The organism is Bradyrhizobium sp., from assembly GCF_036009065.1.
In the GTDB taxonomy this organism is placed as follows: domain Bacteria; phylum Pseudomonadota; class Alphaproteobacteria; order Rhizobiales; family Xanthobacteraceae; genus Bradyrhizobium.
This window is the reverse complement of sequence record NZ_DASYMN010000414.1, coordinates 1-57266: the sequence shown is the minus strand read 5'-3', so window position 1 is coordinate 57266 and position 57266 is coordinate 1. Positions and strand designations below refer to the sequence as shown.

At 61.0% G+C, this 57266-nt stretch carries 27 protein-coding genes; 11 read left to right on the top strand and 16 right to left on the bottom strand.

All coding sequences use genetic code 11. The annotated features are described in order from the left end of the window. Nucleotides 1-141: 141 nt before the first annotated feature. From VGP39_RS24940 to VGP39_RS24930, 3 genes are read right to left on the bottom strand one after another with little or no spacing between them, the layout of a single operon-like run. Nucleotides 142-807 (bottom strand): glutathione S-transferase family protein, encoded by a 666-nt coding sequence (locus tag VGP39_RS24940; protein WP_327570756.1) that lies wholly within the window; start codon nucleotides 805-807, stop codon nucleotides 142-144. Nucleotide 808: 1 nt separating this feature from the next. Beyond that, on the bottom strand, nucleotides 809-1552 hold the full coding sequence (locus tag VGP39_RS24935; protein ID WP_327570755.1) for an SDR family NAD(P)-dependent oxidoreductase: 744 nt from the start codon (nucleotides 1550-1552) through the stop codon (nucleotides 809-811). Further along, complete coding sequence (locus VGP39_RS24930) at nucleotides 1536-2765, bottom strand: CoA transferase (RefSeq protein WP_327570754.1); 1230 nt, start codon at nucleotides 2763-2765, stop codon at nucleotides 1536-1538. Before VGP39_RS24930 ends, VGP39_RS24935 begins: the two co-directional genes overlap by 17 nt. 95 nt (nucleotides 2766-2860) lie before the next feature. Between VGP39_RS24930 and VGP39_RS24925 the strand changes: the two genes are divergently transcribed. From VGP39_RS24925 to VGP39_RS24885, 9 genes are all read left to right on the top strand, one after another. Then, complete coding sequence (locus tag VGP39_RS24925) at nucleotides 2861-3454, top strand: signal peptidase II (protein WP_327570753.1); 594 nt, start codon at nucleotides 2861-2863, stop codon at nucleotides 3452-3454. A gap of 7 nt (nucleotides 3455-3461) precedes the next feature. Next, nucleotides 3462-4196, top strand: coding sequence for a prolipoprotein diacylglyceryl transferase (locus tag VGP39_RS24920; RefSeq protein ID WP_327570752.1), 735 nt, complete (start codon nucleotides 3462-3464; stop codon nucleotides 4194-4196). 230 nt (nucleotides 4197-4426) lie between these two features. Continuing rightward, nucleotides 4427-5434: a LamG domain-containing protein gene (locus VGP39_RS24915; protein ID WP_327570751.1), complete on the top strand. Its 1008-nt coding sequence runs from the start codon at nucleotides 4427-4429 to the stop codon at nucleotides 5432-5434. 308 nt (nucleotides 5435-5742) lie between these two features. Continuing rightward, nucleotides 5743-6756 carry a LamG domain-containing protein gene (locus tag VGP39_RS24910; protein ID WP_327570750.1) on the top strand — a complete coding sequence of 338 codons (1014 nt, stop codon included), beginning with the start codon at nucleotides 5743-5745 and terminating at the stop codon, nucleotides 6754-6756. Between the two features lie 115 nt (nucleotides 6757-6871). Continuing rightward, nucleotides 6872-7894 carry a LamG domain-containing protein gene (locus VGP39_RS24905; protein ID WP_327570749.1) on the top strand — a complete coding sequence of 341 codons (1023 nt, stop codon included), beginning with the start codon at nucleotides 6872-6874 and terminating at the stop codon, nucleotides 7892-7894. 25 nt (nucleotides 7895-7919) lie between these two features. Further along, on the top strand, nucleotides 7920-8510 hold the full coding sequence (locus tag VGP39_RS24900; protein ID WP_327570748.1) for a hypothetical protein: 591 nt from the start codon (nucleotides 7920-7922) through the stop codon (nucleotides 8508-8510). A 167-nt stretch (nucleotides 8511-8677) separates the two neighbouring features. Further along, nucleotides 8678-10189: a hypothetical protein gene (locus tag VGP39_RS24895; protein ID WP_327570747.1), complete on the top strand. Its 1512-nt coding sequence runs from the start codon at nucleotides 8678-8680 to the stop codon at nucleotides 10187-10189. After that, complete coding sequence (locus VGP39_RS24890; protein WP_327570746.1) at nucleotides 10186-12360, top strand: BadF/BadG/BcrA/BcrD ATPase family protein; 2175 nt, start codon at nucleotides 10186-10188, stop codon at nucleotides 12358-12360. Before VGP39_RS24895 ends, VGP39_RS24890 begins: the two co-directional genes overlap by 4 nt. Continuing rightward, nucleotides 12293-13519 carry an acyl-CoA dehydratase activase-related protein gene (locus tag VGP39_RS24885; RefSeq protein ID WP_327570745.1) on the top strand — a complete coding sequence of 409 codons (1227 nt, stop codon included), beginning with the start codon at nucleotides 12293-12295 and terminating at the stop codon, nucleotides 13517-13519. The genes VGP39_RS24890 and VGP39_RS24885 overlap by 68 nt, the downstream gene beginning before the upstream one ends. Before the next feature lie 21 nt (nucleotides 13520-13540). Here the strand turns inward: VGP39_RS24885 and VGP39_RS24880 are convergent, their stop codons facing one another. The 11 genes from VGP39_RS24880 to VGP39_RS24830 form a co-directional block, all read right to left on the bottom strand. Continuing rightward, on the bottom strand, nucleotides 13541-14629 hold the full coding sequence (locus VGP39_RS24880; protein ID WP_327570744.1) for an NAD(P)/FAD-dependent oxidoreductase: 1089 nt from the start codon (nucleotides 14627-14629) through the stop codon (nucleotides 13541-13543). Further along, nucleotides 14626-16407, bottom strand: a complete 1782-nt coding sequence (locus VGP39_RS24875; RefSeq protein ID WP_327570743.1) for a LodA/GoxA family CTQ-dependent oxidase — start codon at nucleotides 16405-16407, stop codon at nucleotides 14626-14628. Before VGP39_RS24875 ends, VGP39_RS24880 begins: the two co-directional genes overlap by 4 nt. An 18-nt stretch (nucleotides 16408-16425) precedes the next feature. After that, nucleotides 16426-17877 carry a ferritin-like domain-containing protein gene (locus tag VGP39_RS24870; protein WP_327570758.1) on the bottom strand — a complete coding sequence of 484 codons (1452 nt, stop codon included), beginning with the start codon at nucleotides 17875-17877 and terminating at the stop codon, nucleotides 16426-16428. A gap of 118 nt (nucleotides 17878-17995) precedes the next feature. Beyond that, nucleotides 17996-19135, bottom strand: coding sequence for an acyltransferase (locus VGP39_RS24865; RefSeq protein ID WP_327570742.1), 1140 nt, complete (start codon nucleotides 19133-19135; stop codon nucleotides 17996-17998). 151 nt (nucleotides 19136-19286) lie between these two features. Beyond that, nucleotides 19287-20414, bottom strand: a complete 1128-nt coding sequence (locus tag VGP39_RS24860) for a glycosyltransferase family 4 protein (protein WP_327570741.1) — start codon at nucleotides 20412-20414, stop codon at nucleotides 19287-19289. After that, on the bottom strand, nucleotides 20411-21058 hold the full coding sequence (locus tag VGP39_RS24855) for an acetyltransferase (RefSeq protein ID WP_327570740.1): 648 nt from the start codon (nucleotides 21056-21058) through the stop codon (nucleotides 20411-20413). The genes VGP39_RS24860 and VGP39_RS24855 overlap by 4 nt, the downstream gene beginning before the upstream one ends. Continuing rightward, a complete protein-coding gene (locus VGP39_RS24850; RefSeq protein WP_327570739.1) occupies nucleotides 21055-22701 on the bottom strand; it encodes a glycosyltransferase in 1647 nt (548 codons plus the stop codon). The genes VGP39_RS24855 and VGP39_RS24850 overlap by 4 nt, the downstream gene beginning before the upstream one ends. Continuing rightward, nucleotides 22698-24995, bottom strand: a complete 2298-nt coding sequence (locus tag VGP39_RS24845; protein WP_327570738.1) for a glycosytransferase — start codon at nucleotides 24993-24995, stop codon at nucleotides 22698-22700. The genes VGP39_RS24850 and VGP39_RS24845 overlap by 4 nt, the downstream gene beginning before the upstream one ends. Next, entirely contained in the window at nucleotides 24995-25747 is a 753-nt protein-coding gene (locus tag VGP39_RS24840) for an ABC transporter ATP-binding protein (RefSeq protein ID WP_327570757.1), read from the bottom strand. The genes VGP39_RS24845 and VGP39_RS24840 overlap by 1 nt, the downstream gene beginning before the upstream one ends. Continuing rightward, entirely contained in the window at nucleotides 25744-26526 is a 783-nt protein-coding gene (locus tag VGP39_RS24835; RefSeq protein ID WP_327570737.1) for an ABC transporter permease, read from the bottom strand. The genes VGP39_RS24840 and VGP39_RS24835 overlap by 4 nt, the downstream gene beginning before the upstream one ends. Nucleotides 26527-26637: 111 nt before the next feature. Then, nucleotides 26638-27750 carry a DegT/DnrJ/EryC1/StrS family aminotransferase gene (locus tag VGP39_RS24830; protein ID WP_327570736.1) on the bottom strand — a complete coding sequence of 371 codons (1113 nt, stop codon included), beginning with the start codon at nucleotides 27748-27750 and terminating at the stop codon, nucleotides 26638-26640. A gap of 597 nt (nucleotides 27751-28347) precedes the next feature. On the opposite strand from VGP39_RS24830, the gene VGP39_RS24825 reads away from it, so the two are divergent. Then, nucleotides 28348-30699 carry an acyltransferase gene (locus tag VGP39_RS24825; protein WP_327570735.1) on the top strand — a complete coding sequence of 784 codons (2352 nt, stop codon included), beginning with the start codon at nucleotides 28348-28350 and terminating at the stop codon, nucleotides 30697-30699. A gap of 114 nt (nucleotides 30700-30813) precedes the next feature. On the opposite strand, the gene VGP39_RS24820 is transcribed toward VGP39_RS24825, so the two are convergent. Then, complete coding sequence (locus VGP39_RS24820; protein ID WP_327570734.1) at nucleotides 30814-31104, bottom strand: hypothetical protein; 291 nt, start codon at nucleotides 31102-31104, stop codon at nucleotides 30814-30816. Nucleotides 31105-31850: 746 nt separating this feature from the next. Between VGP39_RS24820 and VGP39_RS24815 the strand changes: the two genes are divergently transcribed. Beyond that, nucleotides 31851-53591, top strand: coding sequence for a beta strand repeat-containing protein (locus tag VGP39_RS24815; RefSeq protein ID WP_327570733.1), 21741 nt, complete (start codon nucleotides 31851-31853; stop codon nucleotides 53589-53591). 74 nt (nucleotides 53592-53665) lie between these two features. Here VGP39_RS24815 and VGP39_RS24810 read toward each other — a convergent pair whose 3' ends face one another. Next, on the bottom strand, nucleotides 53666-57172 hold the full coding sequence (locus VGP39_RS24810; RefSeq protein WP_327570732.1) for a S8 family serine peptidase: 3507 nt from the start codon (nucleotides 57170-57172) through the stop codon (nucleotides 53666-53668). Between the last annotated feature and the right edge of the window lie 94 nt (nucleotides 57173-57266).

The window sequence follows — 57266 nt, the reverse complement described above, 5'->3', positions numbered from 1 at the left end:
GATGCGCGCCGCTGAGCCTCGCGACATCGAGGCAACGTGGCGAAAGGTCGGCAAACTCCTCGATCTCTTCTCCAAGGAGGAGTGCCTCAACTACTTTAAAAACTCTGGATATGTTTCCGTATAAAAACAGCGTGCTCTAGGCTAGGCTGGCCGCGCGCTCGCAGGGGGAAGATTGGCGATCCTGCCGCGCTGGTAAGCTTCCCGCTTCTTGATACGTTCCAGATATGGATGGGCATTGTCGCAAATGCCGACATCGTAGGCGATGGCCCACTCCAGGCATGTGGTCAGCAGGATATCGGCGCTGTTGAAGCGGTCTCCCATCAGGTAAGTCCGGCCATCGGCCAGCGCGGTTTCGACGTGGCGCAGTTGCCGCCGGAAATATTCCCCCGCCCGCGCGACGACCTCAGGTGCGGTGCCGTAGATGTGCCCCAAGGCATCGGCCTTGTGCCGGCGCATCACATACAGGCTCGTGGAATCCAGTTCCGTGACGATGAAAAACGACCATTCGAGCCATGCGGCATAGTCGCGCGGAGACTCCGGGATCAGCGACGTTCGACCTTCGGAATAGGTGCGTGAGAGGTAGGCAACGATGGCCGCACTTTCCCCGATGCAGAAATCGTCGTCCTGCAGCAACGGAATCTTTTGCCGGGGATTGAGCGCGGTGTATTCCGCGGTCTGCGTCTCGCCGGTACGAGCGCCAATGGCGCGTGTCTGATAGGCGAGCCCGAGTTCTGCCATCGCCCAATGAGCGCGAATGGTTCGGCTGGTGCCTACTCCCCACAGGGTCAGCCTGGGTGCGTCCGGCATCTCACCATTTCTCCCCGAACGGTCGCAGGTCCAGTTCGTGCGTCCAGCCGTCCCTCGGCTGGTGGTGCGCGAACCAGTACGCCTCGGCGATCGATGTCGTCTTGGTCAGGCTGTCCGGGGGAATGTCCTTGGCGTCGATGCCGCTGGCGGCCCTCATCCGTTGATGGATCGCCGCGCTATCGACGCCAGCATCGATCAGCAGATGCACGACATGAATGTTTTTCTGTCCCAGTTCCCGCGCGGTCGCCTGGGCGAGCGCGCGGAGTCCGAATTTTGCCGATGAAAATGCCGAAAAGCCGGCACTGCCGCGAACGCTGGCGGTGGCGCCGGTGAACAGGATGGTGCCGCGGCCGCGCTTGAGCATGTAATGCGCCGCCTCACGCCCGACCAGAAATCCGGCAAAGCAGGCCAGTTCCCAGGCCTTGAAAAACAGAGTGGCAGTCGTCTCCAGCAGCGGTTTCTTCGCGTTGGAACCTGCGTTGAAAAGACAGACCGCGATCGGGCCGACCGTGTCTTCGACGCGCGTAAACAGAGTCTTGACCTCGGCCTCCTGCCGCGCATCGACGCTGAATGCATGAGCTGTGAATCCTTCGGCGCGCAGCTCCTCGACCAAGGCTGCGGATTTCGCCGCGTCCCGCCTCGCAATACAGACCTTGTAGCCACCGGTTGCAAATCGGCGGGCTACGGCCGCGCCGATCGCATCTCCCGCGCCGACCAGCAAAGCCACCTCATTGCGCTGACACACTTGGAACTCCCTGCGAGGCAGCAACCCTCACCACCTTGTCGGCGATCATCCTGTCGATATCGCCGGCGCTGTAACCGAGATCGAGAAGGACGTCGCGCGAATGCTCGCCGACCCGCGGTGCCGGGCCGCCGATTTCCGCTTCGCTTCGCTCGAACCGGGCCGCCGGTTTCGGCTGCCGCACCCGCCCGACGGTCGGTTGATCGAACTCGGCGATCAGTTGTCGCGCGACGACCTGCTCGTTGACGATGATTTCGCCGCGCCGAAGGATCGGCGCACAGGGCACATCATTGGCATCGAGCCGCTGCAGCCATTCCGCGGTCGACGCCTGCGCGATGTATTCTGCCATCTTGTGGATGCGCGCGGTCGCATTCACTGTACGCGAACGCTGCGTCGCAAACCGCGCGTCTTTTGCCAGTTCCGGATCGCCCGACGCCCTGCAGAAGCCTTGCCATTCGGAATCCGACAGCGTTCCGGCAGTGATGTAGCCATCGCTGGTCTTGAACACGAGGTCGGGTCGGTCGCTGGGCCCGACATCTGATGGCTCGGCCCCGACCACCGTGTATTGCGTCATCCCTTCGGGCCACAGATAAGAGATCATCACATCCAGCATCGCCACCTGGATGTGATCGCCGTGCCCGGTCTTTTCGCGGGCATACAGAGCCGACGACACCGCCTGCGCCGTGAAAACCGACGTGGTCTTGTCGGCGACAATGGTCCGGATCATCTGCGGGCGGTTGGTGACGGCCTGCGACTGGATATCGGCAAAACCCGAAAGGCCCTGAATGATCGGATCGTAGACCCGCTTTTTGACGTAGGGACCGGTGTCGCCAACGCCGCTGATGGAAACGTAGATCAAGCGGGGATCGCGGGCGCGCAGCTGATCCGGCCCGAGCCCAAGGCGCTCCATGGCGCCGGGGCGGAAATTCTGTACCACCACGTCGGCGCGCGCGACCAGTTTGGCCAGGACTTCACGGCCGGCATCGCTCTTCATGTCGATCGAAAGCGAGCGCTTGCCGCGGTTCGACGAAATGAACAGTGCGGAGAATTCGCCGGCCTGGTCGACGGGGACGCCGCTTCGCCGCACGCTGTCGCCGCCGATCGGCTCGATCTTGAGCACATCGGCGCCTTGATCGGCGAGAAACATCGTCGCGAAGGGTCCCGACACGACTGCGGTAAAATCCAGTACGCGTATGCCCGTGAGCGGACCCGGCATGAGTTTCTTCCCCCTGCAATGCGGTTATCGTTGCCCAGCTCCGGACGCATCCAAGCACGGCGCGTTGGCGGCAGCTAGGGCGCGCAGAGGACAAAATGAGCGGCGACATCGCTTTGGCGTGCGCCTTGCTGATGCATTTCAAATGCAAAGCGCGCCGCAACATTGCGCGTCCCAACTTGCGCGCGGGCATCCCGGGCGGTAACTATGCCCAAGTTTCTGAATTCACGAGAGGCACGGCGAGCGACAAGAGGCCCGGGCTGGTGATCTGGCTTGAATCGATGCTCACGGCGGCGCTCGTGGTGGCGGCCGACCAGGTCAGCAAGGCGTTTGTCCTGGCGCGCTGGCCGCTTGCCGGCGCCGTGCCGGCGCGTTCGTTCGTTTCGATCCGATGCATACTCAACCGGCAAGGCACATTGGCGGCGCTCGCGGGCACGCCGGCGCTTGCTGCTTTGTGGGCCGCGATGATCGTGTTGGCCGCGCTGATACTGCACACCGGCTTGCTCGGCCACGAGGCGCTTGTGCCCCTAGGCGTGGGCACGGCCATCGGTGGGGCGACGGGAAATGTTCTCGACCGGCTCTATCGCGGCGCGGTCGTGGACTTCGTCGCAATCGGGCGGTGGCCGGTATTCAATCTGGCTGACGCGGCGCTGGTGGCCGGCACGGGCCTCATCCTGTTGACGCTGCGCTGAAGCCGCCATGCGCAGGATTCTCATTAGCTGGCGCGGCCTCAACATCTACAGCTACCCGGCGATGCTCTATGTCGGCCTGCTCGCCGGCGTCTTCGCCGGAGCCTATGTCGCGCAAAGCGCAGGGTTGAGCGCCGACCGCTTTGCCATTGCCGTGACCATCCTGATGATACCGGCACTGGCCGGTTCGCGGCTTTATTTCGTGCTGACCCGATGGGACATCTACCGTCACGATCCGGCCCGGATCTGGCGGCGCGATGAGGGCGGGATGTCGATGTATGGCGGCTTCATCCTGGCCGTGCCGCTGTCGATTCCGCTGTTGCGTTCATTGGGCCTGCCGTTCGGCGGTTTCTGGGACGCGGCAGTGCTCACGATCCTGCTTGGGATGGCCTTTACTCGAATCGGATGTTTCCTCAACGGATGTTGCGGGGGCCGGCCGAGCGACGCCTGGTTTGCGCTTATCCTGCCGGACCACCACGGGATCTGGCAGCGGCGCATCCCGACCCAACTGATGGAGATGGCGTTTGCGATGATGCTGTTCGGCGCGGCGCTCGCGCTGCGAAACGTCGCGCCGTTCCCCGGGGCGATATTTTGTCTCGTGCTTGCCGGCTACGGGTTGGGGCGCTGGTATCTTGAAAGTTTGCGCGAGGACGAGACCGGAGGCCGCGACAGGACGGCCATGCAGGCCACGTCGGTCCTGCTGGTGATTGCCGCGCTGGCCGGGCTTGCTTTTGTCTGGGGATAGTTTGCGCAGCCGAATCGGGAGACCTATTGCGCGTTTCGCCAAAGTAGATCATTTTCGCGTCAATGCGTTTGCAACCTGAGCGATTACGAGGAGATTCCCGAAAATCTGCTCTGAGCCGTCAAAAATCTTTGAACCATCGAAAATCCCGGAGCACCAAACAATACTGAAGCTGGATCCCTCCGATCCGATCGCAGGCAGTCAATGATGCCGACAAAGCGGAGTTAATCGTGATGAGCATGTCGTTGGTCGTCCTACTTCCTCTTATATTGCTCGGCGTCGTCGGCATGCTTTGCTTTGTCGGCTGCGGACTTAATACGCAGGGGACCGGCGTTGGTACTCAGACGACCGTCACCACCTACAGCGGCACCACGGTGCTGTTGGACCCCGCGATCATGCACTATTGGCCGCTGTTCGAAGCCAAGGATACCGATCCCGCGGTCGACCTCATATCCGGAAACAACGGCAGCTATATCGATCCGAGCACGGCGCCTTCGCTCTATCCATGGCCGGCCTATACTCTCCAGAACCCGCCCGGACCGGACGTTCTGTCGGCCGATGCACCCGGCACCATCGCTTTTGCGCAGCCCGGAATCGTCAAGGGCGACGTCGTTCAGCTGGCGAACCAGCCTGCGCCGGCTTGCGTGGTGGTGAATGGCTGCTACGTTGAAGTTCCTTTCAAGGACAAACTTATTCCACCGACATCGTTCACACTCGAGGCCTGGGTGCGGGTCGACTGGGACGCGAACGCGACGCACGGGAACAGGTTTGTGCTGGATTCCCGCGATCTGAACCCAGGCACGGGCTTCGCACTATTCGCCGGGGCGGAAGACAATCAGCCCGGCGTGTATCGTTGGGCGGGCATGATCGGGAACGGTGGCTCCGGCGCCGCGGGATTCACGGTTGCTCCCAGCGAAGAGCTCACGATCACGCTGAGCAGCGCCGAACCCGTCTATCTTGCGTTGACTTACGAGGCTGCGAGCCAGACGCTGACTCTGTTTGTGAACGGCGTACAGCAAGGCAAGGCCACCTCCGCGGTCTACGTTCCGAACAGCACCCAGCCGCTATGGATCGGCGCGGCAGCGCCCTACGTGCCGCGGCGGCCGCAGCCTGCCGGCGTCGTTGCCAGCCCGCTGTTTCCATTCGTCGGCGCGATGCAGGATGTCGCCATCTACAGCGCAGCCCTCAAATCCGATGTCATTCTCACGCACTTCCACCACGGAAGCGGATTCGATCCGTAACGAATAACAACGTCAACAGCGCAAGAGTCGGCCAACGAGCGAAAGTCCGCCATGCCGTCTGCAGGCGACGTCGGCCCTGCCGGTGATTGCCGGCTGATCGGGCTTGCTTTTATTCGGGGATAATTAGTACATTCGGATCGGAGAAAGGGACTTCCCGTACTCCAGTATGACACTTCAAAAACTGAAATTGCTTCAATTCTCTGGCTTTCTCTAATTTTCGAAAAGTGCCGGAAATAAAATAATACTGATGATGGATCGGGCTGATCCAACCGCAACAAGTCATCGGTATTGGCAATGCGGTGGGTGTTATGAGCGCGTCATTGATCATTTTGATTCCGGTCGTATTGCTCGGCATCGTCGGGATGCTTTGCTTCGTCGGCTGCTTTCTCGACGTAACCGGGCTGCCCAGGACGCCCGTCACCGAATACACCGGCAAGACGGTACTGTTGACCCCTTCGATCATTGCCTATTGGCCGCTGTTCGAAGGCGCGGATACGGAGCCCGCGGCCGAACTCATCTCCGGAAACGACGGCAACTATATCGATTCAACCACGGCGCCTTCGCTTTATCCATGGCCGGCTTATAGTGTCGGCAACCCGCCCGGACCCGACATTCTGTCGGCCGATGCCGGCATGGGCATGGTCGCATTTGCGCAGCCCGGAATTGTGGCGGGCGACGTCGTTCAGCTGCCGAACCGGCCTGCGCCGGCTTGCGTGATGGTGAATGGCTGCTACGTCGAAGTCCCTTTCAATGACAAATTTATTCCGCTGACATCGTTCACACTTGAGGCCTGGGTGCGGGTCGACTGGGACGCCAACGCGACGCACGGCAACAGGTTTGTGGTGGATTCGCGCGACATAAGCCCAGGCACGGGCTTCGCACTATTCGCCAAGGCCGAGGACAATCAGCCCGGCGTGTATCGTTGGGCGGGCATGATCGGAAACGGTGGCACCAGCGCCGCGGGTTTCACGGTTATTCCCAGCGACGAGCTCACGATCACGCTGAGCGGAGCCGGGACGCCCGCTGAGCCCGTCTATCTCGCGCTGACTTTCGAGGCTCTGACCCAGACGCTGACTCTCTTTGTGAACGGCGTACAGCAAGGCAAGGTCGCCCCCGCCGTCTACGTGCCGAACAGCACCCAGCCGCTATGGGTCGGCGCGGCGGCGCCCTACGTGCCGCGGCGGCCGCAGCCTGCCGGCGAACTTGCCAGCCCGCTGTTTCCGTTCGTCGGTGCGATGCAGGACATCGCCATCTACAGCGCAGCCATCGAAGCCGGCGACATTCTCACGCACTTCCACCACGGAAGCGGATTCGATCCGTAACGAATAACGGCGCCAACAGCGCGAAAGTCGACCAACGAGAGAAGTCCGCCATGCCGTCTGCAGGTGATCTTTTCAGTCAACTCGCCGCCGCGCCGTGCCGGATGCAGGTGATTTCATGAGCACGTCGCTGATCGTTCTGCTTCCCGTTATGTTGCTCGGCATCGTCGGCATGCTTTGCTTCGCCGGCTGCATACTTCCCGCATACGAGGCAGCGCCGCCCTACACCGAATACACCGGCAAGACGGTGCTGCTGAATCCCGCGATCATTGCCTATTGGCCGCTCCGCGAAGCAGCGGATACCGATCCCGCGTCCGAACTCATATCCGATAACAAGGGCAGCTATATCGATTCCACCACGGCGCCTTCGCTTTATCCATGGCTGGCTTATAGTGTCGGCAACCCGCCCGGACCCGACATTCTGTCGGCTGATGCACCCGGCGCCATCGCGTTTGGGCAGCCCGGAATCGTCAAGGGCGACGCCGTTCAGCCTGCGAACGACCCCGCCATCGTGACGCCCTGTGTGGTGGTGAATGGCGGTTATGTCGACGTTCCGTTCAACGTCAAATTCATTCCGCTGACATCGTTCACGATCGAGGCCTGGGTGCGGGTCGACTGGAGCGCGAAGGCGACGCATGCGAACAGGTTTGTGCTGGATTCGCGCGATATAAATCCAGGCACGGGCTTCGCACTATTCGCCCGGGCGGAAGAAGATCAGCCCGGCGTGTATAGTTGGGCGGGCATGATCGGGAACGGTGGCACCAGCGCCGCGGGATTCACGATTGTCGGCATTGCCGATCCCGCGATTACGCTGAGCGGTACGGAGAGGCCCGGCGGAACGACCTGTTATCTGGCGTTGAGTTATGACGGTCCGAGCCAGACGCTCACCCTCTACGTGAATGGAGCGCAACTCGACAAGGTCACGTCCGCCGTCTACATGCCGAACAGCACCCAGCCGCTATGGATCGGCGCCGGCGCTCCGTACGTGCCGAGGCGGCCGCAGCCTGCCGACGTCGTTGCCAGCCCGCTGTTTCCGTTCGTCGGCGCGATTCAGGATGTCGCGATCTACAGCGCAGCCCTTTCATCCGATGTCATTCTCAGGCATTTCCACAATGGCAACGGAACCGATCCTAACGGGTAAGAACGTCGACTACGCGAAAGTCGCAATGAGCCTATCGGAGCTAAAACAGCTAAATGCCTCTGCGCCGGCCGCGAACGGCAAGCCGGTCGCCTGCACGCACTGCCGGCCGGGAGAAAGCATATCCGATCCCCGACCGGGCGACATTGTTCTGATCCGCGGCGCCGGCTGGCTCGGCAAGTCCATCCGCTTCTTCATACGCATGCGCTGCCGCAGGAATGGCGATCGTGCGCTCGCGCACTGGAGCCATGCTGGAATCATTGTCAGTCCCCAAGGTCATCTCATCGAGGTGGTCCCGACCGGTGTGGTTATCAACCGTCTCGAAAATTATCGCGACCAGGATTATCACTATGTGTATCTCGATCTGTCCGCCGCCGACCGGGCCAGGGCATCGAGCTACGCCTATTCCTGCCTCAGGCAGAAATACGGCCGATTGAGTTTTGCGCTCCTGGCGCTCACAATTCTGACAGGCGATTGGTTCGAGGTCCGCGATCGCGGCCAGCAAGGCTGTGTTGCTCTGATTGCGCGGGCGCTGCAGCGCGCCGGCGTGACCTTCGCACGCCGGCCGACCGACATGACGCCCGCGGATCTCGCCAAGAATTTCGGGGTGATGCCATGATCGGAGATCCGCATACGCCCGAACCACACGCTATCCTCATCCTGAGGAGCGCTCCTTTGGGAGCGCGTCTCGAAGGATGGCTACACGCTGCCATGGTTCGAGACGCGCCGCTTTGCGGCGCTCCTCACCATGAGGTCCGTTCCCTCGTCCGATAATGGGAGGCTTTCGTGCCGTCAACCAGTCAAGCCTACCGCGCCTATTCGGCGCGGCCGTTCAAGCGCGAAGAACGCGGGGAAGTTGAAATCCTGTTCGGCGGCCTGCACTGGCGCCTGGAGAAGGTGATCCAGGCTGCCATGGCGAACGTAGGTTACCGATCACGGCCGCTGCCGACCGCCACCAAGGACGATCTTCTTCTGGGGCGCGAACTCGCCGACATCGGACAATGTTGCCCGACGAGTTTTGTCACCGGCAATCTGGCAGGCTTCCTCAAGGGTGAGGCGTCGCGCATCGGGCCTAAGGAGGCCGCGGACAAATACATCTACCTGTCCGCCGGCGCCTGCGGCGCCTGCCGGTTCGGCCAGTATCATCAGAGCTACGAGCTCGCGCTGCGCAACATCGGATTTGAAAGTTTTAGGCTGTTCCTGATGGAACAGGACAAGCTGGAGCAGGAAGGCTTCGCCGGCGGCGGCATCGACGTCGACATGCCGTTCTCGCTCGGCGTGGTGTGGGCTGTGCTTTGCACCGATGCGCTGCAAGGCCTTGAATATAAAACAAGGCCGTATGAGGTCGTCCCCGGGCAAACCGATGCCGTCGTGCGGGAAAGCGTCGATTATCTTTGCGAGGTGTTCGGCAACCGGCCCCACAAGGGAAAAAAATGGGGAACGCTGGTCTGGCATCTGACCACCGACTATTTCCTCGCTGCGCTGCGCGAAGTGTTCCGCAAGTTCGAGGCGATCGAGGTCGACCGGCTACAGGCAAAACCGGTCGTGAAGATCACCGGCGAGTTTTATTTGCAGACGGTCGAAGGTGACCCGAATTACAACATCCACCGTTGGCTCGAAGCCGAAGGCGCGGAGGTCTATCCGGCCCCGATCGTGGTCTGGCTCGATTACTGGTTTCGCTTTTATGTCCAGCAGATCGAGGACTACGTCGGCATCGATCGCACCGCGCGTCTGAGGATCGCGAAGATCCGGACCTTACAGAAGATATTCGGCTGGACCTACAACCGCATGCGCGCCGCGCTCGGCGATATCCCGCACGAGACTCCGGATCAATACGAGTTGCGCCGCCTCGCCGCGCCGTACTTCCATCATCAATTGTCGGGCGGCGAGGGCGACATGCTGGTCGGCAAGGCGCTGTGGAGCCATCTTCACAAGAAGGCGCACATGATCTGCGAATTGTCGCCCTATGCCTGCATGCCGAACACGATGAGCGTCGGCGCCATGGCGGGCGTCATCGCCAAGCATCCCGATCTGCTCTACGCTCCGCTGGAAATCAAGGGCGACGCGGAGGTGCATGCGCTGTCGCGCTGCCAGATGATCCTGACCGAGGCCAAGAAGCGCGCCCGGTCCGAGTTCGACGGCGTGTTGTCGAAGACCGGCCTCACTCTCGAAACCGCGCGAGCCCGGCTTGATCGCAATCCGAAGTTGAAGAAGGCGACCTGGCGCGTGCCACATCGCGATGTAGCCGGCACCGCAGCCAACCTTGCCCTGAAACTGGCCCAAGGAGGCCGGGCGTGAAGGTCGTCGGAATGGATGTGGGCTCGACCACCGTCAAGGCGGTTGTCGTCGAGAACGACCAAATCGTGTGGCAGGACTATCAGCGCCACCATACGCGGCAGGCGGAAAAGGTGCTGGAGTTCCTGTTGCGCATGGAGAGCGAATGCAGCCTCGAGCGCGGCCGCGATGTCGTGCTGTTCACCGGCTCCGGCAGCGGGCTGATCGCGCCGCTGGCCGGCGGCAAGGTTATCCAGGAGGTCGTTGCCGTGGCAACGGCGGTGGAAAAACTGCATCCGGACGTTCAGTTCGTCTCCGAAATCGGCGGCGAAGACATGAAGACGATCTTTTTCACGCCCTCGGGTTCGGGCCGCAACAAGCAGGTCTATATGCAGTCGGCGTGCAGCGGCGGCACCGGCACCTTCATCGAAAAGACCGCGCGGAAACTGCAGATTTCGCCGGAAGCGCTGGCGAAAATGACGTACAGCGGACAATCGCTGCACAAGATCAGCTCCAAATGCGGGATTTTCGCGGAGACCGATGCCAACACGCTGGTCAAGGGTGGCGTACCGGTCGAGGAGATCATCGCCAGCCTGTTCGAGGCGGTGGTCTACCAGAACCTCGCCACGCTGACCAAGGGCAACACGCCGGCGCCAAAAGTGCTGCTGCTCGGCGGGCCGAACCTGTTCTTCACCGGCCTGCAGCAAGCCTGGCGTCACCACCTCACGAATATCTGGACCGAGCGAAAGGTTGTTTTGCCCGATCAAGATCCCGGAGAGCTCATCCAGATTCCGGCGGAAGCGGTTTACTACGCAAGCCTCGGCTGCATCGATATCGGCAAGGCGGAGGTCGATGCGAAATCTTGCTACGGCGGAACGGAACGGCTGCGCTGGTGGATCGATCAGGGTCAGCACGAACAGAAAGCGCGCGAAGGCCGCGGCGGGCTAACTTCCGGAGAACAGGATCTCGCGCAGTTTTTGAAAGACTATGGCGCTCCGAAGCGCCAGCTTGCTACGCCGGACGAGGAACAGGAGGTCCGTCCGGCCGGCGAACCGGTACTGGTCGGATGCGACTTCGGCAGCACTACGGCCAAGGCCGTGGTGCTTTCGCCGGAGCAGGAGCTGTTGTTCAGTTGCTACGCGCTGTCGATGGGTAATCCGATCGAGGACGCCAAGGACCTGATGCGGCAGATCGCAGCGGCTGGATTCCGCAACATCGGCGCTCTGGCGCTCACGGGTTACGGCAAGGATCTGCTCAACGACATCGTCGGCGCCGACACAGCCATCGTCGAGACGGTGGCGCATGCGCGCGCGGCCCTGCACTTCTTTCCCGACGCGGACGTGATCTGCGACGTCGGAGGCACCGACGTGAAGGTCATGATCCTGCGTGGTGGGGCGGTCGCCGACTTCCGCCTCAACTCGCAATGCTCCTCCGGCAACGGCGCTTTCCTGCAAGGCGTGGCGGAGCGCTACGACGTGCCGCTGCAAGATTATGCCGAGCGCGCCTTCGCCGCCAAGTCGCTGCCTGCCCTCGCCATGGGTTGCGGCGTGTTCCTGCAGTCCGACATCGTCAACCAGCAGCGCAAGGGCTGGTCGGCGGAAGAAATCATGGCGTCGCTTGCGGCCGTGCTGCCGCTCAATGTGTGGGTCTATGCCTGTCAATTGACCAACCTGCGCGCTGTGGGGCGCAAGTTCGTGCTGCAGGGCGGCACCCATCGCAACCTCGCGGTGGTCAAGGCGCAGGTCGATTTCATCACCAGCAAGGTTCCTGACGCCGAGATCGAGACCCATCCCTATTCCGGAGAAGCGGGCGCAATCGGGGCTGCGCTATGCGCTTACGACGCCTGGCAAAGCGGGAAGCCCAGTCGCTTCCGGGGTTTCGAAACAATCGAGCAATTGTCCTATCGCAGCACCACCAACGAGAATACGACCTGCCGCTGGTGCAGTGTCGCCTGCAAGCGCACCTTCATCGACGTCGCCTTGCCCGACGGCAAAGGCAGGCCATGGAGCAAGGTGCCGGTGGGGGAGGGGTACGAGCGTGTCATCAGCGGCAACTCGTGCCCCAAGGGCCTCGTCGAGGACGCCGGCGAATTGCGGGTGGTGAAGGCTGGAATCGAGGAGCGCAGACATGCTTATCCCAACGTGGGAGAAATGGTTCGGAACCAAGCTTTCCGCGCCGCCAAAGTCACGGTCTGAACTGCGCGTCGGGATTCCCCGCGTCCTCAATATCTGGTCGACGCATCAGTTCTGGCTCGGCTTGCTGGTCGCGCTCGGCTTCGATCCGCGCCGCATCGTGTTCTCCGAAGCCACCAGCGACGAACAGGGCCGCGAATATGGCCGCGGCCGCGGCACCGTCGATTGCTGCTATCCGGTGAAATGCATATCCGGGCACTATGGCGAGCTGGTGTTCGGCCAGAAACACGGCATCGATATCCTGCTGTCGCCGATGATCCGTTCGCTGCCGTCGTTCCTGAACGGGCATGTGGTGGATTCGCTCGCATGCCCTCGCGTGATGGCGGCGCCGGAAAACATCAAGGCGGGTTTTTTGAAGGAACGCGACGTCTTCGCCGAACGGGGGATCAAATATATCTCGCCATTCCTCTCGCTTGCCGAACCGCTGATCGTCCCCAAGCAACTGCACCGCGCGCTGGAGGACGCGATTCCCGGCCTCACATTGGCGGAGGTTGGAAGCGCGGTTGGCGCCGGTTACAAAGCGCTCGCGGCATTCAACAAGCAGATGCAGGACAAGGGGCGCGAGATCCTGCGATGGTGCGCCGAAAACGACCGGCCCTGCATCCTGGTGCTGGCCCGGCCCTATCACATGGATCCCGGAATCGGTCATGAGATCGAAGCCGACCTGCAGGCCTATGGATATCCGATCCTGTGGGCCCAGTACTTGCCCGTCGACCAGGACCTCATGCAGTGGCTGTTCGGCGACGATATCCGGAGTGGCACGATCTCTTCGCCTTTCGATGTGCGCGACGTGTGGCCGTCGTCCTACAGCGGCAACACCAACGAAATCCTGTGGGGCGCCAAGGTCGCCGCCCGCCTGCCATGGGTGAGCTGCGTGATCCGGCTGGCGAGTTACGAATGCGGCATGGACCAGCCGACCTACACGCCGGTGCAGAAGATCGTCGAAGGTTCGGGAACGCTGTTCTTTTCGTTCCAGGACCTCGACGCGACCAAGCCGGCGGGATCGGTCAAGATCAGGGTCGAGACCGTCGCCTATTACCTGGAGTGTTCGTCGGCCGACATCATCGCAGCCAAGAAGCTGCAGACCAACGGTCCGTGTCCGCTGCTGGGCAAGGGGGGTGAAACGGCTGCTATGCCCGTCGATCCTGATCGACGCTTCTGACAATGAATACGGCTTACTCAATCAAGTACGGGCGCTTGTGGGCATCGTAATCGCGTTATTCCAGAATGGCGCCCCGGCAAACCGCTGCTCTATGGCGTAGATCGATGCCGCGGCTCTGCAATGATCGGGCAGGTTGGCTTGCGAGCGCGACTTCAGTTTGTCGGCAATGCTGTCGGCCTGCGATTGGAGGAAGCAGTTCGCGACCAGGGCGGCGTCATCAAGTGCCCAAAGAAGTCCCTGCCCGGAAAGCGGATCGGGGGCCATGCGCGCGTCCCCCAGAACGCACCACGTCCTGCCTCCGACACGGCGCGCCGCCGAGGCGCGGCTGTTTACGACAAACGGGCCCGCGGCCAGTGAGAGGCCTGCGACGGCAGGAGCGATCAGCAGGCTGCGTGCGATCGCCTTCCACCAGAATGACAGCCGCGCTTCCGCGGAGTTCGGAACCATGCCGGCGGACGTGGTCAATGCGACGACCGTCCGTTGGCCGGGGAGCGCGGCCGCGTAAATCCAACCGTCCCGCACGGCTTCGATAAGGGTTCTGCTATCGCCGGGCTCGCCCGACAGATACCCGACCAGGCACGCATGGTCATTGAGGTGATAACGGCGCTGATGAAAACGCCCGACCCCGGCGGAGCGCCCGACGGCGAGCGCCAGGAAGCGGGCCCGCTCGGTTTCTCCGTTCCGGAGTTGCAGTACATAATCCCCGCCTCGGTCCGCCGTTACGCTAACGCCAGTTCCCAAATGCACCGTCGCGCCGGCCTTTCCAGCCTCCAGCGCAAGCGCCCGGTCGAACTGTTGCCGGTCGAGGTGAACGGCGGAGGAATACGGGGAGACGAAATGATGCCGCTGCATCGGCTCGTCCTGCCCCCACACCGAAACGACCGCCGAGGCTTCACGGCTGATCCGCGGTGTATCGAGGATATGGTCGAGTTCAAGCTCGGCGATCGCACGCCGGAAAGACGGTGGCGCCGTCTCTCCGAAACGCGGTCGCTCGAAATTGCCACGATCGACAAGCAGAACCGACGCACCCCCACGTGCCACGCGCAAGGCAAGCGCCGAGCCGGCAGGACCCGCGCCCAGGATCGCCAGATCGTAGGCGCTCGCGCTCATGCGATTGCAGCGGCAGGCCCGTCGACCTCGAACAAGTTGCCGCCGGTATCGACTACGAAGCCGCGCGTCGCCCAGTCGTTCACCATGCCGCGTCTCCCTGCTATGTCCCTGTCCCAACGCAACCGGTTCGCCCCCCCTTCGTGTTGCACGAACACGACGTCCGGCCGTTGCACCGGCCACCACGCAATCATCGTGCTGAGTTTTGAATCGTCCCTGACACAATCATGGAAATCCGCATGCCAGGGTTGCGCCATCTGCTGCGAGAAGCTTCCCGCCCCGAGAATCAGGTCAAAGCGCTTGGGCTCCCCGGGAGAGCCGTCCGGCACGACGGGGATCGAGCCGACGGTGGTTCCGATGGCTATGCGAAATGGCGCCTTGAAGACTTCGGGTTTGGTGAACAGCCAGCCGCATTCGATCCCCGGAAAGAACGCACCGCCGACCGCTCCTTCCAGCGCCGCGCGCGTCAGCCCATCGGGCGTGATCTTGTCGGCAGGTTCAGGAACGCGCTTCCAGTCCTTCACGATGTTTCCGGCACGCCACGCCTTCAGCAGCGCGTATTGAAGCACGGAGACGGCGTGCAGGAATTGTGGGTCCCCTTCGCCGCCGCGCCCGTTGGCATCGTCGTAATAATCGCCGTATGCCAGCGGCATCAGGCTGGCATTGGGCGCCCCGGTCGCCTGCGGATCCCTGATCTTCCTGAATATCCTGTCGACTTCAGCCGTATCGAAATCGTCTTCGCCGCCCAGCACATCGTAATTTTTCGGGTTCAACCGCCGGTGATAATCGGGCTCATTCGCCACACTGTCCTGATGCAGCCGGATCATGCGTGATACCGAGGCAATGATCGGGTAGATGTGCCGCGTGAACGAAGGAAGATGCGGCGTAGCTGAGTCCTTCTTCTCGAAGAACAGCCGGAGTTCCTCTATTTCCGGCGACAGCTTTGCCAATGGGCCGCCCGCCTTGCTGTTGCGTACATAAACGTCGACCAGCGTGTCATACATCGTGCGATAGCTGCGCACACCCGGCGCAAAGTCCGGCGGCCCTACCGCCAGCCAGGCCGAATCCTCGACGGCCTTTGTCTTGCCGTCCACGGTAAGCTCGGCCGTGACCGGGCCATCGGACACGTCATCGAACCAGCCCGGATTGTTCACATAGGACCCCAACGGCGCGTTGGCATTCGGAAACGATTCCGCAAACCCAAAGCCCCCGATGACGATCAACCTGCCTTCCGGGTCGGACCTTAGTTGCCCGAGCGTCTTGATCTTCTTGAGCTTCGGCTGGGTGATCGCCAGCTCGACGACCGTGGCTGCGCCGGCGTCGATCGTCTTCGGGCCGGGATCGAGTTCGAGTTCCTTCTTGCGCTTCTGCAGTCCCGGGATTGCCGGGTTGCGCATCATGTCCGGCGTGTAGGATTTGAAGTACGGCTTGTCTTCGGCGCCCTGCTGGCCGATGAATTTGCAAAAGCTGGCCTTGCGGTTGGCAAGATGCACCGTCCATTTCACGGCGCTGATGCCGCGCTCGCCGAGCTTCACTTCACCGATCAGCTTGTCGGTGCCGTCAGCGGCCCGCTCATACTCAAAGATACGGAAGCGGACCGCCTGCGGCCGGACCTTGCCGTCGACCTTGAATGCGCCGAAGCTGTTCGTCGCCTTATCAAAGTTAGGCGGAAGGTCCGGAATCTCGGGTCCGATGAAAAAGAAATCGTCGCCGGACCGGTCGGCATCGCCCACGCGTGCGATACCGACCGCGGGATAGATCGAGAAAATCCTGTCTGCCATGTGTTCCTCCGTGGTCCATTACGAGCAGATCAACTTGGCTTCACTGGTGCGGCGTTCATCAAGCTCCTTGATCGCCTCGAACACGTCACTCTCCGCAATACCTGCCGCCATCGCCGAAGCGATGCATTTCGTGGAAGTCTCGATTGCGACCGTCATCCTGGTGCAGAGAGCCGCGGCCTCCAGCGGTACCGGTGTGTCCGGCAGATGGAAGAAGGGCGCGGCGGGGTCGAGTTTTGGATTGCCACCTGCTTTTTGCGGTTGCTTGACGATGAGCCTCAGCAGGATCGGTATTATGTTCTTCATTTCCTCAAGGCACCAATCCCTGCACAGCCGGGCCTCCGCCTCGCTGGCGTAAAGAAACGCCTGCTGAAGGTTGATCAGCAGAAGTTCGTAGCGGGCGTCGAACAATTGGCTCAGCGACCGGGCGGGCTCGTCGAAAATGGCACCGCTCAACGCCGGGAACGGGCGGGAGAGTTTCTCCAGCGGCACCGAAGTGTTTTCGACGTGCTGGTAGAGGCGGAACAGCCGCCGGAAATGACTGAGGTGCGCGGGTGCGCTGCCTTCCCCTTGCGCCGCGACCGCGTAGATCGCTTCACGCACCTCCTTTCGGGTTTTCGCGGCCAGCCCCAGGAACTCCTTGTCTTCCGATTTCCAGAAACCGCCGGCCATCTGCCGGCCGAGCTTTTCCTGCGAGATGTCGGTTTCATCGACGTGCCAGGCCGGTCCCCAATCCTTTGCCCTTGCCGCGGCGGTCCACGGTGCGGTCGCATTGTCGTTCTCCTGGAAAAGAAAAAACAGCCGCAGATAGAGAAGTCCAACCCGGTGGATAACCCCCTCCTTGATGCCGCCGGCGGCTTCGCTGCTGATCCGCTCCAGCGTTTTCCGCTCCGTCTCGTCTTCAAGGTCTTTCGGTTCGGGCGCTTCAGCCGCGACATATTTTCCGAGCGACGCGAGCGACAGCCGTTCGAGAGTGAACGGATATGGATCGTAAGCCGGCGCCGGATCCTGGTCCTGGCGTCCGAAATAGGGTTCGCCGCCAAGCGCCAGCGCGAGGTTCGTGACCGTAAGCAGGTGCCCCATTTCCTCGATGGCGATGCGGCGCAGTTCTACGCCTGGTTCAAAGCCGGTGGCATTGATGGCCGAGAAACCGGCATAGAGGTATTGCACCATCAGCGCGTGTTCGATCTTGGCGGCGTCCCTGAGAAGGGCCTCGGCTTCGGCGGATGCGCTGGTGGCGCCGAGGACTTGCGGTGCGCCGAACAACAGCAGGGCGCGGTCAATGGCGTCGGTGGGGGTTTCGGCAACGATCCGCCGCGCGCGTGCGACGTGCGACTCGGCAGCCAGTGTCGTGACATCCGGCCCCGTGAGCCCGACGTCGGCAATCGTACCGCCGAGCAGCTCGCCGAGTTTTTCACTTTCGACCGGCCGCCAGGAAACACGCAGGCGCCCGTGGTTGGGAGCTGTCGCCATCGTCCAAATCGCCCCAGCCGATTGGATACGCGAGGAAGTATGACGGCCTTCGGTTGTGCAAGCAAGTGATAGCGCGTCGCAGGCGTGACGCGGACGGCTGCAGCGGCGCTTCGAATTCTCAATCGGCCGGGCGGACCGGCAATGCCGGAACTTGAGCGGGCCGCAGCTCCGTCCACGAGGCGAACCATCTTCCCCATGCGATGCCGGGCCGCTCGATCCATCGCTCCGAGGCATAGGCGAACGGCAGCGTCGCCACCAACGCCGCGATGCCGACAAGCACCCCGGTTTCGAGGGCATGAACAGTCGGCGTTGACAGCTCGGGAATCGACCACAGGCAAAACAACACCAGAACATTCAGCAAATAAAGACTGAAACTCACGCGGCCAAGAAATTGCGCGGTCTTTGATTTCAAGACCGAATTGACGAGGGGCGCATCGGAATAGGCGATTGCCCCGATCAAGATGACGCAGGAAATCGTTTGCGCGATGAGCGCTGCGATGGACTGCCCCGGCACGATATGCCGGCACAGCATGAAAAAGCAGAGGCACGCGATCACGGTTCCAGTTCCCGCCCGGGCGAAGGTCGACTTGCTTTGCGGGAGAGCCAACAGCATTCCGCCGACGAACGCGCAGGCACTCGGCCAAAGGTTCGCGTAGCGGAAAATCAGCACCGGGTTCTGAACCTGTATGATGGTAAACAGGAAACAAAGCAGCAGCGCGAACGGCCCAAAACGGCGATTGACGAAAAAACACGCCAGCAAGATGGGAATCGCCGCCAGCTCGGTTTGTACCGAACCGGACGGTCCATGGATCGTGATCTGGATCAGAAGCGCATTTCGCCATAGCTGATCCGCCGTGATGTCGGGAAACCCGGAAAGCCCGAGCAGGGCGAATGTCTTCCACATCAGGTAGGCTGCGACCATGCACACGATCACCGCCGGCAGAATTCTGAAGAGGCGGTGGATCGTGAATCGCGCGGAGATCATCAGCGCCGGGCCCTGCGGTTCGCGCTGAAGCGATTGATGCAGCACCAAGCCGCTCAGGACAAAGAAAACCATGACCGCTGCTTCACCGTCAAAGATTGTCAGTGCGAGCTTGGTGACGATATCCCGGACCGCCGTCAGGTCCTGAATGGGCGTGTAGAGCACCCGGCCGACCAGGCTCGGATCGGCATGCAGAATGGCGTGGTAAAAGATGACGATGGTCGCGGCGATACCTCGCATGCCATCCAGCTGATGATTGCGGACTGTTATTGCCACGTTTTCAATATCGATGAGCCTTTGAGAGAACCGCAGCTTAGGTTGGAAGCCTGGCCACGTGAAGGGGTTTTGCGTGGAAATCGGATGTGCCGGACAGCGGCCCGGCGACGCATCTGAATGGCGCGCTTCTTCGCCTCCCTTAACGGGGACTTCAGCGCTCGCGCCGGTGCTGCGATAAAATCGCGTGGTAGAGATTGATGTAGCTGTCAGCCATCAGATCGGCCGTAAAATATCGCTGATATCGATGGTAGGCCCGGCGGCCCATTTCATGAGCCAGTTCCGGGTTCTCATAGAGTGTCCGTAACGCTTGTCTCAAAACGGCTGGATCATTCGGTGGGACGACCAGTCCGGTCTCGCCGTGAACGTTGATATAGCTGGTGCCGGTACCGATTTCGCTGGAAATCATCGGTTTGCCGAACATGGCGCCTTCAAGAAGCGAAATTCCAAATGCTTCGGAGCGCAGATGAGACGGAAACAAGACGGCATAGCTCAGTTCCAAAAGCGCGACCTTGTCGCTGTCCGACAAGGCTCCCAGAAAACGTATATTGGTCAAGCCGATTTGGGCGGCATGGCTGCGCAATTCAGCCTCGATTGGTCCGGCTCCCACCACCACGAGGGGATAACCGGTGCCGCGAAGCGCATCGAGCAAGATGTGAAGGCCTTTGTAATAGCGCAGCACTCCCACGAAGAGAAAAAATCGCTCGCCAATCTGCGTCCGCCATGCCGCCAACCGGGCAGGATCGGGATCGGGATAGGTCGAACGGTCGAGACCAATCGGAATGACCTCGGTCTTGTCGAGGTAGCCGCTAAGGGTGTCGCTGGTCTCCAGGTAATTTTGCGAGGTTGCGACGATGCGATCGACGTTTTTTAGAAAACGCTTCATCAACGGCTTATACAGCTTCAGCAATCGCTGCTGCCGGACGATATCCGAATGATATGTCAATATGGTGGGTTTAGAGAGCGCGGCGGCAAAATGCACGATATCTGCGAACGGCCACGGATAGTGGTAATGGACGATGTCGGCTTGACGGGCCAGAGCCGCGAACTTGCCAAACGCTGCAAAGGAGAAATCGGTAGAAGCGATTTCGAAATTTTTTCGAACGCGGTGGACCGTGTGGCCGTCAAAATGGCGCGTCTCGATGTCCGCGCCGGAGCTCAGTGAAAGCACATCGACGTCGATGCCGCGAAGCGTGGTCCCGCGGGCCAATTGATAGATGAACTGCTCGATCCCGCCATAAGAATCCGGAAAATAGGTCTTGAAGAAATGCAGAACCCTCAACGGCGCGCTCGATCCGTTTTGGCTTCAACCGGGCGCGCCGGAGCGCCGACATACGTGCCTGGCTCAACGAGCGACTTGATAACGACGCCGCCCGCCCCGACCGTGATGGAGTCGGCAATGGAAACCTTGTCGATCACCACCGCGCCGGCTCCCAGAAAGACGAAGCTTCCCAGGTGGCATCGGCCTGCAACCGACGCATTCACGGAGACATGCGTGTAATCGCCAATCTTGCACTCATGATCGACCACGGCGCCCGTGTTGATAATGCAGGCCTCCCCGATAATCGACAAAGGGCCGACATGAGCATGGTGGCCGATAAAACAGCCGGCCGAAATACTGCTTTGGTTTCCGATCGTTGCGGTCGGGGAAACCAGCGTGGCGAGCGGCCAGGAGCGCCCGGCAATGGCGGCGACCTGAACCTGCCGGGTTTGATTGTCTCCGGAAGCTGCAAACGCCTGCCAGCCGTCCGGCAATTGTTCGTCGAATGTTTTTCGCAGCGGGAACCCCCATAGACTCTCGTTTACGTGAGCTGCCTCATCGACGAAAATGATCTCTTCAATGCCGAGTGTCAACGCGATATCGGCGACGCTGCGCGCATGCCCACCGAAGCCGAAGACAACAAGGCCGCGCGGCACCGCGGTCATTTTTGACCCAACAGGGCCGCAGCGGGGCCGGCGGAAATGCGATTCAAAATCTCGATGTGGTCGGCGACGACGTCGTCCCAGGTTCGCAGCGAAGCCGCCTTAAAGGCATCCATCTGAACAGACCGCAGCCTGTCGCGGTTTTGAATCGCCCATTCGATGCGGTCAGCCATGTCCTGCCAAACATAAGGGTCGAACAGCATCATGGCCCGCAGTTCGGGGTCGGTGATGACTTCCTCGGTTACCGCAATTCTCGCCATGACGACAGGCGTCCCAACTGAAAGCGCCTCGCTAAAGGTAAATGGACAGCCGCCCTCGCTGAGACTGGGGTTTATTGCCAAATCCGCCAGCCGGTAACATGCCGCAAGCTCGGGCACGGTCAATCCATGAAGACAGAGAACATCGTTTGCGAGGTTATTGTTGCGGATGAATTCACCGATCTCGGGCATGTCCTTGGGATTGCCGGTCAAGATCAATTTGTGGCCGAGGTAGCGTTGCTTGAGAAGATGATGATAGGCGAGCAGCAAGCCGAGCACGTTTTTGGATGGACGAAATTGGCTTGGGTAAAAGAGAAACCGAGCCGAACGATTGGCAAATGAGCCAGCATACTCGATATTTGTGGCCTTGCCGAGCGCGGTACTGAACAGCGCTTCCGCGTATCGGCGTCCCGTCGCCTCGTTATCCGCAAAGCCGGTTATATTCACCCAGGCGTGCAAATCATTGACCGCGTGCGGTACGACGTCGACACTGTCCGGATTTACGCCGTAGTGATCGACCAGCGTACTCCATTTGATATCGTTGCTGTAGGTGATGAAACGGTTGCCTCCTTCGATGGCCTTTTCCACCATCCTGAAATTCTCAAGAAAGCGGTCGCCGCCGACGTGGGCAAACCCGACCGGAAAGTCTTTCAGAACAACGTCCGGAACGCACATCACATGCGGAGCCTTGATGGCGTTGAAGGACGGCCAGAACGCAGTCGGGCTGTACCAGGCCGCGACGTGCGTCAGCCGATTGATCTTCGCGATCAAGACGTCGGTCTCGTGCTGGGCCATGAAATGGTAGAGCCGCAGCACCAGAGCCTCTTCCTTGGGTTGCGCGGCCAGCGTTTGGAGCCTCAGCAGGTTCCGTGCGATTCCGGACCATCCCACGAAGCGGCTTCGCAAAGCGAGAAACAGCCGCGAGGCACCCTTCAAGGCGACCATAACAAGCAGGACCGGCAACAACAGAACGCCCAATGCCACGACATAGATCAGCCATGGAAGCAGGCCCAGCGCGCTGCGCGATGTCGCTAGTCGTCGTTCAATCGACAAGCGATGCTGCATGCATTTGGAGAGAAATGCCTGTCTCCATGCGGCAAAAATGCCGGGACGAAAGGGGCGCCGCTTATATTGCAGGTATCGCTCGTAGGCGCGCAGCAACAGGGGTTTATCGGGCAGCGAGATGATATCGAACGTGCCGGCGGCGAGCCCCTCGGACTCGCACAACTGCAACAGGCCTTCCGTGGTCCAGCTCGGGCATGCCACGACAAAGCGAACATCGGATCTCTTCGCCGCCGCCTTCAAGAAGTAGGCCAGATAACGTCCGAGGCCCTGATACTGAAGATCGATCGTCGGCGCATAGGCCAGATAGATTCCGTAAACTTTCACAGGCATTCCCGCACCACGGCCCAGTACCGGCCGGCAAATGCACTCACATTATGCTTCTCGAGGTGCTCTTGCGACGGCAGCATCGAGCGCTGCTCTTCGGCATGCTGTTCCATCCACTTCAACGCCCGGGCCATGCGACCTGGATCATCGCTTGGCGTCCATGCCAGGCCGAGCTCGAACTGGTCGTCGATTTCGTGCATCGCGGGGTAGTCGCTCGAGAGGGCGGGAACACGCACGTGCGCGGCGTCGACCACGCTGAACGTGCCGTTATCAATTTGAGCCGGATGCCAAAGAAACCGGGCGCCGGCCAGCTCGCGCTGGTACAACGCATCGGAAAGTTCTCCGTGCAGCCGAATTCTGGCGCGAAGCGCGGCTATGTCGTCGGCCGAATTTCCAAGCAACCTCAGAAACGGCAGCTCATCATCGAGCAGGCCGCTCGTACTGACCCCTGTGACGTGGCAGTCGAGGTTTCCTCCGAGTTCCTCCCAATAGATCCGGAGCGCTTTGAACGCGTTGACATGATTCTTGTGAGCAGCGGCGTTGGTCGGCCATATAAAGTATGGACGTTCCCGGGAAGTCTGAAGGTCTGCAACGGGCTCGAATTTCGGTGCCAGCATGGGCACGCGAAAGACCCTTTCCGGATCAAGGCCGGCATACTGCAGGGCGTCGCCTTCCGTGAATTTTGTCGTCACCAGCACCCGTTCCGCAACACGGGCGGCCGCCAGGAAAGAGTACTCCGCCAAGCCTGAGCCATGCGGCAAATATCGCTGCAAGTAATCGTGGACCAGAAGAACGTATGGCCGGATCGGCAGCAGCGGCGCGGCGAGGCGGTCGGATACCACCAGCCACAGGTCGCAATCGACAAACTGGCGCATGCCATCGTCCGGAAGCGAATATTTTTCCGAGCTAGGCTGCCAGGTTTCGAATCCCGCATACGTCATCGCCCGGCGCGCAACCGGACCATCGAGGGAAGCCCATGTATATGGCCGCCTGCTGATCGTCGGTGGAAGGTCTTCGAAATCACGCCGGCTGTAAAATGCGGGGTCATCGACGTGGCCGAAAATCACGTCGACATCCTCTCCCTCCTGGCGACTACCTTCCCAAAGCGCGATTGCGAGCAGCTTTGCGGCGCGAAGCGTTCCGCCGCGATACTGAACCGGAAGAATGACGGCGATGCGTTTTCGCTTCGGGGCAAGTGCGATCTGCCCGGCATGGCGGGCTACCTGCAACTGCGCGAGAATTTTGCCGAACTTCTCGACCCACACCGGTCGACACGCCTCAGGCCGCATCGGTTCAAGCAGCCGCGGCTGGGTCGCGCGAATCTCGTCGATCAGCTTCCAGTCGTCGTCAAGGATTCGGCGAATTTTAGCATGCGCCTCTGCGATCGACTCGCAGCGTCCCGGCAGACCGACCCCTCCCAAATGGTCGAGCAAGCCGCCAGCCATGAACACCAGCGGCATGCCGGCCCGAACCGCTTCAAACGGATGATAATGAACATGGTTGGGCTCGGATGAATGATAGAACATGACACGAAGCTCTCGCATGTTGCGCTGATGCTCTTCGGTCGAGACAAAGCCCAGAACCCGTTCATCCTCGACCGCAATCGGTTGCGAGCCGCCGATTACAAAATCAAATTCAGAGAACGCCTTTCGGAACTCGTCGTAGATTTTTTTATAATAAGGATTGAAGCCGATTTCAGGGCATACAAAGAACAGCCGTTTATGTTGACCGGACCAGACCAGCTTGGCTTCAGAGTCGCTCAATCCCAGAGGAAGATATATCGCCCGTTGCTTCAATGCAGGCCGTTCGATCTTGTCGAGATGCTGATACGCCTCTCCAAACCAGAAGCGATTGCCCATGCGACGGATGTCTTTCCATCCACCGCCGCCTTTCGTCATATCCAGGATACGACTGTAGCTCATGGACGCGTCGAGGCCGTAAGCGCGCCAGATTGCCGCCCCCGCGAAATGTCTCGCAGTGCTGGTCAGCATTTCCAGCCGATGGGCAATGAAAAATGCAACGTCGAAATATCTGTTGGCTACCTTCCACGCATCGATTCCCGGTTCACGATACCAGTCCGCGCCGTTCAGGATCGCCAGGTCATCGGCCGGAATGCTCAGATTGCCGTCTTCCGAGAAATCCACGGAAGCGCTGCGAAAATTGTGATCCGGCGGAATGATCTTGGGAAGAAAGATCTCCTTGATGCCGATCGACTTCAGCATCGGAATTTCGAATCGTCGCGCTGCGACATGGTTGAGCAGCCACATAACTCTATGATTGTTCTGCTCAGTCATCACCGGATGCCGTTAATTTCCCTGTATCGCGCGATTGCGCTGGAGATGGGGCCATCAAAGGCGACCTCGCCGTGATGGAGTACCACGCCCCGTCGGCAGATTCCAGCGAGGGAATTCAGGTCGTGAGACGCGAGTATGAGAATTTCAGATTGCTCGACAAGCTGTCGAATTCGCTCGCGCGCCTTGATCATGAAATTTTCATCGCCGGCGCCGATAACCTCGTCCAGCAAAAGAATGTCGCCGCCGACAGCGGTCGAAATGGCGAACGCGATGCGCACCAGCATGCCGCTGGAATAGGTCTTGACCGGATAGTCGATGAATTCGCCGAGATCGGCAAAAGCAACGATGTCGTCCTGGATGGCGCGCATGAATTTTGGCGTCATCCCGAGCAGCAGGCCGCGGTAGAGAATGTTCTCCCGGCCGGTGGCATCCGGTTCAAAGCCGAGGCCGATTTCAAATATCGAGCGAATGGTGCCTTCGACGATGCGGATGCCCGCCGACACCGGATAGAGTCCGGCGATCATTTTCAGAAGCGTGCTTTTGCCTGCGCCATTATGGCCCAGCAATCCGACGCGCTCGCCGGGTCCTATTTCAATATTGATGTCCTTCAGCGCGTGAATATCGCGTCGCTCCCCCGCGTCGCGCTTCAGCTGGGCGAAATTGGTCAGCAAGGATTTAAGCGAGCGGTCTTTGAAGGCGGTCGCCGAGTAATGAAGATTGACGTTGGCCAGCGATATGCGATTTTCTTTCATAGGTAGAATATGATTTTCTGTTCGGCCCTGCGTCCAACCTGCCAAGCCAGAATGGATACCACGATGAAGGTGGCCGCGCAGTAAGCAAAATTTTCCAGGCTGGGCCATTGACCCTGCAACAGCGGCGCCCGGACGATCTGCAAAATATGATAGATCGGGTTGTAGTCGACCAAGGCATTAAGGCCGCCGTTGCGAAATATCTGAGCATCAAAATAGATCGGCGATACGAACCACAGTGCCTGCAGGATCAAGCCCAGCGCGTGCGGAAGATCCCGGAAGCGGGTGCCGATGTAGGCAAGGAGCGTCGCCATCGGCCAGCAAATCAACCCGGCGATCGGAAAAATCAACAGCGCCGCAAGCCAGCACGATCCGAAATTTTCCGGCAATACGATCAGCACCCAGCCGATCAGGCTCAAGCTCGCCATCGCCATGACGATCAGATTGGCGAGCGCGGTGCGCAACGTGTAGATCGCAAGAGGATGGCGGGACTGCTTGATGTAAGCGTCGGCTTGAACGAAGGCAAGCGAACCGCCCAGCGCGGTTGACGAGATGTAATCCCAGACGATAATTCCCGAAAGTATGTACGGCGCGTATTTGACAATATCGGTCTTGAAAATTCTGCCGAAGACGATCGCAAGCAGTATGGTCAGGCCGAGAGGCTGAATGATCGACCAGAGTATCCCGAAAAACGACCTGCGCCATTTCGAGCGAAGGTCGGCCATCGCAAGGTGTGTCCAAAAGTATCTCGAGTTCCAGATATTTTCCAGATATTCGGCCATCGCCCGGTACTCTGTGTTGCCATGACTTCACGCGACGATATGATCGCCGGGAGGTTTCGCGAGTTGCGGATAGATCGCGCAAGGAGCAAGCGTTGGTTCCGCGGCGTCGTGCTAGCGGAACGGAACGATCTTTGAATCGCTGGCGTCGTACTGCGCGCGAATGGTTTGGCAGATCATTTTGACATCCCTCCGTTCCAGACCCGGATAGCTCGGTAGATTGATTCCGCGGGATGAGAGCGATTCGGCGACGGGAAAACTCAGTCCGGAGAAGTACGGCGGAAGCAGATGGACGGGATGGAAAAGCGGCCTGGTTTCGACGCCGGCAAGTCTGAGCGTGTTGCGCAGGCGGGAACATTCGTCGGGGTCGCGGGCCAGGATGGAATACATCCACCAGGAATGACGCATATTCTCGAACTCCTGGTGCCTCGTTAGAGGAAGGTCGGCGAGTTCTTCGTCGTACCATTCCGCAACCAGCCGTTTCTTGCTCAGGATTTGTCCCGCATGCTCGAGCTGCGCAACGCCAATGGCGGCGCAGATATTGGTCATGCGGTAATTGTAGCCGATGGTGTCGTGCCAGTATTCGCGGGTCGGCGAAACGCCCTGGGTTTTCAGATGATAGGCCTTGGTGAAAAGCTCGGAGTTGTTGGTAACGACCATTCCGCCTTCGCCGGTAGTGATGGTCTTGTTGCCGAAGAAACTGAAGGTGGCGATATCGCCGAACGTGCCGACATGCTTGCCGCGGTAAAGGGTTCCGAATGCCTCGGCGCAATCCTCAATGAGAAAAAGTCCGTGTTGCTCGCAGAGTTCGGTAAGGGAAGTCATGTCGCATGGCGCACCGTAAAGATGCACGGCCATCACGGCCTTGGTCCGCGGGGTAATCTTGCGTTGCACGTCCTTCGGGTCGATCTGCCATGTAGATCTCAGCGAATCGACAAAGACCGGAGTCGCACCTGCTTGAACCACCGTATTGACTGATGCGACGTAAGTCAGGGTCGGAACGATAACCTCGTCTCCAGGCCCCAATCCAAGCGCCATCATGGCAAGATGAAGTGCCACGGTTCCATTGCAGACGCTGGTCGCATGCCTGACCCCGGTGAATTTTTCAAATTCCGCCTCGAACCGGGAAACGAATTCGCCCCTCGACGAAATCCAGGTCGAATCAAAACAACTGGCTACGTATTCCTTCTCTTTGCCTGTCAGGTAGGGTTGATACACCGGAATCATTGATTTCCAACATTGGTCAATTGATTGGTCCCGCACGCATGCGGAGTCTGGTTAGCCGAGGCCTGACTGTACACGAACCTGTATCAGAGCGCCGAATCGATTCGCAGGTCCTTCCAAGGGGAGCGAGTCGCCTCCCGCTCCTTGGAATTCCGACTAATTGGGTGCCCTGTGGATAGAATCCACCATTACTAGTGCAACAACAGTCGATCTGTAAATGGCTTGGTCGTGTCCGATCAGCCGAGGGCGGCCATATCGGATTCGAAGAGCAGCTCGAAATGTTCTGATCTTCCGCGGCACCGCGCATTTATCGCGTCCGCTACCAGCGCCACACGCTTCGGAGCAGAGTGCTATTTCAATCGCTGCCGGCGAGAACTTGATGAGTGCGGTCGCGGGCAAACGCGATCCGGTGCATCGCGCCGCCGATGGAATTTCTTGCAGGAGCGGTATCCCACGCACGCGATTGATTGGCTTGCGCAGCAGCTTTTCTGATTTCCTCGATTTATGGCATTATGGTTCCTTGACATCGGTGTCCTAACCAGTTGACGAGCGGAAGTGGAATACAAACAACGGGCGGCGGGGCTTGACGGTTTGAGGGGCATGGCCGCCATCGCGGTGGTCGTCTATCAGGCGATAAATCTGTGCGATCTGACCATTCCGACTCGCATCATCGTCCCGAAGCTGGCCGATGTGCCGCTTGCGGATTGGCCCGGCCGCTTCGCGCTTAGCGTCTTCAACGCTGAGGCGGCAGTCAACATTTTCTTCATCATGAGCGGGCTGGTGCTATCGGCATCGCTCCAGCGCGAGCGCGAGTTCGACGCGCAGACGGCCGGCAGGTTCATTTTCCGGCGTATCCTGCGCATCTATCCGGCACTGATCGTGACGATTTTGGCCTTTGGCGCGGTGAGTTACATTTCCCTGCCGGCGCTGTTCGGCCTTCCCTTCGCGCCACGGCAGATGCTGCTCAACAGTCTTCTGCTCGAGACCGGCGTCAACGGCGAGACGTGGACGCTTCAGGCCGAAATGCTGATGGTCCCGGTGGTTCTGTTGGTCGTGTGGTTGCAGCGGCCCTTCGGCCCCGCCGTTCCGTTTGCCTTCGTGCTGTTCGCGCTGTTTTACCTGTTTAACGGGCCGCTGTTCGGAATGCTCATTCTGCGCGCCTCACTGCTCGCCTTCGCGCTCGGCATGCTGATCGCGACGGATGCTGCAAGGCAGGTGGCGGCCAAGCTCCCGGCCTGGCTATGGGGACTTTGCCTTGTGGCCGTCGCATTGGAACGGTTTTTTGCATTCGGCAACGAAACCAACGCCCTGCTTGGTTCGCTGGTGCTGTCGGCGATCGCGGTCACTTTGATCTTTTACAAAGCGCGGGACGGGGGCGTCCTGCGCAGTGCGCCGCTGCAATTTTTGGGCCGCATCAGCTACAGCGTGTATCTCTGGCACGCCGTGGCGATGTACGAGCTTTTTCCGTTCTTTCAAGCAACCGTCGGAGCCGACAGGATTACCCCGCACTATCTCTGGTTCGGGTTGGCCTACGCAGCCGTGGTGCTGAGCGTCGCCGTGCCGCTGGCCTGGTTGACCGAGCGATCGGTGGAGCGGCCATTCATAGCCTGGAGCAGGCAGATCCTGTCGCCGAAAGATTTCTACCGAGCGATGACCGATCCGCGCCGGTTCAGGTTCTTGAGATATTTGTGCGTCGAGCAACGCGCCGGTGGCTTGGCCTTGCTGCTGGCAATATTCCTGGCGGTCAACTGCATTTCCATTGCCACGGTAGAACATAGCGTCGGTATCGGACATCGGAATGCACTCAACGCGCTTGCCGGGATCGGTTTGGCGGCCGGCCTCATTCCGTTGTTCCTGTTGGCGCGCTTCAGCTTCGGATATCTTGTCGGCATCAGCTTTTACGGCGTGGTGGCCGGATTCGTCTGGATCACCTACTTCAGCGATCTCAACTACGATCGCGATCTGGCTCGGCTGTCGGCGATCGCCTCGCTTTTGATGTTTCTGCTGCCGCTGCTTTTTCAGACCGCGCCGCTGCGACGAACGATAGTGCTGTCGCCGCGAGCCATGCACCGGTTTCTGATGCTGGCGCTGGGTTTAGCTGTCGCCGTGCTGGTGTGGAATGGTTACTACGGCCGGGCGTTTGTCGGGATACGTGAGGGCGAAGAGCTACGCAGCACATTCGTCCGCCCGGCCATCCTGAACTATATTACGGGGTCCCTGATCGGCGCCGTACTGCCGTTTGCATTCGCGTATTTCAGCCTGCAGCGTCGCTACTATGCGGCTGCCGCCGCGCTGGTTTTGATCGTGCTTTTCTATCCGGTCCTGCTGAACAAGACCGTGCTTTTCGCCGCGGTCTGGCTGCCTTTCGTGTTCTTGATGTTTCGAACATTCGAACCGAAGCGGGCCACCGTGCTCGCGCTGCTGATTCCGATGACTTTCTGTTTGCTATTCTTCGCGGTGGCTCCGGCGGAAGGCCCGATAGCGGTGCTTGCGGCATATATGTTCGGATATGCAAACATTAGAATGTTCGCGGTTCCATCGATCGCGATGAATTATTACTCGGAGTTCTTTGCCAGCAATGAATTGACTAACTTTTGCCAGATCAAGGTCGTTGGGGCAGTCATTGGCTGCCCATACACCAGGCAGCTGAGTGTGATTCTCGCGGACCGCTATGGTCTGGGCAATCTCAACGCCTCGCTTTTCAGCACGGAAGGCATCGCCTCGGTGGGCCCGGTCTGGGCGCCGATATCGGCATTAGTATGCGGAATAATTATCTCAGTCGGGAACAGCGTGTCGGCGCGCCTCCCGCCGCCATTGATCGCGGCGTCTGCAGCACTGGTCGTGCAAGCCCTGCTCAATGTTGCGTTGTCCACGAGTCTGCTGTCGAACGGCCTTCTGGTGCTCTTGCTGCTCTGGTACATCACGCCGGATCCCAGCCCAAAACGCGCCTAGCCGGTTTTCCCCGTATGCGTCCGGCGCCGGTGCGGAGAATTGAGTTTTTAGTTAACCCGGCAGATAGAAATGGCCATCACGGAACTGCGCATTCGAGCAAGCGCCGTACACCGCTTAAGGGGCCTTGGCGGCGTTGGCCTTCTTCACGATCTCCGTCAGCGCGGCAACGAAGGTTGCAAATTTCTCCGCTGGCATCACCAGCCTGCCGACAATGGCCGAACTGAGCGACCTGCTTTCTGCATCAAATTGCCGGGCCAGAAGCTCGAGACGGACAACGCCGGATTCAATCGAGCCACCGAGCAAGCCGTCGGCAAAGAGAGTTGGGGTGCTATCGCGTCGTATGTTCGCCGGAATGTCTGATGCCGCGCTTTGCGGCTCGTTGGTATTTTTCGATTGTTCGGTCATCGCAACACCCCATGAGGCAACAGAGCAAAAGCCAGGAAAAGTCTTTTTCTGAGTAGCGATACGCAATCTCTCCCAGAATCATGAAGATTCATTTGCAATCATCAAAGTCGAAATGGGTTCGATGGAAGTTCCATCGAAAGAGGGCCGGGCACGGGGCGGCGTTCGATCATTTCGACCTCAGCTTCGAGCTGGCTGAGCGGAGGGGCCAGCGACTGAGTCCTGGCGGGGCGGCGTCCCGACTTCAGCCCCGGGCGGGATCCGGACGGCAGCGGGCGCGAGCGCCAGGTTTCATCTGGTGAATCGAATAGTACCCTCGCATCCCGCATACGCGGAAAATATAGGCGGGCGCGTGCGCCTGCTTTCGGCAGTACGCTTTCTGGTTGAAAAGCGCATTCTACTCTTGACTACAGAGGTTCCATTAGATTCGCGTCGGAACTATTGAGAAAATCACAGTAATAGAGAAAATATTAGTAACTGAACACTTCAAAGATTTGAACCTTAACGAAGGCTTACAGCGAAGGAAGAAAACCAAAGCCTGCGTAAAGTTAATAATAAGTTCCAAATAGGGCGGCGTCATCTTCACTAATCATTGACTCTTCGCATGTGCGGCGCATAAGAGTTAAAAAAGCGTAAAAAATAAGAAATTACCTATCTTTCAGGTTGTGGCGTGCATCATTTTCAATCTTAAGGTTCAGCGCCCCTGCCGTTGAAGGCAATATTCCGCCGCGTACATAGGGGTTTTTTGAATGTCCAATTTCACTTTGACGGCCAGTACCGACACGTTCACAGGTACCGCCGGGCAACTGAATACGTTCTTTTTTGTCCCGGCAAATTTACAACCGACCGACACCATAACCGGCGGCGCGACAGGCGGATTTATCGATGTCCTGTCCGTAACGGCGGGCGGCGCCATCACCGCCCCTCAATTCGCCGGGGTGACCAATATCGAAGAACTCCACCTGTCGGCGTCGGGCAATTCTGTGGCGCTGACGAATGGACTGGTCGCGGGCACCAGCAACGGCAATTTCAGCGTCATCGAAGCGGGCGGCGACAACGTTGTGGATGCAAGCGGCATCAGCAACAATATTGGCATTCTCATTCAGGCGGCCTCCGGCAACGACACGCTCAGCGGCGGCTCCGGCGATGACATCTTCTTTTTCGCGCCGTCTGGTCTGAACGGCGCCGATACCATCACCGGCGGCGGCGGTTTCGATATCGTATTCCTGAATGCAGCCGGCGGGCTCGGCCCTGCCGCGCTTAGCAACGTCAGCAATGTCGAGGCATTGGTGCTCGGCGGGGCGGGCAATACCGCAACGTTGACGAATAATCTGCTCGCAACATCGGGGAATGGCCAGTTTACGGTTACCTCGCTCGGCGGCGATAACGTCGTCGATGCCAGCGGTGTTGGAATCCCGAGAACGATCATCTTCAATGCCGGGACGGGCGTCGACAGCTTCACCGGCGGCGTCGGCAATGATTCATTCGTCTTCGCCCCGGCCAATCTCACTTCCGCCGATACGGTTATCGGCGGCCCCGGTATCGATTCCGTATTGCTGCTCGGCGGCGGCACAGTGGCCGCGTCCTCCTTTCAAAACTTTTCGGGACTCGAAGCGCTCGTCCTCAGCGCCGCCGGCAACAACGTCGCGCTCAGCAACCCGCTGGTTGGAAACTCGACCATTGGCGCATTCGCGGTAGCCAGCCAGGGCGGCACCAATACCGTCGATGCCAGCGCAGTTACCCTCAACGTTCCGATCATCATGGTCGCGGCCTCGGGAAGCGACACGTTCAGGGGCGGAGCGAGCACTGATGCATTCGTATTCGCCGCGGCGGATCTGACATCGGTGGATACCGTGCAGGGCGGTGGCGGCACCGATGCGCTGTACCTAACAACGGGCGGCCTGCTTGCCGCCGGTGCATTCACCAATGTGAGCAACGTCGAGACGCTGATCCTGACCGGCGGCGATATCAACGTGACGCTGAATAACGCCTCGGTGGCGAGCAGCGGCATCGGCGCGTTCTTCGTCGTCGACAACGCGGCAAACAGCAGCATCGACGCGAGCGGCATCGTCAGCACCACGGTTTCGTTCAGCGCGGCCGCCGGCAATGATGCCTTCAGGGGTGGTGGCGGCAACGACGTGTTTTCGTTTGCTGCCGCCGACCTCAATTCCGCTGACATCGTAATCGGCGGCGCGGGCGCCGATGCCCTGACGATCACCACCAACGGGACGGTCAGCCTCGCGAACAATTCCGGCATATCGCAGATTGAGGCGGTGCAACTGGCGGCGGGCGGCGAGTTTGATTTTGCAAATACGCTGTCGACCACGTCGCTGATTGCCGTCGGCAGCGCCGCAGTCGACAAGTTCGACGGCACCGCCGTCACCAACTACGCCCTGACGATTATCGGTAACGGGGGCGCCGACACCCTGATCGGCGGCAGCCAGGACGACACCGTCATCATCCCGGATGGAAATTTCGCGAGCATCGACGGGCGCGCAGGCAACGACACGGTTGCCATCGCGGGATCGCAGACCTTCGATGTCAGCGCCAGCGCGTCCAAGATGCATAACGTCGAGGTGATCAGTCTCGACAACACCCCGGCCACCGCCGTTGCGCTTTCGGTTACCGGCGCGGATGTCACGTCGATAACCCCCGGCAATACCCTCTACGTCGTCGGAGGCGTGAACGATCAAATTCGAATTGGTGACGGATTTACGCTCACCGGTTCCGGGATCGTGAATACCTCGATCGCGTCGACAATTGGCTATACGTTTGATCATTATCACAACCTCAACGGATCGGATCTCTACGTCGCGAGCAACATCATCCTTGGGCCTACCATTCCCGAAGGCGGGCATGCGCCGGTTGCAAGTCCGGTAACGCTGGCGGCGATTGCGGAGGATAGCGGCGCCCGCACCATCACGGCCGCCGAACTTCTGGTAGGGGTGAGCGATCCGGACGGGCAGCCGACAGCCATCACGTCGCTGACGATCCAGTCCGGCTTGGGCACGCTGACCCAGCTCAACGCCACCACCTGGAGCTATACGCCGGCCTTGAACGACGCCACCGGGGTGACCTTTGCCTACACGGCGTCGGACGGCTCGCTGACATCGTCTTCGACGGCTTCGCTGGATATCACGCCGGTGAACGATGCGCCGGTTGCAAGTGCAGTGACGCTGACGGCGATCGCCGAGGACAGCGGTGCCCGCACCATCACGGCTGCCGAGCTTCTGGCGGGCGTGACCGATGTTGACGGGCCTACGCCGACCATCACGTCGCTGACGATCCAATCCGGCCTGGGCTCGTTGACGCAGCTCAATGCCACCACCTGGAGCTATACGCCGGCATCGAATGACGCCACCGGTGTGACCTTTGCCTACACGGCGTCGGACGGCTCGCTGACGTCGTCCTCGACGGCGTCGCTGGATATCACGCCGGTGAACGACGCGCCGGTTGCAACGCCGGTGACGCTGGCGGCGATCGCCGAGGATAGCGGCGCCCGCACCATCACGGCTGCCGAGCTGCTGGCGGGCGTCACCGATGTCGACGGGCCCGGGCCTTTCATCACGACGGTGACCATTCAGTCCGGTCTGGGCTCGCTGACGCAGGTCAACGGCACGACCTGGAGCTACACGCCGGCCTTGAATGACGCTGCTGCTGTGATCTTTGGCTACTCGGCGTCGGACTTCTCGCTGTCATCGTCCTCGACGGCTTCGCTGGATATCACGCCGGTGAACGACGCGCCGGTTGCAAGTCCGGTGACGCTGGCGGCGATCGCCGAGGATAGCGGCGCCCACACCATCACGGCTGCGCAACTGCTGACGGGCGTGACCGATGTTGACGGACCTACGCCGACCATCACGTCGCTGACGATTCAATCGGGCCTGGGCTCGCTAACGCAGCTCAACGCCACCACCTGGAGCTATACGCCGGCGTCGAATGACGCCACCGGTGTGACCTTTGCCTACACGGCGTCGGACGGCTCGCTGACGTCGTCCTCGACGGCTTTGCTCGATATCACGCCGGTGAACGACGCGCCGGTCGCAAGTCCGGTGACGCTGACGGCGATCGCCGAGGACAGCGGTGCCCGCACCATCACGGCCGCCGAGCTTCTTGCGGGCGTGACCGATGTTGACGGGCCTACGCCGACCATCACTTCGCTGACGATTCAATCAGGCCTGGGCTCGTTGACGCAGCTCAACGCCACCACCTGGAGCTACACGCCGGCCGGCAACGACGACACCGGGGTGACCTTCGCCTACACGGCGTCGGACGGCTCGCTGTCATCGTCCTCGACGGCGTCGCTGGATATCACGCCGGTGAACGACGCGCCGGTTGCAAGTCCGGTGACCCTGACGGCGATCGCCGAGGACAGCGGCGCCCGCACCATCACGGCTGCCGAACTTCTGGCGGGCGTAACCGATGTCGACGGGCCCGGGCCTTTCATCACGACGGTGACCATTCAGTCCGGTCTGGGCTCGCTGACGCAGGTCAACGGCACGACCTGGAGCTACACGCCGGCCTTGAATGACGCTGCCGCTGTGATCTTTGGCTACTCGGCGTCGGACTTCTCGCTGTCATCGTCCTCGACGGCGTCGCTGGATATCACGCCGGTGAATGACGCGCCGGTTGCAAGTCCGGTGACGCTGACGGCGATCGCCGAGGACAGCGGCGCCCGCACCATCACGGCTGCCGAGCTTCTGGCGGGCGTGACCGATGTTGACGGGCCCACTCCGACCATCACGTCGCTGACGATCCAGTCCGGCCTGGGCTCGCTGATCCAGCTCGATGCCACCACCTGGAGCTACACGCCGGCCGGCAACGACGACACCGGGGTGACCTTTGCCTATACGGCGTCGGATGGCTCGCTGACGTCATCGTCGACGGCTTCGCTGGATATCACGCCGGTCAATGATGCACCGGTTGCAACACCGGTGACGCTGACGGCGATCGCCGAGGACAGCGGCGCCCGCACCATCACGGCTGCCGAACTGCTGGCGGGCGTGACCGATGTTGACGGGCCCACGCCTACCATCACGTCGCTGACGATCCAGTCCGGCCTGGGCTCGCTGATCCAACTCGATGCCACCACCTGGAGCTACACGCCGGCCGGCAACGACGACACCGGGGTGACCTTTGCCTACACGGCGTCGGACGGCTCGCTGACGTCGTCCTCGACGGCTTCACTGGATATCACGCCGGTGAACGACGCGCCGGTTGCAAGTCCGGTGACGCTGGCGGCGATCGCCGAGGATAGCGGCGCCCGCACCATCACGGCTGCCGAACTTCTGGCGGGCGTAACCGATGTTGACGGGCCCACGCCTACCATCACGTCGCTGACGATCCAGTCCGGCCTGGGCTCGCTGATCCAGCTCAACGCCACCACCTGGAGCTACACGCCGGCCGGCAACGACGACACCGGGGTGACCTTTGCCTACACGGCGTCGGACGGCTCGCTGACGTCATCGTCGACGGCTTCGCTGGATATCACGCCGGTCAATGATGCACCGGTTGCAACGCCGGTGACGCTGACGGCGATCGCCGAGGATAGCGGTGCCCGCACCATCACGGCTGCCGAGCTTCTGGCGGGCGTGACCGATGTTGACGGGCCCACGCCGACCATCACGTCGCTGACGATCCAGTCCGGCCTGGGCTCGCTGATCCAGCTCGACGCCACCACCTGGAGCTATACGCCGGCATCGAACGACGACACCGGGGTGACCTTCAACTACACGGCGTCGGACGGTTCGCTGACGTCGTCCTCGACGGCTTCGCTCGATATCACGCCGGTGAACGACGGGCCGGTTGCAAGTCCGGTGACGCTGACGGCGATCGCCGAGGATAGCGGAGTGCGTGTTATCACTTCGGCGGAGCTTCTGGCAGGCGTCACCGATGTTGACGGGCCCACGCCGACCATCACCTCACTGACGATCCAGTCCGGCCTGGGCTCGCTGATCCAGCTCAACGCCACCACCTGGAGCTATACGCCGGCATCGAACGACGACACCGGGGTGACCTTTGCCTACACGGCGTCGGACGGCTCGCTGACATCATCCTCGACGGCTTCACTGGATATCACGCCGGTGAACGATGCGCCTGCGGGCACGGCACCTGGGGCGGTGACGGCGACGGAAGACCTGTCGTTTGCGTTCACCGGCGTCAACGCGGTCAGCGTTGCGGATGTGGACGGCAACGTCACGGTAACACTGTCGGTGGATCACGGCGTGCTCAACGCCACGGGGGCGGGCGTGACCGGCAACGGCACCGGCACGCTGATCATCGCGTCCGACACGCCCACCGCGGTCAACGCGATTCTGTCGACGCTGCAGTATCAGGGCCTTGCCAATTTCAACGGCAGCGACACCCTGACCATGGTAACCTCGGACGGCTCGCTCAGCGATACCGATACCGTGTCGATCACCGTCAATGCGGTGAACGACAATCCGGTCGCGGTCGGGGATTCCACCAGCACCAACGAAGACAATTCGGTCACCTACAACGTGCTGGTCAACGACAGCGACGTCGATGGCGACAGCCTCAGCGTGACGTCTGCGGTCGTACAGGGCGGCGCCACGTTCGGCACCGCGGTGATCAACGCCGACAAGACCATCACCTTCACGCCGGCCGCCAACAGCAACGGCCCGGTGGTGATCAATTACACCATCGCGGACGGCCAAGGCGGTACCGCCTCGTCGACGCTCAGCATCACCGTCAATTCCGTCAACGACGCGCCGGTGGGGGTCGCCGACAGCTTCACGACCAATGAGGACACAAGTCTCACTGGTCTCACCAGCATGTCGGTGCTCGCTAACGACGCCGACGTCGAGGACGGTGCGCCTGTCGCGGTGGCGCGCATCAACGGCACCGCCATCGCCATCAACGGTACGGTTGGGGTCAGCGGCGGCTCGGTGTCGCTCAATGCGGATCAGACGCTGACATTTCAGCCCAATCCGGACCTCAACGGGGACGTGTCGTTCTCCTATACCGCGAAGGACAGTTCAGGGGTGGAATCCGCCCCGACGACGGTGGCGATCCACATCAACGCCGTCAACGACGCGCCGGTCGCGGCACCCAATTTCTTCACCACGGCCGAAGACACCGCGATCACTTTTAACCCGCTCGCGAACGATTCAGACGCGGAGAGCGGCAAGCCGAACCTGATCTCGAAGGTCGCCGGTCAGGCGATCGTGGTTGGAGGTACGGTTGCGGTGACCGGCGGCGTCGTCAAGCTCAACGCCGACCAGACGCTGACGTTTACTCCCAATGCCGACTACAACACCACCGGGGTCATGCCCAACCCATTCTTCACCTATGTGGCCAAGGACGTCATCGGCGGTCTGGAGTCGAATGCCGCGAATGTCAGCTATACGGTCACCGCGGTGAACGACGCGCCGGTGAACACGGTACCGGCATCAGTCACGGCGACGGAAGACACGCCACAGCCGATCGCGGTGAGCGTGGCGGATATCGACAGCAACGTCACGGTGACGCTGTCGGTGGCTCACGGCGTTCTCAATGTCACCGGTGCCGGCGTAAGCGGCAGCGGCGGCAACACGGTGACCATCGCCTCGACCACGCCGGCGGCGATGAACACGATCCTGACCAGCCTGACCTATCAGGGCGCCACCAACTTCAACGGCGCCGACACGCTGACCGTGGTGACCTCGGACGGCTCGCTCAGCGACACCGACACGGTGGCGATCACCGTCAATCCGGTCAACGATAACCCGGTTGTCGACCTCAACGGCGCCCCGGCGGGCATCGACCGCAACTCCGATCCTTACACGTCCGGGGCAACGGCCATCAATGTCGCAACGGCCGTTGCGACGGTGACCGACATCGACAATGCGATCAGCAAGATCACGCTTCATCTCACCGCCGATACCGGCACGACGGACGGCATGGGTACCGAGGGGCTCACATTGCCCCCCGGGGCATCGGCGTATTTGACGTCGATCGGCTTCACGGTAAGCGGCGAAGGCTCCGACAACCTCGAGATCATGGCAAACGATCCCGGCGGCGTGTCACCGTCGGTGTTCGAAGGCATCCTGAAGACCGTTCTTTATCACGACAACGACACCACCTTCAGCTTCAATCCGGAAGATCGCAGCATCGCCGTAACCGCGACCGACGCGGCCGGCGGCGTATCCAGCGCGGCTCATGTCCACATCGACCTGGCTGCGAACGTGACGGACGTGAATGGGCCAGGTGCGCTCAACCACTTTACTGGTGCCAACCTTGCCGACACCGTTCGCGGCAATGACGGCAACGACACGATGGAAGGCCGCGGCGGCGACGACATCATCTGGGGCGGCACCGAGGGCGGCGATTCCGGTCACGACACCGCGGTATTCACCGGCAACCAGGCGGACTACACCGTCACGCGCACGGGCCCCGGTGTCTATACCGTGGCGGACTCTGTCGCCAATCGCGATGGCACCGACACCGTGCACGGTGTTGAGACGCTGCACTTCAACGGCGATCCTTCAGACCTGGTGCTAGACGCGCCGGTGCTGGTGTTCAACGCAAGCGGCAACGTCCTGCTCGCCAGCTTCCAGGCGGGCGAGCTTGACCTCGCGGTCAACTACGCCAACTCGCATGCCGGCGCGAACATCATCGAGCTGCAATCGGCCTCGGGCCCGTTCACCGCCGGTACCTGGCCGGTCGACATCACCGAAGCGGTTACCATCAAGGCGGTCGGCGGCACCGCCACGGTCAATGCCGGCAGCCATAGCGGCTTTACGATCCAGCCAGGCGCAGTGTCTGGCGCCGGCGACGTTGTTCATTTCGAAGGTCTCAGCATTACCGGCGACGGCATCGCGCCTGACACGGTTGGAGTTCTCTTCAACGGTTCCTATGAGGGGATGAGCGATGGCGCTATCGAACTCGTCGCCACCTCGGCATCCGGCTTTGGCCAGGATGGCGTCGCCATCATCGGTGGCGGCAGCGGGCTAACCGTCACCATTGACGGCGACGACCCGGGCGTCGGTGGAACGCAGACCGCGACCTTCACCGCATCCGGCCACAACGCGTCAAGTGGTGGGTCTGGTGACCTGCTGTTCTTCAACTTCACTGGCTCGGCCGCGCTCAAGAACCTGAGTGTTATCGGAACCACCGGAACCGTTGCGGGCGCCGCCGACAATGGCATTCAGTTTGCCGGGTTCGACGGCACCGACCATTCAGTCGATCATGCGATCGGCACGGTAACTTTCGATCAGGTCACGGTGTCGGGCACTTATGAGAAGACGCTCGTCTACGTCCAGGGCTATGACAATTATAACGGCCTTAGCTTTGCCAACGGCCTGACGTTGGGCGGCGCCGGCAGCCAGACCTCCTGGACCGGTCTGTTTATCGACGGCGGTCCGCAGGGCGGAGCTTACGTCGCCGGCGGCACCAGCACGTTAAATCTGACTGGCGTGACGGTGAACGGCGGGACCTACGGGACGAGTCCGTCCTTTGCCGCCCTCGGCAGCAAGCCGATCGTCGTCAACGGTGTCGTGACCGGCGATATCATCACCGGCACCAATGCCGCGGAAGCATTCATCGGCTCGACCGGCGACGACACGATCAACGCCGGTGGCGGCAGCGATCTTGTGGTTTACGACACTGGCGACGGACATGACACCGTCGATGGCGAGGGTGGCACCGATACGCTTGCCCTTATCAACTTCACGGCCGGTGCGCCCAGTGCGACATCGGCGACGTTTACCGTCGCCCAAAGCGCCGGTCACCTGATCGTCAATACCGATGGCAGCGCTCCGGCGGAAGTCGATGCTCTTGGCATGGAGAGCCTGCAGGTTCAGCTCGGCAATGGCGGCGATACCGTCACGCTGACTGGAAATCTTGCAGGCGCGGGTATCTCGACCGGGGCGGGGGGCATCATCATTGCTGGAGGCACCGGGAGCGATACGCTTGACGCAAGCGCGCTCACCAGCGCCAACGCCATCACGTTCAGCAATCTTGGCGGCGGCAACGACACCTTCAAGGCGGCCAATGTCGTCGCCAACGATGTTGTCAATGGCGCCGGCGGAACCGGCGATACCGCGGACTATTCGGTAGCAACTCAGGCGGTTACCATCGATCTGACGGCGGGCACGGCGGTCGGCGCATCGGTTGGCAACGACGACATTCAGAATTTTGAAAACGCCATGGGCGGTGCCGGCAATGATACGCTGCACGGTACCAACGGGGCCAATGCCTTCACCGGCAATGGCGGCGTCGATACCGTGACTTATGCCGGCTTGATTACGGCCGGCATGATTACGACCAACGGATCGGGCGGCTGGACGGTTACCAGCGGCAGCGAAGGCACCGATACGCTCTCGACCGTCGAGGCCGTGCAGGGCCTCAACCCGGCCGGGACTCCGACCGGCAAATTCCTGCTCGTCGGCAATGGCGGTTATGCCTCGCTTGAGGATGCAGTTGCTGCGGCGCTGGACGGCGACACCATTCTGCTGGGCACGGGCACCATTGCGCTTGAGACCACGCCGAATGACGGCAAGGTAACGATCGACAAAGACATCACCATCATCGGCCGAGGCGCGGGATTCACCACCCTGCTTGCGGCGACCCCGATTGCGAATGCGCAGTCTTCTTCAACGGCGGCAATGATCACCGTCGCTAACGGCCACACGGTAAATTTCTCCAGCTTTACCGTGGACGGCAACGACCGGATGGCAGGCGGCGTCGATGTCTCGACAGGCATACTGTTCGACGGTGGGGACGGCTCCATCACCAACATGCGTTTTACCAACATCGGAGCCGATGTCGGCGACGAGCCGCGCGGCACTGGCGTCGTAGCGTGGGATGGCGCGCAGGTGACGGTGACCGGCAGCGATTTCGATCAGAACGAGCGGCGCGGGCTCGCGGCGTTCGACACCGGGACGCTGGTCACGATCACCGGTTCGCACTTCACGGCAAAGACGGGCCAGGACGAAGTCGGCAGCTTCCCCGGCACATTGGATTATGGCGTACAAGTAAGTGACGGTGCGGTGGTCGACATCAGCGGTTCGACCTTTGACAACTTCTCCGCTTCGGAAAACGGATTCGGCTCGGCGGGCGTGCTGGTCGCGCCGGTAACGGGGGGATCTTCCACGCTCAACCTCAATGCCGGCAATACGTTCACCGACAACTCGTCGGCGGTGGCGGTCGGCTTCAATCCCACCGATACCGACACCGTAAACTTCAACAATCCGGTAACGGTAAATTCGACCGTTCCTGGCGCGCTGGGGCTTCAGGCCTTCGGCGATGTCGTGGTCACCGGCGTGCCGGCAAACCTCACGGGCGACGCGGTTGCGGTCAACTGGATCGGCGGACCCAACGCGAATCTCATGGACGGCGACGACCAGAGCGACTTCCTGCAGGGCAATGGCGATGCCGATACGATCAGCGGTCACGGCGGCGACGACACGATCGTGTGGAACGCCGGCGACGGCGACGACACGATCGACGGCGGCAACAACGGCGCCCCCCATAGCGATACCGACACACTTCAGGTTGCAGCGAATGGTCACAACCTCACCCTGACCGCGGGTGCCGGCAACTTCACCATCACCGATGGCACCAGCACGGCGACGGTCTCGGAAGTCGAGGAAGTCAATATCACGCTGTCCGGCGGCGAAACCGTTACAATCAACGGCGACTTCACCGGAACGGGAGTGAACGTCAACACCTTCACGATCGACGGCTCGGCCGGCTCGCTCGGCGAGACCGTCGACGCCCGGAATCTGTCCAGTGCGCATGAGGTGGTGTTCACCGGGGGTTCCGGCGATGACACGTTCTACTCCGGCCACGGTAATGACACGTTCCATGGCAACGCGGGCAACGATATCGTCAACTACACGGTCGAGGCCGGCATCGATGTTCTCGATGGCGGCGGCAATAGCGATACGCTGAACGTATTTGGAACGGCCGGCAATGACACGATCCATGTGTCTATCAACGGTTCGCAGGCAATCACCTCGATCGAGGGGATGTCGCCGACCAGCATCGAGGTTCATACCGCGGATGGTCTCGGCGGCAGCGGCGACACGCTGGATTATTCCGGTTCGGGCGCCAACGCCGTTGCGGTCAACCTGCAAACCGGCAGCGCGACCGGTTTTGCCACTATCGCGAATGTCGAAAACGCGATTGGGACGTCCGGCGACGATACGTTCACGGGCGATGCCAACGTCAATACCTTCACCGGCGGTGCTGGAAGCGACGTCTACAATGTGCTTGCAAACGACGTGGTCGTCGAGCAGCCCGGTGGCGGTACAGCGGACGAGGTGCGCACCACCGACAGCTACACGCTCGGAAACGAGGTCGAGAACCTGACGCTGCAGGACAAGACCGGCACGCACCTGACCGATACCCAGATCTTCGACAACATGGGGCTCGGGCCGATCACCGACGGCGAGGACGGCTGGACGGTCAACGGTCCCAACGCCCCGCGCGATCAGGCCGTTGTCGACCTTGGCGGAGGCAACTACGCCTTCCACATGTCGAGCGATCCGTCGGTTGCGGACTTCGCCGGCCCGTTCTCGCCGCAACTGAGCGCGGCGGCGGGTGAACAGGCAACCGGTGCGGCATTCAACGGCCAGTCGATTTCGTTCGACTTCAAGGCTGTCAACTCGACGCCCGACAACTCCAGGCTTGAGATCGACTTCGGCAACGTGGCTGGAACCGACCGCAACAACTTCATGGTGATTGAGTCTATTGCGGGTCAGGGCATTCGCATTGCGGTCAATGAGCCGAAGCTTGACGGTAACTTCACTACCAATGACTTCACCGCCTTCAGTGGCAACATCACGCTTGCCAGCGGCGTCGATGCGAGCCAATCGCACCACCTCGAACTGCGGCTGAGCTATGTCGACGGGCAGGACAACGACATCATCAATGTCTACCTCGACGGCCAGTACATCGGTAAGACGACGACGTTCGAGAACTATCACGACGCGTTGGGCGGCACACACAACGCCAACGCGACAGCCAATCTGACCGACCGCGTGTTCTTCCGGCCGAGCGCCAATGGCGCGACGCAGGACGGCTCCGGTACAGGCCAGAACCAGGGCTTCAACTTCGATAATCTGACCACTTCGGTCTACAACAACACCTCAGGCACCGGTAACGGCCTTGCCAACGTCATCGCCGGCAACAGCGGCGACAACCTGCTGACCGGGCTTGGCGGCGACGACACCCTGAACGGCGGGCTCGGCATCGACACCGCGGCCTATCAGGATGTGCGGTCGAACTACGCCATCAGTGCGTCCACCGACAGCCATGGCCGGGTCACCGGCTTCAGCCAGGTGCAGGAGACCGGGCCGTCCGGCCTCGTCGCCGAGGGCACCGACGCTCTGAGCGGCATTGAACGGTTGCAGTTCGCCGACGCCACCCTCGATCTGACCCAGAAGGTGCAGCTGTTCCACGGCGGCAATCTGGTTGGAACGTTCAATACGATCCAGGCGGCTATCAACACCGGCGTCGACGGCGACACCATCAGTCTGGCCGCGGGCACCTACAATGAGGCCGTCAACCTGAACAAGGACGTTACGATCCTCGGCGCCAACAGCGGCACATCGGGCACATCGGGCGGTCGAGGGGCGGAATCCGTCTTGACGGGCGGCGTGCATATCACCGCCGCCGGCGTCACCATCGATGGTGTCAAAATCGATGGCAACGGCAATTTTGCACCGGATGTCACCGATCCGGCGGCCGTCTACATTTCAGCCAATGCCGCAACGATCACAAACTCGGTCCTGCAGGGTGACGACAACCTTGACGGATATGGTGTGATCACCAATGGCGGGCTGACCGGCCTGCAGATCACCGACAACCAATTCTCCGGCTATGGCGTCGCGACCTATATCGTGGCGGGCACCGCCGGTTCGATCACCGGCAACCTGTTCGATGACACCAACGGCAACGCCGTCAATACGGAATCCCAGTCGACGATTGTCACCGGCAATACCATCGAACAAACGATTGGCGGCGAAATCCAGGTTCTGTCCGCCGATCAGACCGTCGATGCCTCGGCCTTCGTGTACGGCAATACTTACACCGGCCTCCACGCGCATCCGGTCCAGATCTATCCCAACTACACCGGTGGCGCTGCGGTCATCACCGGAACCGAACTCGGGGATACCTTGAATGGCGATCTCGTGTTCCCTGCCAGTCCCGGCCCATTCACCTTCCATGGCCTCGGCGGCAACGACAGCGCCTATGGCTCGGCGCTGGGCGATACATTCGATGGCGGCGCCGGCAATGACGACCTCGAAGGAAATAATGGCAAGGACACCGCGAATTACGACGACGTGGTCAGCAACTACATGGTGGTCACGCATTCCGATGCGAACGGCTTTGTCGATGGTTTTGTCTCGGTCGCTGAAACCGCCGTCAACACGGGTGCCATTGATGAAGGCACTGACACGCTCTCTGGCATCGAGGTGCTGCAGTTCAGCGGCACCACGTTCGACCTGACCAAGGCCGTCCAGGTCTTCCACGGCGGCAACCTTGTCGGCACATTTGATGTTATTCAGGACGGTGTAAACGCTGCCGTTGCCGGCGACACGGTTCTGATCAACGGCGCTATTGACTCCAGCTTCAACGAGTCCGTAACGGTTTCCGCCGGCATCACGCTGAAGGGTATCGGCTCGGTCACCATCAATGGCGGCGCATCGTCCGCGCTTACCATCGCCAACGGCGGCGCCGTGCAGTCGCTGGTGATCGACAACATCGATCTGGTGGCGAACAGCTCGGGTACGCCGAACCATGTCGTTTCGGTCGCCAATACCGCGCAGTATGCCAGCGTCACCTTGAAGAACGGTAACGTCTCGGGCGGCGCCTATGCCGGCTTCTTCCTGAACAACGCCACCGGTGTGGCCGGCGTCACCATCCAGAACGCGCAATTCTCGGGCGCGGCCTTGGTGAACTCGGGGTCGTCCGGCGAGAGCGAAATCTACTTCTATCACTACAACGGCAACGTCACGCTCTCCGGCGTGTCGGTCACCAATCCGGGGCTGACCGGCCTCGAATATGGCATCCAGATGGTCGGCCAGTCGCCGGCCGCGCCGATGGGCACCGTGTCGTTCAGCAACGTCACCGTCAACGGCACCTATGTAAAGGCGGGCGTCGCGGCTGACACCTTCTCCAGCGCCAATCTGTCCTTCCTCGACCCGGATGCCGGAGGCCCGCTGTCCGGCCTCACGGTCAACGTCAGCGCAGGTTTCGCCGGCATCAACTTCGACAATATCGGCGGCACCATCGACCTGTCCGGCCAGCCGGTCAGCGCGACCAATTCGAATCCGTCGCCGACGGCATTCGACATCGACCTGCAGGGTACCTCCGGCAGCGAGAACTTCCACGGCACCAATAACGACAACTTCTTCAACGGCAAGGCCGGCGCGGACATCCTGACCGGCGGATCCGGCAACGACGTGTTCTTCCATGTCATCGGCGACGGCGCCGACACCATCTCCGGCGGCGGTCAGACCACGGCGGACGTGTTGCTGGTCGCAGGACAGGGCGGATTCACCGGTCCGCTCTCAGGCGCCAGTGAAACCGTCTCGGTCCAGCTCAACGGTTTGAGCCAAATCACCTCGATCGATACCGCGTCGGTAGCCGGCGTCGAATTGGTCGCGCTCGACATGGGCGGCGGCACCGACACGCTCGATTACACCGGCAATTCGGTGGCGGTGACGGTCAATCTCGCCGCTGGCACAGCCCCCGGCTTCAGCAACATCGCACCGGCAGTGCCGACCGCGATCGCGGGCGTCGAGAATGTAATTGGCGGATCGAATGCCGACACGCTCACGGGCTCCTCCGTGGCTAACGCGCTATCCGGCGGTGGCGGCAACGACACAATGACGGGCGGTGCCGGCAGCGACACGCTGTACGGCGGCACGGATGGAGCCGATTCCGGCAACGCCGATATCGGCGTGTTTGCCGGCAATCTGTCGGCCTACCATGTCGCCTTCGATCCGTTCGCGGCGCCCGGCGTCGCCGGCATCGATGCGACGGTTGACGACGGTGCCGGAAATGTCGACGCCACCCACGGTGTCGAGCTGCTGCAGTTCGACAACACCACCCTCGATCTCACCAAGAACGTCCTGCTGTACACCGGCAACGACCTGATCGGCACGTTCGACACCATCCAGGCCGCGGTAACCGCGGCGCATGCGAGCGGCGACACGATCAAGCTCAAGGCACTGACTTACAGCGAGAACGTCACGATCACGAGCAAGCAGCTCACGATCGACGGCGTCGACGACAGCGGCCCGTCCGCGACGACGATCGCGGGCCAAATCACGGTTGACGGCACCCTCAATGGCGCGCTGATCGTCAAGGACGTCAAGATCGACGCTACCGGCCAGCAATACGGCGTGTTCGTCTCCGCGAATTCCCCGATGAACACGGGATCGCTGACGCTCGACAACGTCACAATCCAGAATGCCGCCCAGGATGGCCTGGCGTATGTGCGCACCGGCAACGGCACAACACCGACGCTCACCGATACGATCGGGGCGGTGACGATCCAGCATTCGGAATTCTCCAACAATGCGTCGAATACGACCGGCGGCGGGCGTGGCGATATCCTGCTGTTCGGCTTCAACGGCAACCTGACGATCGATGACGTATCGATCCACGATCCGGCGGCTGGCGCCCAGAAGGCGATCCAGATGCGCGGTTCGCAGGATGGCAGCGACATCACCAATGTCGGGCCTTTCGATCCGGCGGGGAATGTGGCGATCAACGATCTCACAATCACCGGCGCCTATGGCCAGGACGCGATGGCGTTCTATCGGCTGGCGAGTTTCGCGAGCTTTACCGGCACGGGCAACAACGTAAATGTCACGCGTTCGCCGACTGCCAACACGAACGCGGGACTGGAGCCTTGGGCGGTTATCAACTTCGACGAAGTCGGCGGCACGATAAATCTGGCCGGTTTCTTTGTATCCGCCTCCAATCTGGCATCGCCGGATGGCATCGTGCCGGCGGTTCCTTCGGTAATTGCGACGCCGCAGGGACTTTCCACGCCTGACAACTTCACGGGCACGAGCGGGATGGACGTGCTCGACGGCCGTGGCGGCGCGGACACGATTCACGCCGGCGCCGGTGACGACACGATCACCTACACGGCGGGCAGTGGCCCCGACACCTTGATCGATGGCGGTGCCGATAGTGACACGCTGGCGATCGGCGGCACGGCGGCGAACGATACGATCACGGTCGTGCTCAACGGCGCCAACCAGATCGTGAGCCTGGATACCGGCACGGTCACGAGCGTCGAGAGCGCCACCATCAATCTGGCCGGCGGCGCGGGCGATACGCTCAGCTACGCAGGCACCAGTGTGGGCGTCACGGTCAATCTTTCCGGCACCCAGTCGGCGGCCGGCTTCACCACGGCCGCAGGAATCGAAAACGTCACCGGCGGCGCGGGCATCGATACGCTCACTGGCTCGTCCGGCAACAACGTGATCAATGGCGGGGGCGGCAACGACATCATCGTCGGCGGTCTCGGCGACGACACGCTCAGCGGCGGCACCGGTGACGACACGTTCACCTACACGGTCGGCGACGGCATCGACACCGTCGACGGCGGCGCGGGCGTTGAGGTTGACGGCGACGAGCAGATCGTCAACGGCACCGGCGCCACAGAGACCTTCAACATCAACCCGATCTCGAGCGGCTATCTCGGCATCAACATTCATGCCGGGGCGTCCGACGCGGCGACCGATGCGAACTACGAAGTCCGCACCATCGACGTCGAAGAGATCGTCATCAACACCAATGGCGGTGGCGACAGCGTCATCATCTCCGGCGATCTCGGCTCGACCGGCGTCGCCACGTCAACCATCACCGTGAATGGCGACGCGGGCAACAACACCCTCAATGCGTCCGGCGTTACCGGGCCGTCGCCGGTCGGCGTTGCCTTCCACGGCAATGGCGGCGACGACACGCTGTTCGGCGGGGCAGGCGACGATATCCTCGACGGCGGCGCGGATAACGACACCGCGGTGATCGGCGGCTCTGCCGGCGCCTCGACCGTTACCTACACCACCGATGGCAACGGCTTCGTGACCGGCTTCAGCCAGGTCACAGGTCCCGGCGGCACAGATACGCTGACCGATATCGAGCACCTCGCGTTCGACAACGGCTACCCGAACAATCCGGCAGCCTGGACCACGCTCGACCCGACCAAGGCGGTGCAGCTGTACGACCATAGCGGCCAGTTGATCGGCACCTTCGACCACATCCAGCAGGCGGTGGGCGCGGCTGACGGCTCCGGCGAGACCATCAAGATCAGGAACGGCATCTACACCGAGCAGGTGCACGTCGGCGCCGGCAAGGATGGGCTGCACATCGTCGGCCAGAGTGAGGCCGGCGTTATCGTCAAGGCGCCAGCCGGAATGCAGAGCTTCGCGAACGATGCCAATAGCCCGTTCGGCCTCCGGCCTCTGTTCAGCATCGTGACGGTTAACGGCTCGCTCAACGTCAATATTGAAAATCTGTCGATCAACGGTGACGAGCAAGGTAACCAGTCGCAGATCGGGATCGGGATCGGCGGAGTCGCAGGCGACTTCGACGGTATCGCCTATGTTAACGCGTCCGGAACCGTTGACCATGTGACGATCGACAAGATTCGCGATCCGCTTGTGAACGCGACCACGCTATCCGGCACGCAACGCGGCAACGACCTGGTTGTCTCCAACACCATCGGTGCGCCGCACGACTTCACGCTGTCCAACTCGACCCTCGAAGGCTTCCAGAAGACCGGCGCCGTAATCCGCAACGCCCATGTCACGCTCGACAACAACGACGTGATCGGTTTTGGCGTACAGACGATCATTGCTCAGAACGGTATTCAACTTTCGAGCGGGTCGACCGGCAGCGTCACGAATAATGATATTTCGGCGCTCGGCTTTACCGGGGCCAACACGGTGGTCGGCCTGCTGGTGTTCAACGGCAACGGACTGGCGATTTCCGATAACCACTATGTCGGCACCAGCACCAGCGACGCCGGAATGTGGCTGATCGACAGCAACGGCAGCACGATCCAGCACAATACCCTCGACACGGCGGATTACGGCATCCTCAATACGGGGGTCATGACCACGGAACCGACCGTCGTCAACCAGGGCCTGAACGCCAACAGCTACACCAACATCGAGTTCACCAATGACGATCTCGAACTCATTCCCGCCACCCAAACGACCGCCATTCATCCGGTCGGATCGGACGGGGCAGACTTCTACACCGGCGGCGCCGGGGCTGATGTAATCGACGGCCGGGGCGGCGGCGATTATATCGTCGGCAACGCCGGTGCCGACACGCTCACGGGCGGATTGGGCACCGACGTAGTCGATTACTCGGCCGAAACGGGCCCGAATGCGGTTGTGGTCAACCTGTCCGCGACCGCTTATGCGGGGATCGCGGCCCTGCACGCCACCGATACGTTCGGCGCCACCGATACATTGTCTGGTATAGAGAACATTGCGGCGAATGTTACCCGCTATGGCGACACCATCGCGCTCGACGGAGATCTCGATTTCGACTGGACATTGACCTTCACTGGCGGTCCGGAGGCACATTGGACGGCAACCGGCATAAACGCCCACGCGGGCGAGACCCATGAGTTCCGTGGCGTCGAGAAGATCGTATTCCAGTGCAGCGGCCCGGCGTTCGCCGAAACGGTGCATCTGGTCGATCAGAACCAAGCCGGCAGTGCGTATCTAAGCATCCAGGATGCGATCGATCACGCTTCGGCGGGCGATACCATCCTGCTGGCCGCCGGAACGTACACACCCACGGCTGCGCTCAATATCGACAAAAACGTGACGATCCTCGGCGCCAACCACGGCAAAGACGGGACCGACCTGACGCGCGGAGCAGAAACGGTCATCGACGGCACCGGGCTTGCACGCGTTATCGATCTTGGCGACCACGCCATTAACGTCGCCATCAACGGCGTTTCGATCAACGGCGATCACATCTTCGATGAAGGAACGCCCGACCAGACGCTCGCGATCACCGACAGTGTGTTCAGCCTCACCACCAACGCAGCCAATTCGTTCTACTTTGGCTACGGCGGCGGCTATGATTTCACCTTCGCGAACAACGCGGTCACGGCGACCGGCTACAATGAGATGTTTGAGTTGTTCGAGGGTGGTTCGGTCCACTTGAAGGACAACCATTTCACCGGCGTCGCGGGTGTCTACACCGGCGATGACAACAACGTTCCGCTGGTGTTCAACCTCAACAAGGCTACCGGCGAGGTCCAGGGCAACACCTTCGACCACGTCGATATCGGCGTGCTGGTCGCCGATGCGGCCGGTCCGCTGGATATCACCGGCAATACCTTCGAGAACATGCATCGGGTCGGACCGAACACGGCCGGCGGCCTCGCGGCCGGCGTGGTGTTCTTCTCGCCAGACCCCTTCAATGGCCTGATCAACGTCTCGAACAATACCTTCACCAACGCCGATGCCGGTATCCGCACTTCGTCCTTCGGTGCGCCGGCCACGACGGTCGCTGGTTCGTTAATTACGATCAACGGCAACCAATTCACCGATGTCGGTTTCATTGGCTACCAGCCGGTCGGTGGGGTGCTGCATTTCACCAACTCGACGCTTAATCCTGGTCCTATCACCGTGCCCAGCGAGTTCTTCGGCGGAACGAGCGATGACATGATCACGTCGACGGCGGCCAACGATATCGTTCACGGCAATGATGGGATCGATACGCTGGTGCTCTCGGGCAACCAGAGCGACTACACCATCGCGTTTGACGGCACGACGGTGACCGTGACCGACAACCGCGTCGACGTACACGATGCCATCGACACCGCCGACCATATCGGCAGGCTCGACTTCGCCGATCATGACGTGTTTCTGGTCGGAAGCGGAAGCGACTACACCACGGTGCAGTCTGCGGTGACTGCGGCAGGGGCAAGCGACACTGTCCTGCTCGCGGCCGGGACCTACAGCGAGAACGTAGTCGTCGACAAAGCTCTGACGATCCTTGGCGCCAATCACGGCGTGGCGGGCTACGCTTCGCGCGGCGCGGAATCGATCATCGACGGAGGCTTCCGGCTCACCGCGAGCGACGTGACACTCGACGGTCTCAACATCATCAACGGCCGCGCTGATTTCGGCCAGCAGCGGGCAGCCGTGTTCATCGACGGCGCCCGTGCCAACATCACGGTGGAGAATTCCATCCTGAATGAAACCGCAGCCGTGCATTCTGAGTCGACGCAGGCCGCGATCCTGACCACCTACAATGCCAATACGTCCAATCTTCAAGTGTTGCACAACGTGGTCGAGAACTGGGGTACGGCCATGTACCTTAATCCCGGCGTTCACGACTCTACGTTCGACGACAATACGTTCGCCGACAACGGCAACCACTTCATCATTGACGGTCTGGATGACCTCACCATCACCAACAACGACTTCGGTGCGTCCGGCGGCTCGAAGATTTTCGCCAACGTGTATGACAACCCAACCGACCTCGAGATTGAACTCGGGCTATCCGGCAACACGTTTACCCCGGATCACCCAAGACTGTCGGTCGCTCCGTACGGCGCAGCCGGCCAGGTTGTATTGGGCACTTCCGGCGACGACAATCTCCGTGGCGACTTCGGGGCTGCCGTTGCGCAGACCCTGGACGGCCGCGCCGGCAACGACCTGCTGGTCGGAGACGCCGGCAACGACATTCTGATCGGCGGCGCCGGTGACGACATTCTGACCGGCGGTGCGCATGATGTGGTCAATGCACTTACCGGGGTCGGCGGCGATACCGCGAACTATTCGTCAAGCAGCGTCGGCCTCAACATCGCCCTCACTTCCGGCGGTGCCAGTAACGTCGCCGACGGTCTCGGCGGCCTCGACACCCTCACGGGCATTGAAAACCTGATAGGTGGTTCGGCCGGCGACACGCTGACGGGCGACGGCAGCAACAACGTCCTGATTGGCAACGGCGGCGCAAACATCCTTAACGGCCTCGGCGGCGACGACCGCCTGGCCGGCGGCGATGTGCACGACGTGCTGAACGGCGGCAGCGGAAATGATGTGCTGATCGGCGGTGGCGGGTCTGACACGCTGAGTGGCGGCGATGACGCCGATCGGTTCGTATACAATCTGCAATCCGATGCCGGCACCGCCGTGAATGCCGGCGAAGACCAGATCTTCGGCTTCTCCCATGCCCAGGGCGATACCTTCGCGTTCAAGTCGTCGTTCTTCACGGCCAACGAGAATCTTGTTCTCGATGACGGTACCGGTCACGTGAAAGCCGACGGCCTATTGATCACCGACGTGACCGACACCAGCTATAGCGGCTTCACCGGGCAGCCGCTGTTCGTGCTCGACACCGTTGTCGGCGGCTCTGCCGGTACGCTATGGTTCGATGCGAACGGAAATGGCAGCTTGACCGATACGAACGATGTCAAGATCGCAACGTTCGACAATGCGACTTCTCTTGCTGGGATTAACGCCCACGATCTGTTGTTGGTCTGACGACCGCAAATTCGAAGGGGGCGGGCCAAGGCCCGCCCCTTGCGTTTGATGGGTTGCGCCATGACGCTGCGTCATCACACGAAATGCCAGTCGTTGGCGGTGATCGCGGCATGCGCTGCAAACGTGATCTGTTCGTGTACCGAACCATCGGCCGAAGAGACTTCCCAGTGCGTGTCGTCGATCTGGGTGAACTTGGCCCCGTCTTCCGCCGATCCATAGCCTGAGAACGCCAGCAGGTCGCCATGGTCGGTTCCCGAGAAGTCGGTAACCGTGTCTCCCGCGGCCTCGCCGCGCTTAAACACGAACGTATCGCTGCCGCCGCCGCCGGTCAGGATGTCATGACCGCCGCCGCCCACCAGCGTGTCGTTGCCGGCGCCGCCGATCAGCGTGTCGTTACCCTGGCGGCCCCACAGCGAGTTGCCTTGGTCGTTGGCACGCAACGTTGCGCCATCGTCGGACAATGCTGCGCCGGCCTCGACGTTGGCGGCGATGGTGTAATCGGCAGCCGACGAAAAGACCGTGTCGTATCCTTCGTTTGCATTTTCGAAGACAACTTCGTTCTGGTTGTCGACGATATAGACGTCATTTCCGGCGCCGCCGGCCAGCGTATCGGCGCCCGCGCCGCCGGACAGGAAGTCATTGCCGGCTCCGCCATGGAGCGTGTCGTTTCCTGCGTTGCCCCAGAGCCAGTTGTCACCCGCGTTGCCGGAAAGCGTCATTCCGGCGATGGTTGCGACCGCGCCAAGTTCAACGTTGTCGGCGAGGGTGTAGCCGCTGACGTCCACATAAGCGGTATCGATGCCTTCGCCCGGATGCTCGATGATATTGTCACTCAGATTATCGACGAAGTAGGTGTCGCTGCCGGCGCCGCCCAACATCATATCCGCACCAGCGCCACCGAAAATGATGTCGTTGCCTTCCCGACCGATCAGGGTGTCGTCGCCCGAACTTCCCCAGAGCACCGTATCGCAATGGCCGGCGATGAGCATTGCTCCGGCAGTACCGGTAACGACGCCGATTTCGACGTTGTCCGAGAGAACATAGCCGGTCATGCCGACGTAAGCGTAGTCCGTTCCTGCTCCGGGGTGCTCGACGATGGTGTCGCCGAGATTGTCGACCACGTACTGGTCATCCCCCATGCCGCCGATCATCGCGTCGGCGCCTGCGTTTCCGCAGATGTAATCGTCGCCGGCGCCGCCGATCAGCGTATCGTTGCCATGGCCGCCGATCAGGACGTTGCTCTCATCATTGCCGGTGAGGGTCGCGCCGGTATCGATGCCGATAACGCCTGTTTCAACGTTGCCAGCGAGCGTGTAGCCGCTTACCAGCACAAAGGCGGCGTCGATGCCTTCGCCGGGATATTCGACGATCGCGTCGCCAAGCGAGTCGACCACATACTGGTCATTCCCCGTGCCGCCGAACAAGCCGTCGTTGCCGCCGCCGCCGATCAGGGTGTCGTTGCCGGCACCGCCGACCAGGGTGTCGTTGCCGACGTTACCGCGCAGCCAGTTATCGCCGTCGTTGCCGGTAAGGGTTTGTCCGCTGGTCAGTTCAGCCGATGCGTTCTCGATATTCGCCCCTAGAACGTAGCTGCTCATATAGACCAGCCCCGTGTCCGTACCTTCATTCGCGTTCTCGACGACAACGTCGCCCGCGGACCTGATGGCATAGCTGTCATTGCCGATGCCGCCGACAAGGATGCTGCCATCGGGGCCGCCATCCAGGGTGTCGTTTCCGGCGCCGCCCTGAAGCATGTTGTGGCCATGTCCGCCGGCGAGGCGATTGTCGGCGTCGTTGCCGATGATCAGATCATTGCCGTCGCCGCCAAATACATTCTCGATCACGGTGCCGGCGCTGATTTCAATTGGACGGCCGGCGATGGTGGAGCTGTGACCCGGATTGAGATCCAGCACGAGGTCGGTCGTGGTGGCCGCGGCGTTGATCGTGTCGTTGCCGCTGCCGTCGCTGAGCACGCTGCGGTCGCCGGCCGCGGCGGCGAAATCGTCCGTGTAGAAATAGGTATCGTCCGCTCCGTGATCGTTGCCGTAAATTCTTAAGGCATAGGACACGATCGAATCGGTGCCGCTGGTGCCGGTGTCGTGAATGACGACCGTCCAGTTTCCGTTCGGTGTCTCGCCCCAGTTATGGTTGGTGGAGAAGGTGAAATTCAGGTTGCCGGAGGCGTTCGTTCCGCCGCCCGGATGATCAAGAAGCACGCTGTCGGTGCCGTCCGGGCTGATCAGCTCGATTTTGAGATCGCCGTTACGCGCATTCTTCAAAGTGACATCGATCTCCACCCAATCGATGGAAAAATGCTCATAGTTACCGGTTACCGTCGATACAAACGAATTGGAACCGGATTGCGCCAGCAACGTGTTCGATCCGACGTTCCCCGTGACGTTGATGACCTGTTCGTTTGCCGCGGTGCTGTGTTCGGTCCAGGTCTGCGCCAGGCGAACCGCCGCGTGCGCGTCGACCAGGCCAAATCCATAGTCGTGGCTGACGATGTTGCCGCCGCCGTTCCAGTTGGTGGCTCCGTTCGTCGTCCAGCCCGCTGAAGCCGGATCGAGCTTGTGGGAAGAAAGGGCGAGAATGTCCTGAACGTCGCGGTAGCCGAGGTCCGGATTTGCCTCGAGCATGAGGGCGACGATGCCGGAAACAACCGGCGCGGCGAAAGACGTTCCGCTTACGAAAGTGAAGTCGTTGGTCGCATCTCCGTCACCATTGTTCAGCGCCGTCGTCAGGATGGAATCGCCGGGGGCCGTCACCAGGATCGACGCGCCCGGCGTGCTGAAGTTGGCGATATGCCCGTCTTCGGTCGATGCCGCCGTGGTAATCACAAGCCGGCTATTGGTCATGCTATGGTTGTTGGTGTTGTCTCCATCCGCCGTGGTGTGAGAAATATTCTGACGGTCGTTGCCGGCGGCGAACACATAGATGGTTCCAAGCGAGCCGCGGCCGTTCTCCACGGCATTGGCGAGGGCGTTTTCGACGCCGTCCCAGGCCGGGTTCTTGAAATTGTCAGAGAATGCGTTGCTGAAGCCCCAGCTGTTGTTCGACACGTCGACATTGACTTGCAGCGCGAGCAGATGCGCGAGTTCGTCAACCGACGAACCGCCAAACCCGAACCTCGCATAGTAACCCACCAACGTTGCCTCCGGAGCAACGCCGACCGCTCCCAACTGGTTGGTTGCCGATGCGCCTATCACTCCGGAGACCCACGTGCCATGTGCCTCCGCGGCGCTGTCCGGCGCTATGCTCGTGACGCCCGTGGTATCCCGGGGATCGAAGCTGTTCTTGATATCGAACCGGCCGACCAGATCGAGATTCGAAATATCAAATCCCTGGTCGATAATGCCGACCTTGACTCCGGATCCCGAGTACTCGATCGAAATCTTGTCGACGTTTGCTCCGGATTCGTCGCCGCCGACTGTCAGATACCCGTCCAGGTACCATTGATAAGATCTGTAGGTATTTTCCGCAGCAAGGCTTGACGCATAAACCGGTGCTTCAACCGCCCCGGCCGTCGCCACATAGTCGCCGTCGGACGCATCGCCCCTGAGTGTATTTTTGCTTGGCATTTTCTTCTCCCCAACCCCGGGGAGACGATGCCAACAAGAAATTTAGATCACGGTGGAATTGGCGCTCAAATTGTCTGGTTTGGAATGATGATTT

Bases quoted from the DNA above. Each gene is read 5' to 3' on its own strand.
- VGP39_RS24940 (WP_327570756.1), bottom strand. From the start codon at position 807: ATGCCGGACGCACCCAGGCTGACCCTGTGGGGAGTAGGCACCAGCCGA.
- VGP39_RS24930 (WP_327570754.1), bottom strand. From the start codon at position 2,765: ATGCCGGGTCCGCTCACGGGCATACGCGTACTGGATTTTACCGCAGTC.
- VGP39_RS24925 (WP_327570753.1), top strand. From the start codon at position 2,861: ATGAGCGGCGACATCGCTTTGGCGTGCGCCTTGCTGATGCATTTCAAA.
- VGP39_RS24920 (WP_327570752.1), top strand. From the start codon at position 3,462: ATGCGCAGGATTCTCATTAGCTGGCGCGGCCTCAACATCTACAGCTAC.
- VGP39_RS24915 (WP_327570751.1), top strand. From the start codon at position 4,427: ATGAGCATGTCGTTGGTCGTCCTACTTCCTCTTATATTGCTCGGCGTC.
- VGP39_RS24910 (WP_327570750.1), top strand. From the start codon at position 5,743: ATGAGCGCGTCATTGATCATTTTGATTCCGGTCGTATTGCTCGGCATC.
- VGP39_RS24905 (WP_327570749.1), top strand. From the start codon at position 6,872: ATGAGCACGTCGCTGATCGTTCTGCTTCCCGTTATGTTGCTCGGCATC.
- VGP39_RS24900 (WP_327570748.1), top strand. From the start codon at position 7,920: ATGAGCCTATCGGAGCTAAAACAGCTAAATGCCTCTGCGCCGGCCGCG.
- VGP39_RS24885 (WP_327570745.1), top strand. From the start codon at position 12,293: ATGCTTATCCCAACGTGGGAGAAATGGTTCGGAACCAAGCTTTCCGCG.
- VGP39_RS24880 (WP_327570744.1), bottom strand. From the start codon at position 14,629: ATGAGCGCGAGCGCCTACGATCTGGCGATCCTGGGCGCGGGTCCTGCC.
- VGP39_RS24875 (WP_327570743.1), bottom strand. From the start codon at position 16,407: ATGGCAGACAGGATTTTCTCGATCTATCCCGCGGTCGGTATCGCACGC.
- VGP39_RS24870 (WP_327570758.1), bottom strand. From the start codon at position 17,877: ATGGCGACAGCTCCCAACCACGGGCGCCTGCGTGTTTCCTGGCGGCCG.
- VGP39_RS24855 (WP_327570740.1), bottom strand. From the start codon at position 21,058: ATGACCGCGGTGCCGCGCGGCCTTGTTGTCTTCGGCTTCGGTGGGCAT.
- VGP39_RS24845 (WP_327570738.1), bottom strand. From the start codon at position 24,995: ATGACTGAGCAGAACAATCATAGAGTTATGTGGCTGCTCAACCATGTC.
- VGP39_RS24840 (WP_327570757.1), bottom strand. From the start codon at position 25,747: ATGAAAGAAAATCGCATATCGCTGGCCAACGTCAATCTTCATTACTCG.
- VGP39_RS24835 (WP_327570737.1), bottom strand. From the start codon at position 26,526: ATGGCCGAATATCTGGAAAATATCTGGAACTCGAGATACTTTTGGACA.
- VGP39_RS24830 (WP_327570736.1), bottom strand. From the start codon at position 27,750: ATGATTCCGGTGTATCAACCCTACCTGACAGGCAAAGAGAAGGAATAC.
- VGP39_RS24825 (WP_327570735.1), top strand. From the start codon at position 28,348: ATGGCCGCCATCGCGGTGGTCGTCTATCAGGCGATAAATCTGTGCGAT.
- VGP39_RS24820 (WP_327570734.1), bottom strand. From the start codon at position 31,104: ATGACCGAACAATCGAAAAATACCAACGAGCCGCAAAGCGCGGCATCA.
- VGP39_RS24815 (WP_327570733.1), top strand. From the start codon at position 31,851: ATGTCCAATTTCACTTTGACGGCCAGTACCGACACGTTCACAGGTACC.
- VGP39_RS24810 (WP_327570732.1), bottom strand. From the start codon at position 57,172: ATGCCAAGCAAAAATACACTCAGGGGCGATGCGTCCGACGGCGACTAT.